The sequence below is a fragment of the Antarcticimicrobium sp. genome, assembly GCF_029212575.1.
Classification (GTDB): domain Bacteria; phylum Pseudomonadota; class Alphaproteobacteria; order Rhodobacterales; family Rhodobacteraceae; genus Antarcticimicrobium.
Map to the genome: position 1 here is coordinate 1 of NZ_JARGPK010000020.1, position 46,073 is coordinate 46,073.

The following is a 46,073-nucleotide window of genomic DNA, read 5'->3' on the forward strand; positions in this document are numbered from 1 at the left end:
CGGAAAGCGGACGTACATCATCACCGCCAGGCGGATGATCTCGGGGCTCGTTTTGAAATAGCGAAAGGGCGATCGTCTGGTCATCAATGAAAGCTACGAGACCACCCTCCCGGCCTCAAGCCCGGTTTGTCTGACAGTGCCAGGCCAAACGTTCGGCCTGGGTCGGCAGTTGGATGGTCTGTAGGGCGAGGCTACTTCGCATCAGGCTTCCACGCTGAATACCGATGTCACCAAGTTGCGTTTGAACATCGTCGACCACGCGATTGTTGGCTGTGGCGGTAGTACCTAGGATCGGAACGTTGGCAGGCATGCGCTGCAGGATGTTGACGAGACGTCGATAGTCCGGGCGAAAATCATGGCCCCAGTCAGAGATGCAATGCGCCTCATCGACCACAAGCAAACCAATTTGATCTGCAATCGGCAGCAGGACGTTCGAAACGAACTCCTCGTTTGCAAGTCTTTCAGGTGAAACAAGGAGCGCATCCGCCTCGCCATTCCGAACGGCACGCTGAATTTCAGGCCAGGCTTCTCGATTGGTCGAGTTGATCGTGAGCGCGCGAACTCCGAGGCGTTCTGCCGCTTCAATCTGGTTCCGCATCAAGGCCAGGAGTGGAGATACGATAAGCGTCGGACCACGCCCACGGACGCGAATGATGCGCGTCGCAATGAAGTATACCGAGCTCTTTCCCCACCCAGTACGCTGAACGACGAGCAGTCGTTCTCGCCTGTTGACTAGGGCATCAATGGCTTCCCATTGCCCATCGCGAAACTGCGCGGTGGCATCGCCGAGGGCCTGCCTGAGAAGTCCGAGCGCATCGGCGTGATCAGTCACTCATCAATCCTGTCTTGGTCACGAACGGCCACTCTCCAATGGGCGAGCCGCCTTCTTCGCTGTTGATCCTTTTGAAAATAATGCGTAACAGTTCGCACATCCGCTAACAAGCGGATTGACAGGGAGAATAAGCGATGGACCGGTCATGTCTGCCAGCGGTGTGACATTTGGGGAGGCGATCTCGCAGGCCCGCAAGGTACTCGGTCTAAACCAGAAAAAGCTCGCAGAGCGAGTGATGAAAGAAGAGGCTGGTGGCTCGATATCACCTCAGTACCTAAACGATATCGAGCACGATCGACGAAGCCCAACCTCTGATCATCTCATCCGTGAGTTTGCCACCGTGCTCAATGTGGATGAGGGGTACCTATTCGTCCTTGCTGGCAAAATTCCAGATGATTTACGCAAGTCGACAAATGATGCGGAAAGGATAGTAGCGGCGTTCAAGAAGTTCCGTGAGACTCTGACTGAGTGAGTGCGGTTGGGGGCCATCTCTCAAATGGTTACGTAATCGCGCCTTACCCTGTTAAATAGCAAAGCCACCGACAACTCAGACTTTCGCACTACCCCGCACAACCACGCCGCCTTCGAGTGTCTCTAGTTCGCATTGATAGCGGTCGCACCTGCCTCAACTGCGGCGCAATCCATTTTCGGCAAGCATCTGAAAAGAAGGACATTTATGAATGCGTCTCGATTTGGGTGAAGGGCGGGTGAAAAGAGACGCGGGACGTTCGGAGACCGATTTCGGGCCAACGGCCAGTCTCCGAAAGTCGGATGGCCTCGTTAAACCCCTTTGAACCAAAAAGAAAAAAGGCCCACACTGGGACCTCGTCTCGGGTTCGCGAATGGTTTGTGGCGGAGCGGATGGGCCTGAAAGACAACCTTCTCTGCCATCTAACACGTTGTTATATATATTAAACTGTATTCGTAGCCGCAGAATTTCCAGCTTCAGACGGGCGCCCAGGCAAGAAGAGGAAATCGTGCCGAGCCTCCCGAGCAAATAGTCGAACCTCATCGGGCGGAAATCTGTTACTGTCCAGCCAGGGTCCGAGGAAACAAGATGTCGATCACAACCGGATGCGCCGAAGAAGGGCTGGAACTGTTAAGTGTCGGCGTCGGTATTTTTGATCCAGATATGCGGCTTTCCTTCTGCAACTCCGCCTTTCGTTCGTTGCGACAATACCCGGAATCGCTTTGCGTCGCGCAGGTAAGCCTGCAGACCCTGCTGCGGTTCAACGCAGAGCGGGGCGATTTCGGCCCCGGATCAGCCGACGCCCAGGTGGCCGAGCGCATGGCCGAGATCTCTGCCGCCGGCGACCGCCAACTGGAACGCGAAATGGCCAGCGGTCAGATCCTGCAAATCCGCTATCGCCGGACTGCAGCCGGCGGGCTGGTCATCACCTACCAGGACTGCACCGCCGAGAGAGGCGCTGATCGAGCGTTGCGGGCCAGCGAGCAACGCTATGCGCTGGTCTCGGAGGCTGCTGAGGAGGCGATCTACGACTGGCACATCGACGCGAACCGGTTTTTTGCATCGGAACGGCTGCAAGACTTGCTGGGACGGGATTTCCGGACGGACGGAACGCGCAACTGGTCCTGGGAAGACATCATTCATCCGGACGACTTGCAGCGATACAAGGCGGCGCTGGCGCGGCACATTGCGGGCGAGCAACCCCGTTGGCGCTGCGAGTACCGGCTGCGGGATGCCTCCGGTGGTTGGCGCTGGGTGTCCGATCACGGCACCTCTATCCGCGATGACGCGGGGCGGGTCACGAGACTGGTCGCGGCTGTGCGCGACGTTACAGAGCGCGTCGAAAAGGATGCGGCCCTGGCCGCCAGCGAGGAACGCTATGGTCTGGTGACGCAGGCCACCAGTGACGGCATCTATGACTGGAATGTCGACGTCGATGAGGTTTTTCTCTCTGCCAACCTGACCCGGCTGTTCGACTTCGAGGTCAACAGAGGCCCGTCGAGGATGTGGGCCGACCGGCTGCACCCGGACGACCTGCCCGACTACGTCGCCGCGATCAGGGCACATTTCAAGCAGCAGTCCGATGCGGTCGAGATGGACTATCGGGTCCGCGCCAAGGGGGGTGGGCACAGATGGGTGCGCGATCGCGGCGTCGGGGTGCGCGACGATCAGGGTCGCGTGGTGCGTCTGGTCGGTGCGGTGCGCGACATCACCGACATTCGCGATGCCCAGGTCGAACTGGAGCGGACCCGATCGCGGCTGATGGCGTCGCTGGCAACGATTTCGGACGGTATCCTGCTGAGCGACGCCGACGACCGGGTTGAAATGTTCAACGACCGCTATGTCGAGATTTTCCGCGATGCGGCGAGCGGCGCCGACATGTCGGATGTGATCGTCGCCGGACGCTCGTTCTTCGACATGATCCGCGACGGCTATGATCTGGGCATGTTCAAGCCGCATCCAGACGGTGTCGATGCCTGGATCAAGGCGCGCACCGAGGCCTGGGCCAAGCCGGTCGCACGATGGGAACTGGAACTGGCGAACGGAAAATGGATCCTGCTGAACGAACGCCAGATGCCGGACGGCGGCCGGGTGTCGGTCTATACCGACATCACCGAGTTCAAGCGCCGCGAAGACGAGGCCCAGGCCGCCCGGCAGCGGTTCGAAGAAGCCATCGAGGCGATTTCATCCGGGTTCGCCCTGTGGGATGCTGACGACCGGCTGGTCATCGGCAACTCCAGGTATCGCGAGTATTTTGCCGCGCTCGGCGACGCGGTCATGCCCGGTGCCAAATTCACCGACATCATCGCGGCCGGACTGGAGCGCGGGCTGTTCCCCAAGTCGGACGGCGACGTTGCGGGTTACCTTGCGGCAATCGCCGAAAAACGGCTGAAGGCCTGCGGTGAAAGCCGCGAGCAGTTCATCGAAGGCACCTGGCTTCAGATCACCGACCACCGCACCCGCGACGGCGGCATCGTGTCGATTTATACCGACGTGACCGAGTTGAAGACCAAGCAGCTTGAGATCGAGAAACAGTCGACGATCCTGAAATCGACGCTGGAAAACATGGGCCAGGGCATCACCATGGTCGATCGCGACCTGAACACGATGACCTTGAACCAGAAGTTCCTGGAACTGATGGAGTTTCCGGCCGAGAAGTTTCAGCAGGGGTTCACCATGGAACAGGCGTTCCGCTTCAATGCCGAGCGCGGCGAATACGGCCCCGGAGACGTCGAACAACAGGTGCGCAACCGGCTCGAGTTGAGCCGGCAGTTCAAACCGCATCGGTTCGAACGCACCCGCCCCGATGGCAGGATCATCGAAATCGTCGGCAACCCGATCGAAGGCGGTGGGATGGTCGCCACCTACACGGATATCACCGAACGCCAACAGGCCGAGGACTCGCTCAACGCGGCACTGGCCGAATTCAACGCCGTGCTGGACAATATCGACTATGGCGTGCTGTTCATGAGCGCCAGCCCCGAACTGCGCGCGCGCATCGCCAACCGGGCGTTTCGACGGATCTGGGGCTTTCCGCAAAACTTCATCGACCGGAACCCGACGATGCAGGAACTGCTCGAATTCAACAAGGACAACGGCATCTATGCGGTGGCGCCCGAGGATTGGGACGAATGGCTGCAAGGCCGTATCGCCAGCATCCGGGCCGGCGATATCGCCCCGCAGGTGGTGGAGCGGGCCGACGGCATGGTGCTGAGCTATCAGTGCGTCGCGCTGGCCGACGGCGGCCGCATGCTGACCTATTTCGACATCACCGACCTGAAGAACCGCGAGGCGGAGATTTCCCTGGCCAGGGAAGCCGCCGAACAGGCGCTGGACGATCTGAAGACCGCGCAGGCGTCGCTGGTTCATGCGGAAAAGATGGCCAGCCTCGGGCAACTGACCGCCGGCATCGCCCACGAGATCAAGAACCCGCTGAACTTCGTGAACAATTTCGCCAAGCTGTCGGCCGAGATGATGGACGAACTGGCCGAAGTACTGGAAGCGCCGATTGCTAGGCTGGGCGATGATGATCGCGAAGAAGCCGAGGACCTGATCGCCACCGTCAAAGAGAACCTGCTGAAGATCGACCAGCACGGGCGCCGGGCCGACAGCATCGTCAAGAACATGCTGCTGCATTCGCGCGAAGGATCCACCGAGAAGCAGTCGGTGGACCTGAATGCCTTGACCCAGGAGGCGATGAACCTTGCCTATCACGGCGCCCGCGCCGCCGACAAAAGCTTCAACATCGACCTGCAGCTTGATCTGTCGGACGCGGTGGGGCGGGTCGAATGCCTGCCGCAGGATCTGCAAAGGGTGATCCTGAACCTCTGTTCGAACGGCATGTACGAGGCGGTCAAACGCGAGAGATCCGGCGGCGATCCGGCCCGGCTGACTGTCGCGACGGCCCGGCAGGACGGTCGCTATCTGGTCAAGGTGTCCGACAATGGCGGCGGCATTCCGGCCAAGGTGCAGGACAAGGTGTTCAACCCGTTTTTCACGACCAAACCGACCGGCGAAGGCACCGGTCTGGGCCTGTCGATGAGTTTCGATATCATAAAACAGCATGGCGGCGACCTGAGCTTTGATACGGTTCCGGGCGAAGGCACGACTTTCTGCATATCGGTTCCGTTTCAAACCGCAGCCGCTGATCGCTAGGGGGAAGCGATGTTCAAGGTTCTGATGGTCGATGACGAACCGGACGCGGAACATCTGTTCCGACAGAATTTCCGCCGCGAGATTCGCAGGAAGGATTATGAGTTCCTGTTCGCACAAAGCGCCGACCAAGCGTTGCAACTCTTGCAGGACGAAACCTCGCCCGAGGTGATGGCAGTTCTGTCCGATATCAACATGCCCGGTATGACCGGCCTGGACCTGCTGGACGTGGTAAAACGAAGAACGCCGGATCTTACCGTGATCATGATCACCGCCTATGGCGATGCCGGCACCGAAACCGAGGCGCGACGGCGCGGCGCGGCGCGGCTGGTGTCCAAGCCGGTCGATTTCGCCGATCTGAAATCGGAACTGGCCGGCCTGGCCGACCGGACCGCACCATGACCGCGCCGGTCCGCATTCTGGTGGTCGACGACGAACCCGATGTCGAGGCATTGGTGACCCAGAAGTTTCGCCGCGAAATCCGCAAAAAGGAGATGGAGTTCGTGTTTGCGCACGACGGGCAAGAAGCGCTTGACCTGCTGGAAACCGACCGCGACGTGCTGATGGTGCTGTCCGACATCAACATGCCCAGAATGGACGGCCTGACCCTGTTGACCCATCTCGACGAATTGCACCGCGAGCTCAAGACGGTGGTCGTTTCCGCCTATGGCGACATGGACAACATCCGCACCGCGATGAACCGCGGCGCCTTTGACTTCGTGACCAAGCCGATCGAATTCGATGACCTCGAAGCGACCATTCGCAAGACCCTTCTGCATCTCGACGAATTTCGCACCCTGCAGCGAGAAAAAGCCGAAGCCGAACTGGCACGGGCCACGCTGTCGCGGTATTTCTCGCCCAGCGTCGTCAATTCTCTGGCACAGGATGCCAATCTTATGAAACCCGGCGGTGACAGGCGTGAGGCGACGTTTCTGTTCACCGACCTGACCGGGTTCACCAAGCTGGTCGAATCGACCGACCCCGATATCATCGTCGAATTGCTGAACCGCTATATCGACGGAGTCGCCAGGATCGTTTTCGCCAATGACGGCACTGTAATGAAAATCATCGGCGATGCGGTTCAAGCGACCTTCGGGGCGCCGGTGGCACAATCAGACCACGCCGCGCGCGCGGTCAAGAGCGCGCTGGAAATCGATGCCTTCGCGGAAGAATTCCGATCCGACTGGAACGCGCGCGGTATCGCGCTGGGAACCACCCGGATCGGAGTCAATTCGGGCGAAGCGATCATCGGCAATTTCGGCGGCGAGTCGTTTTTTGACTACACCGCGTATGGAGACGCGGTGAACACTGCGGCCCGGCTGGAAAGCGCCAACAAGGTCCTGGGTACCCGGATATGCGTCGGCGTCAGCGTCGCAGGTAATATAGCCGAATTCTCCGGCCGCCCGGCGGGCTTTTTGCTGTTGCCCGGCAAGTTGCAAAGCCTGGAGTCTTTCGAACCCCTGCCGCCAGAGATCGGGGCTTCAGGCCAGATGGAAGCTTACCGGAAAGCCTATGCGCAACTTGCCTCAGGCGATCCTGCGGCAAAACAATCCTTGGCCGCGCTGATGGCGGAACTCCCCGACGACCCGCTGACATTGTTTCATTTGCAGCGCGCTCTTGGCGGGGCGACGGACACGATCGTCGAGATCTCTGGCAAGTAGACCCCCAGACCGCCTGCGCAAAGCTCTGCCAAGCTTCGCGATGAGACCGGAGATCGCCTCACCCCCACCCACACCGTGAAGAACGGCCGGCGCCACCGCTACTATGTCTCCAACCGCCTGATATCGGGCGGGCCCGACCCCTCCGGCTGGCGCTTGCCCGCCGCGAGTTTTGAGCGGGTCGTCGCCGACAGCCTGGCAGACCATTTGAAGGCGCTGGTCAAATCGCATCGCCTGCTTGAAACCCCGGACGCAGTGGCAGCCCTCAGCCTCGAAGCACGCGTCGACACCTTGACCGACACCCTGCGCAGGATACCGGCGACGGCCGCGCCATTGATTGCCGAGGTCCGCGTGACCCGCACCAGCCTGCACGTCACCTGCGACGAGGGCGCCCTGACCGACGGTCTCGGCCTTGCCGCCGGTACCCTCTCTGCCGGCGCCGTCGCATTCGCGTCCCCCTTGACGCTGCGCCGTCGCGGTGTCGAGACACGCATCGTCAGTGGCACGCTCGCCCCGGCCCCGGACCCGGTGCTGCTGCGTACCCTGGCCGCCGCCCATTCCTGGACCCGCGACCTTCATGCCGGGACCCCCATATCCGGGATCACCCGCAAGAGCGGACACTCCGAATCCTTCATCCGCACCCGGGCGCAGCTCGCCTTCCTCTCCCCAAGACTGCAGGCCGCCATCCTCGCCGGCACCCTGCCGCCGGACGTCACCCTCAAGCGCATCCTCGCCAAACCCATCCCCCTCGACTGGGTCGAACAGGACCACCTCTTCGGTCTTCCCGCCGCCTGATCAGTCGTCGAAATCCCTCCGCGCCGCGCACCGTTCTCTTTCCCGAGGGTCGCCCGCGGCGCGAGTCTGTTCACTCAGCGGCCGAAACGCAACCGCGCGCAGGATGCGGTTTCCCTGTAAATTCCCTGTTAATCACCGGCCCGGGGCCGAAAACCGAACCCCCGAACCTGCCTCGCAGAGACTGCGCCCGCAAACTGCCTGTTTCGCGCTGCTCCGAGGCGTCTCTCCAAAAGAGGTCAACCCGCAACCGCCCGAAAACCCGGGCAAAAATCGCGGGAGCGTCGTGATCAGGGGAATACCGGAAGGTGGGTGGCGGGGAGACAGGGATTCGAACCCTGGGAACGCTCTCACGCTCAACGGTTTTCAAGACCGCCGCATTCGACCACTCTGCCACCTCCCCGGCATTGCGGGGTGTAAGCCGCGCGGCAGGCTCAGGCAAGGCCCAAGGGGGAATTCTTGCCGAGCTCGCAGCGCCGTACTTTTCATACCGCCGCCGCCGCGTTATGATCCGCGCAACGGCCGCGGCCCGCCGGCGGGTGGGGCGGCTGCACGACCGGGACAACCGGCACGGGACGACGCGCGCACGCTTGGGGGCGTCGGCCCGCCGACAGGCAAGGAACATGACGATGGATCGAGTATTTCGTGCGATCGGGCACCGGTTTTGTACAACTGGCCGTGGCCTGCGCCTCGCGCTGTTGCTGGGGGCCGCCGGGGCGCTGGCCGGCTGCGAGGAGGGCGCGCAGGTGCCGGGCTTCCTGCAATCCAAGGACGCAGCGGAAGAGAGTGCGCCGGCGCCCGACACCCGCACCAAGCTGGTCGAGCGCGACGTAGAGGCCCCCGAGGTGTTCCAGGTGACCGAGGCCGGGCTCTGGGACGGGCGGCCATCGCTCGGCGGGGTCTGGGTCGCGCACCCGGACGTCAAGGATCCCGAGCGCGTGATCATCCGCAATTCCGCCAACGGCAAATTCGTGATCGGCGCGCTGTTCCGCCGGGAACGCGCGATTCCGGGCCCCCGTATCCAGGCCTCCTCCGATGCCGCCGCGGCGTTGGGCATGCTGGCCGGCGCGCCGGTCAAGCTGAACGTGACGGCGCTGCGCCGCGAAACCGTGGAACCGGAGCCCGACCCCGAGGACAAGGCGCAAGACGCCCCCGCGGCCCCCGCCGATGTCGAGCAGAGCACGCTGGACCCGGTCGCCGGTGCGGCCGCCGCGATCGAAGCCGCCGAACCGAAAACAAAGCCGAAGGCCAAGCAAACGCCCGAACCCGCGAAACCGGCCGCGGCCCCGCCCGCCAAGCAGAAGCCATCCGCGCTGGACAAACCCTTTATCCAGATCGGCATCTTCAGCGTGAAGGCCAACGCCGAGCGGACCGCCGACCAGATGCGCGGTTCCGGCATGGTGCCCACCGTCCGCGAACAGCAGCTGAACGGAAAGCAGTTCTGGCGCGTCGTCGTCGGCCCGGCGCGGAACAAGTCGGAACGCACCGCCCTGTTGAAGAAAGTGAAGGAAACCGGATTCTCGGATGCTTATGCCGTCACCAACTGACCCCCGCCTGTCCCGGGTCGCCGGGGCGCTGCGCCTGACCCTTGTCGCGCTGGCCGCCACGCTGTTCGCCCTGCCCGCGCTGGCCTTCGAGACGCGCGGCAGCGCGGCCTATGTTCTCGATGTCGGCACCGGCACGGTGCTGCTGTCGAAGGATGCGGATCAGCCGCGGCCGCCGGCCTCGATGTCCAAGCTGATGACGCTCTACGTCGCCTTCGAGGCGCTGCGCGACGGGCGGCTGACGCTGGACGAACGGCTGCCGGTCAGCCAGCACGCGATGAGTTACAGGGGCTCGACCATGTTCCTCGACACCACCGACCGGGTCCGGGTCGAGGATCTGCTGCGCGGCATCATCGTGCTCAGCGGAAACGATGCCTGCGCGGTAATCGCCGAGGCGCTGAGCCCCGATGGCACCGAGGCCGGCTTTGCCCGCTACATGACCGAGCGGGCACACCAGATCGGCATGGCGAATTCGACCTTCGCCAATTCCAACGGCTGGCCCGCCGCCGGGCACCTGATGTCGGTCAAAGATCTGGCGGTTCTGGCCAACCGCATCATCACCGATTTCCCCGAATACTACCCGCTGTTCTCGGAAACCGAGTTTGCCTTCGACGGCCGCGCCCCCTCGAACACGCATAACCGCAACCCTCTGCTGGGGCTGGGGATCGGCGCCGACGGGCTCAAGACCGGCCACACCCAGGAGGCCGGTTTCGGCTTGGTCGGATCCGCCAGGCAAGGCGACCGCCGGGTGATTTTCGTGATCTCCGGCCTCGCCAGCAAGGAGGCGCGCGCCGACGAGGCCGAGGCCGTGGTTAACTGGTCGTTTCGCCAATTTGCCGAAAAGACCGTCCTCGCCGCCGAAACACCGGTCGCTCGGGCCCCGGTCTTCATGGGACGCGAGCCAGAGGTAGATCTGGTGGCAACCGAGGACGTGAAGACCATTCTGCCCGCGCTCGCCGGGTCCGAGATCGCCGCCGAGGTGATCTATGGCGGCCCGATCCACGCGCCGGTCGCCAGGGGACAGCAACTGGCCGAACTGGTGTTCGCCCCCGGCGGGCTGGCCGAGGTGCGCCATCCGCTGGTGGCCGCGCGCGACGTTCCGGTCGGCGGCTTCCTGGTGCGGGTGCAGACCGCGGCCAAGGCGCTGATCGCCCGGTTCCTCAGCGGCCCCGCGGAGGCGATGTGAGCGCGCCGGGGCGTTTCATCACCTTCGAGGGGATCGACGGCTCCGGCAAATCCACCCAGGCCCGCCGCCTGGCCGAGGCGCTGCGCGCCGAGGGGCGCCAGGTCGTGCTGACCCGCGAACCCGGCGGCTCGCTCGGCGCCGAGGAGATCCGGCGCCTGGTGCTGGAGGGCGATCCGGACCGCTGGTCGGCGGAAACCGAGATCCTGCTGTTCACCGCCGCCCGCCGCGACCACCTGGAACGCACCATCACCCCGGCGTTGGCCGCCGGAAAAATCGTGATCTGCGACCGGTTCGCCGACAGCACAAGGATGTACCAGGGCCTCTCGCGCGGCGATCTGCGCGCGCTGGTTGACCAGTTGCACGCGCTGATGATCGGGCGCGAGCCGGACCTGACCCTGCTGATCGACCTCGACCCCGACACCGGGCTGGCCCGCGCCAAGGGCCGCCAGGGCCACGAGGAACGGTTCGAGGATTTCGGCCCCGAGTTGCAGCGACGCATGCGCGCCGGTTTCCTTGCCCTGGCCGAGGAGTTCGCCCCCCGGTTCCGCGTCATCGACGGCGCCCGCGACGAGGCAGAGGTGGCGCGCGACGTGCTGGCCCGCGTGCGCGAGGCACTGGCATGACCGATACACTCCCGCCCCCCGACCAGATCGAAGGCGCGCCGCATCCGCGCGAGACCGCGCGGCTGTTCGGACAGGACGCCGCCGAGGCCGCCTTCCTGTCGGCCTTCAACGCCGGGCGGCTGCATCACGGCTGGCTGCTGACCGGCCCGCGCGGCGTCGGCAAGGCGACGCTGGCCTGGCGCATCGCGCGCTTTCTGCTGGCCACGCCCGACGCCGAAGATGACGGGCTGTTCGGCGCCCCGCCCCCGCCCGAAACGCTGGACGTGGACCCCGAGCATCCGGTCGCGCACCGGCTGCTGGCCGGCTCCGATCCCGGGCTGGCCAGCATCACCCGCAGCGTCAACGAGAAAACCGGGCGGATGCGCGACGAGATCGTGGTGGACGACATCCGCGCGCTCAACCGCTTCTTCGGGCTCTCGGCGGCCGATGGCGGGCGCCGCGTGGTGATCGTGGATTGCGCCGACGAGATGAACGTGAGCGCGGCCAACGCCCTGTTGAAAATGCTGGAGGAGCCGCCCGCGCGCACCACGCTGCTGCTGATCTCGCACCGGCCCTCGGGGCTCCTGCCGACAATCCGCTCGCGTTGCCGCACCCTGCGCCTGTCTCCGCTCGGGCCCGAGGACATGCGTGCCGCGCTGGAACAGGCCGGGGCCGAACCGCCCGAGCAGGCCGAGCATCTCGCGGCGCTGGCCGCCGGCTCGGTCGGCGCGGCGCTGCGGCTCACTGCCCTGGGCGGGCTGCGGATCTATGCCGAACTTATGGCGGTGCTGAACAGCCTGCCCCGGCTCGACCGCCAACGCGCGCTGGCGCTGGCCGAGGCCGCCGCCCAGCGCGGCGCGGCCGACCGCTTCGACCTGCTGCTGGACCTGATCGACACCGCGCTGGTGCGGCTGGCCCGCACCGGGGCGACCGGCCAGCCCCCGGTGCCGGAGGCGGCCAGCGGTGAGGCCGAGATCCTCGCCCGGCTCTCGCCCGGCCCGGACCGCGCCCGCGCCTGGGCCGATGCGGCGGCCGAGATCACCGCCCGCAGCCGCCACGGACGGGCGGTCAACCTTGACCCTGCCGCCCTTGTCCTAGATACGGTTTTCAAGATGCAGAAGACCGCCGCGGGCTGAGCCCGGCCCAGGGAGGCAGCGGCGCGCAGGAACCGAGCAGAAGCCGATGACCGAGACCACTCAGATCCAGCCGCAGATCACCGACAGCCATTGCCACCTCGACTTTCCCGATTTCGAGGGGCAGATCGGCACCATCATCGCCCGCGCCCGCACCGCTGGCGTCACCCGCATGGTGACGATCTGCACCCGGCTGCGCAACGAGCCCGCCGTGCGCGCCATCGCCGAGGCGCATGACCCGGTGTTCTACGCCGCCGGCACCCATCCGATGAGCGCGGCCGAAGAGCCGATGGCCACGGTCGAGGACCTCGTCGCGCTGGCCAATCACCCCAAATTCGTCGGCATCGGCGAAACCGGGCTGGATTACCACTACACCGCCGAAAGCGCCGAGGTGCAGCAGCAAAGCCTGCGCCTGCACATCGAGGCGTGCCGCCAGACCGGGCTGCCGTTGATCATCCACGCCCGCGCCGCCGATGACGACATGGCCCGCATCCTCGCCGAGGAACACCGCAACGGCGCCTATTCCTGCGTCATGCACTGCTTTTCCTCGTCTGCCGCGCTGGCAACGGCGGCGCTCGACCTGGGGTTCTACCTCTCGATGTCGGGCATCGCCACCTTCCCCAGATCGACAGAGCTGCGCGGGATCTTCGCCGCCGCCCCGCTCGACCGCATCCTGGTGGAAACCGACGCCCCCTACCTTGCCCCGCCGCCACATCGCGGCAAGCGCAACGAACCCGCCTTTGCCGCCCATACCGCCCGCGTCGGCGCCGAGGTGTTCGGCCTCGGTTACGCAGAGTTCGCGGCGCAGACCCAGCGCAACTTCGACCGCCTCTTTACCAAGGCCGCCGCCAACCGGGCGGTCGCGTGATGGGAGAGCTGCGCTACACCATCCTCGGCTGCGGCTCCTCGGGGGGGGTGCCACGGCTGGGTGGGCACTGGGGCGATTGCGACCCTGAGAACCCGCGCAACCGCCGCCGCCGCTGCTCGCTTCTGGTCGAGCGCGACGGGCCGGAGGGCACCACCAGCGTGCTGATCGACACCAGCCCCGACATGCGCGACCAACTGCTTGACACCCGCACCGGGCGGCTTGACGGGGTGGTCTACACCCATTCCCACGCCGACCACATGCACGGCATCGACGACCTGCGCATGATCGTGTTCAACATGCGTGCCCGGGTGCCGGTCTGGGCCGACGGCGACACGCAAGAGGCGCTGCTGGGCCGGTTCGGCTATGCCTTCGTCCAGCCCGAGGGCTCGCCCTATCCGCCGATCCTCGATCTGCGCACCATCAAGGGCGCGTTCGAGATCGACGGCCCCGGTGGCCCGATCCCGTTCCTGCCGTTCCGCGTCGGCCACGGCTCGATCGACGCGCTGGGGTTCCGCATCGGCGGGCTGGCCTATCTGCCCGACGTGGCCGAGATCTATGACAAGGCATGGGAGGCACTGCAGGGGCTCGATGTCTGGGTGCTCGACACCCTGCGCCGCAGCCCGCACCCGACCCATTCGCATTTCACCCAATCGCTGGAGTGGATCGCGCGGGCCGGGCCGAAACGCGCCGTGCTCACCAACATGCATATCGACCTGGATTACGACACGGTCGCGGCCGAAACCCCGGATCACATCACCCCGGCCCATGACGGCATGGTGATCCGCCTGCCCGCCCCCGCGCCGTGACCCGAGGCACCCCCCAGCCCCGCCCGCAGGCGCCCGCCCGATGCTCCAGACCCTGATTGACGTCATCCTGCCGGTCTTCCTGGTGATCGGCGCGGGCTATGCCGCCACCCGGGCGGGGTATCTGGCCAGCGGCCATATCGACGGGCTGATGCGCTTTGCCCAGAGCTTCGCGGTGCCCTGCCTGCTGTTCGCGGCGATCTCGCATATCGACCTGAGGGCCGGGTTCGACCCACGCCTGCTGATCAGCTTCTACACCGGGGCGCTCACCTGTTTCGGCCTGGGCATCCTTGGCGCGCGCGTGTTCTTTCAACGCGAGTGGGAGGATTGCATCGCCATCGGCTTTGCCTGCCTGTTCTCCAACTCGGTGCTGATGGGCCTGCCGATCACCGAGCGCGCCTACGGGCCCGACAACCTTGTCGGCAACTATGCCATCATCGCCTTTCACTCGCCGTTCTGCTATGGCGTCGGCATCACCGCGATGGAGATCGTGCGCAATCGCGGCAACGGCGGCGGCCGCATGGCGCGCGCGGTGCTGACGGCCATGTTCCGCAACACGCTGATCCTCGCGATCCTGCTGGGCTTCGTCGTCAACCTCACCGGCCTGCCCCTGCCCGGCACCGTCGAGGATGCGCTGGCGCTGATCATCCGGGCCGCACTTCCCACCGCGCTCTTCGCGCTGGGCGGCGTGCTGGTGCAGTACCGGCCGGAGGGCGACCTGCGCGCCATCCTCATGGTCTGCGTGCTGGCGCTGCTGGTGCACCCGGCGATCACCTGGACCCTGGGCCGCAGCCTGTCGGTGCCGCCGGACCTGTTCCGCTCGGGCGTGCTGACCTCGGCGATGGCGCCGGGGGTCAACGCCTATATCTTCGCCAACATCTATGGCCGGGCCAAGCGCGTCGCCGCCTCCTCGGTGCTGATCGCCACCGGCGCCTCGCTGTTTACCGTCTGGCTCTGGCTTTACGTGCTGGGATAAGGGCGCCGGGCCAAACTGCGTCAAGCTGCCTCGCCCGTCTGCCGCTTGACTTGCCCCCGGCTGCCTGCCAAATGAGCGTCACACCATAACCCGCAACCGGGCGTTCCGTGGGCGCCAAACCGACGAGGAGTGCCAGACATGGCCCAGATCTCACTCACCTTTCCCGATGGCAATGCGCGCAAGGTCGACGCCGGCATCACGCCCGCGCAGGTCGCTGCCGACATCTCGACCTCGCTGGCCAAGAAGGCGATCAGCGCCACGGTCAACGGCCGGCACTGGGATCTGCAATGGCCCATCGAGGCCGACGCCGAGATCGCCATCCACACCATGAAGGACGAGCCGCAGGCGCTGGAACTGATCCGCCACGACCTGGCCCATATCATGGCCCGCGCCGTGCAGGAAATCTGGCCGGCCACCAAGGTCACCATCGGCCCGGTGATCGAGAACGGCTGGTACTATGATTTCGACCGGGAAGAGCCCTTTACGCCCGAGGATCTGGGCGCAATCGAAAAGAAGATGAAGGAAATCATCAACCGCCGCGACCCGGTCACCACCGAGATCTGGGAACGCGCCCGCGCCATCGAGTATTACAACGCCAACAACGAGCCCTATAAGGTCGAGCTGGTCGAGGCGATCCCCGGCAACGAGCCGCTGCGCATGTACTGGCACGGCCACTGGCAGGATCTCTGCCGCGGCCCGCACCTGCAGAACACCGGCCAGGTGCCCGGCGACGCCTTCAAGCTGATGAGCATCGCCGGCGCCTACTGGCGCGGCGACAGCAACCGCGCGATGCTGCAACGGATCTACGGCGTGGCCTTCCAGAACAAGGAAAAGCTCAAGGCGCACCTGCACATGCTGGAGGAGGCCGCCAAGCGCGACCACCGCAAGCTGGGCCGCGAAATGGACCTCTTTCACATGCAGGAAGAGGCCCCCGGCCAGGTGTTCTGGCACCCCAACGGCTGGACCGTCTACACCACCCTGCAGGATTACATGCGCCGCCAGCAGAAACGCGGCGGCTATGTCGAGGTGAACACCCCGCAGGTGGTCGACCGCAAGCTGTGGGAAGCCTCGGGCCACTGGGAGAAGTACCAGGAGCACATGTTCATCGTCGAGGTCGACGAGGAACACGCGCGCGAGAAATCGGTCAATGCGCTGAAACCGATGAACTGCCCCTGCCACGTGGAGATCTTCAAGCGGGGGCTGAAATCCTACCGCGACCTGCCCCTGCGCATGGCCGAATTCGGGTCGTGCAACCGCTATGAACCTTCGGGTGCGCTGCACGGGATCATGCGCGTGCGCGGCTTTACCCAGGACGATGCGCATATCTTCTGCGAAGAGGATCAGATCGCCTCGGAAACCGAGAAGTTCATCAATTTCCTCAGCGGCATCTACAGCGATCTCGGCTTTCCCAGCTACAAGATCAAGTTCTCTGACCGCCCCGACATGCGGGCGGGTTCGGACGAGGTCTGGGACCGCGCCGAGGAGGCTCTGCTCTCGGCCACCCGCAAGATCACCAATGACATCGAGCTGAACCCGGGCGAAGGCGCCTTTTACGGGCCCAAGCTGGAGTTCGTGCTGACCGATGCCATCGGGCGCGACTGGCAATGCGGCACGCTGCAGGTGGATTTCGTCCTGCCCGAACGGCTGGACGCCACCTATATCGGCGCCGACGGGGCCAAGCACCGCCCGGTCATGCTGCACCGCGCCACACTGGGCAGTTTCGAACGCTTCATCGGCATCCTGATCGAGGAACACGCCGGCAAGCTGCCTTTCTGGCTGGCGCCACGTCAGGTCGTGGTCGCCTCGATCACCTCGGAGGCGGACGATTACGTGCGCGAGGTGGTGGCGCAACTGCAGGCCGCCGGTGTCCGCGCCGAGGCCGACATCCGCAACGAGAAGATCAACTACAAGGTCCGCGAGCATTCCGTGGGCAAGGTGCCGGTGATCCTCGCCATCGGTCACCGCGAGGTCGAGGAGCGCACGGTTTCGCTCCGTCGCCTGGGCGAGAAGCAGACCAGAGTTCAATCGCTCGAAGATGTTACAAAGGCCCTCGGGCGCGAGGCGACCCCGCCCGATCTTCTGTAACATTTCCCGCCTCGATCCCGCGCCCCGGCCCAAGAAAATGGGTCGGGGCGCAGTATTTTCGGGGATTTCCACGGTTTCCAGCGCCTGAAAAGTCCGTTTCGGTCACATGCTCTGACGCGGGCGTGACCCACGCCGACGTGAATTCACCGCAGCGCCATCCGCGCGCTACAGTCTTCCCACGACTTGGACCCCACTTGCGTGAAACAGAGGAGACTCGCAATGAACACCACCATCAAAACCCTTGCCGTTGCCGGCGCCGTCGCCGCGGCCATGACTGCGGCCACCAGCCCCAGCGCCTCAGCCCAGGCCAAGGAAAAATGCTATGGCGTGTCGATGGCCGGTCAGAACGACTGCGCCGCCGGACCCGGCACCACCTGCGCCGGCACCTCCAAGGTCGATTACCAGGGCAACTCCTGGAAACTGGTCGACGAGGGCACCTGTACCGCGATGGAACTGCCCGCGATGGCCGACGGCTCCGCGCGCATGGGCTCGCTGGAACCGCTGGAGCGCGACATACCGGCCTCCTGAGCTCTATTCCGGGCGGTGCGCGCCGTCGCGCCGCCCGGTTTCCTTTCCCGCAGGAGACTCCCCATGCTGGACCAGACCGCCCGCCCCTCGCGCCTGCCCCATGCCGCCGGCGTGGGCTACAAGCCGCAGCATTTCGCGGCCTTGGCCGCCGACCCCGGTGCGGTGGGCTGGCTGGAGATCCACGCCGAGAACTACATGGGCGATGGCGGCCGACCGATGGCGCAACTGCGCCACCTGGCCGAGCGCTTCGCGATTTCCGTACATGGCGTCGGCCTGTCGATCGGCGGCGAGGGGGCGCTCGATCCCGATCACCTGGCGCGACTTAAGCACCTGTGTGACTGGCTGAACCCGGCCAGCTTTTCCGAACACCTGGCCTGGTCCACCCACGACAGCGCCTTTCTGAACGACCTGCTTCCCCTGCCCTATACCGACACCACGCTGGCGCGTGTCGTCGAGCACATCGACCAGGTCCAAACCGCACTGGGCCGCCGCATGCTGCTGGAAAACCCCTCCAGCTACCTCGCCTTCGCCGAAAGCACCTGGGCCGAGCCCGATTTCCTGGCCGAAATCGCCCGCCGCACCGGCTGCGGGCTGCTGCTGGACGTCAACAACGTTTTTGTCTCGGCCACCAACCTGGGGTTCTCGCCGCAGGGCTATATCGACGCCTTTCCGCTCGCTGCGGTGGGCGAGATTCACCTCGGCGGGCACGACGAACAATCCGACGACCACGGCGCGCCGCTCCTGATCGACAGTCACGGGCGCGCGGTCGCCGACCCGGTCTGGGCGCTGCTCGATTACACCCTGGCCCGTTCCGGCCCGCGCCCGGTGCTGATCGAATGGGACACCGACGTGCCCGACTGGCCGGTGCTGGAGGGTGAGGCCGCCCGCGCCCACGCCGCGCTGCAACAGGTGCCCGCATGAGGGTCACCCAGTCCGAGTTCCGCGCCGCACTGATCGACGCGCGCCTGCCGGCCCCCGAAGGGTTGCACGATGGTGCGGCACGCCCCGCCGGCCGCCGCTTCGACGTCTATCGCAACAACGTCGCCGTCTCGCTGACCGAGGCGCTGCACGAGGGGTTCCCGGTGATCGCCCGCCTGCTGGGCAAGACCAACATGGACGGGCTTGCCGGGATGTTCCTGCGCGCGCACCCGCCGCAATCGCCCCTGATGATGCACTATGGCGACGGCTTCCCGGAGTTCCTCGCCGGGCTCGAACAGCTGTCTCACCTGGGCTACCTGCCCGATGTCGCCCGGCTCGAACTGGCGCTGCGGCGCGCCTACCACGCCGCCGATGCCGCCCCCCTCGACCCGGTTCGCCTGGCGCAGGTTGCGCCCGAGGATCTGCTCGGCGCGCGCCTCGGCTTCGCCCCCGCCGCCACCCTGTTGCGCTCGCCCTGGCCAATCTACGACATCTGGCGTTTCAACACCGAGCCCGACGCGCCGAAACCGCGTGCGGTGGCGCAGGACGTGCTGATCACCCGCCCGGACTTCGATCCCGCACCGCACCCCCTGCCCCCCGGCGCGGCGGCCTGGATCGCAGCCCTTATGGCCGGCGAAACCTGGTCGGCGGCCGACGACGACGCCCGCGCCGATGAGCCCGACTTCGATCCCGCCGCCCCGCTGACCCTGCTGATCCAGGGCGGCGCGATCACCCAACTGACGCTGAAAGGATAACCCGATGCAGGCGCTGCTCCGGCTCCACAACATGGTTTTCGACGCGCTCGACCGCTCCGCCGGCACATGGCTGTTGCCGCTGCTGGCGCGCCTCACCTTCGCCGCCACGCTGCTTGTCTATTACTGGAACTCGGCGTCGACCAAGCTGGGCGATGGCGTGCTCGGCCTGTTCCGCCCCTCGGTCGGGGCCTATGCGCAGATCTTTCCGCAGCAGTTGGAGGCGGCGGGCTATGACGCCGGCCAGCTCTCGATCCTGCACTGGCTGATGGTGGTCGCCGGCACCTGGGCCGAATTCCTGCTGCCGGCGCTGATCGTGCTGGGGCTGGCCACTAGGCTCGCCGCGCTGGGCATGATCGGTTTCGTCACGCTGCAATCGCTGACCGACATCTACGGCCACGGGCAAAGCGACGCCGCCACCATCGGCGCCTGGTTCGACCGGTTTCCGGACGGCGTGATCCTCGACCAGCGGCTGTTCTGGGGCTTCACCCTGGCCTACCTGGTGGTCCGGGGCGCCGGCGCCGTCTCGCTCGACGCGCTGCTGCGGCAGCGCGCTGTTCCGGCCATGGCCTGACCGCCCCTTTCCGGCGCGCCCTAGAAATGCGCCTTGGGCTCGTCGGGTTTGCCGGCGGCCAGCGCCAGCACCCCGCCCAGACCGACGAAGGCAATCGGGAACATGGTGAAGACGTTGAAGCCAAAGGCGTAATACATCCCCGCCGTCGACAGCAGCATCAACACCCCGCCCCAGAGCGCCCGGGCCCGCGCCATCGCGCCCCCGGCGATCGCCAGCAGCGGCGACAACAGCGAGGCGGTGCGGATCACCTCGACGCGGGCGACCTGTTCGGCCAGCCCCTCGATCTCACCGAAATGCTCCACCGCCTGGGTGTAGCCATAGCTGAAAAAGCCCACGATCATGCCGACGATCCCGCCGATCAGACCCAGGACAAGGGCCGCGTTGCGCATCTGGTCTCTCCTGTCGTTTGCCCCGACATAAGCGCAAGCTCAGTCAACGCCAAGCCCCGCGCGCACCTCCGGCCCCCAGCCGAGGCTGAGCGTGCCGCCCGCGTCGATCAGCGGCCGCTTCATCAAGGCCGGGTGCGCGGTGAGCAACTCCAGCGGGTCGCCGGCGCGCTCCGACTCGCTCAGACCCCGCCAGGTGGTCGAGCGGGTGTTGAGCAGCTTTGCCCCGAACTGCGCGTAGGCCGCGCGAAGCACCGCCTCCGGCACCGCCTCGGCACGGAGATCGACGAACGCCGCATCCGGAAGGGATTTCAACGCCTTACGGCAGGTATCGCAGGTTTTCAGCCCGTAAAGGATCATCTCTCGCCCCCTTGCCCGCCTGCCGAAATATCCGGCGCGCGGCGGAAAATCACCCCCTTTTTCTTGATTTTTACATTGGCCGTGCAATCCTGAGGCCGCGCCGCCGCCGATCGGACACCCGCCTATGACACCATATGCCGGTACTGCGTTGAGACCGGCCGCGCCCCCGCGCAGATGCGGCGCGCGGGGACAAGTGCAAGTCAGAAGGAGACACGGGACATGCCGAGTGGCACCGTGAAATGGTTCAATACCACCAAGGGTTATGGCTTCATCGCGCCGGACGATGGCGGCAAGGATGTGTTCGTGCACATCTCGGCCGTCGAGCGATCCGGGCTGACCGGGCTGGCCGACAATCAGAAAGTGGCCTACGAATTGCAGGATGGACGGGACGGCCGACAGATGGCCGCGGATCTGAAACCCCTCTAAATTCAGACACGCATTCCGCCCCTCCCGGCCCCGCGCCGGGGCGGGCCCTGGGCCGCGCGCAGCAGCTCCTGCGTCCGCGCACAGCGCCGCCCGCCGTGAAAGGTCTCGAGCAGGGCGGCAAATTCCGGCCCGCCGTCGGCGGCCTCAAAGAGGGTGGCCGAGGAGCGCAGCTTCATCGCATCCACCGGCCCGAGGATCGCCTCGGGCGCGGTGCCCGCATGGCCCAGCAGGGCGCGGGCGCAGGCGGTCAGCCGCGGGCCGAGCACCGGATCGGCAAGAAAGGCACGCGCCTCGGCCAGATCCGCCAGCCCGTAATACTGCGCCGTGGCCGACCGCCCCAGCCCGCGCAACTGGGGAAAGACGAACCACATCCAGTGGGCGGCCTTTGCCCCGGCGGCAAGCTCCGCCAGCGCGGTGTCATAGGTGGTGGACTGGGCCTGATGGAAGCGGGAGAGATCGGGCATGAGGGGAGTGTAGCGCAAAGCCCGCCACGTCAAAAGCAGCTCCTCGGACCGAAGCCCGAGCGCGGAATCAAGGCCGCAGGCCGCCGCGCCAGCGCCGGACCGGTCCCGCGGTCTGGCGCTCTGCCAATCTCAGCGCTCCGATAAGAGGGAGTCCGAACCCGGCCGGGATAAAGCGCGCCGATCAGAGGGGGCAGCGCCAGCCCCCGGTCCGGCGCTGGCTGGGGTTGGGGTGTGGGGGTTCGGGAGGCACAACATATGCGTCAGGCATGTGTTATTTTTTCGGATGAAACCTCATAAAACGACAAGAACAGTTCTTACTGTCCCGTCGAGATCGGTAAAGTGCTTCGTGGTAGCATTTCCACGATGTTGTTAGTAGAAGCTCCGGAGTTGTCGCCCGCCTTGACATATCCAGTATCATGCAACTGGAAAATGGCAGCCGCAGCGTGAGACAAAACAGTATCGCGCGCTTCAGGTGTTCCACTGGCCTCCACCAACGCTCGATATGTCATCAACGCATTCTGTCTATGTCGATTTACTATCGCATTATGCCTATTAGACAGAAAGTTCTTTGAGCATAAGAAGAGAAGAAAAGTCAGAACAAAGAAAACCAGCAATTTCGCCGTTATTACCTGAAATGTTTCGAAGCTGGATTTAGGGGCCAGCCAACTCCATTTATGAATAAACAGCGTCAATGCTCCGTACACACCAACGCCTGCAGCCGTCCACAAGGTCCACTTTCGCCAAAATTCAGCCAGAGCTTCATGCGTATCAGCTTCTTCTTTAAAATACTTGGCCTGCTGGACAACCCCTTGCTCAGCGGCAGCCTTTTGAGCTGCATCAAGAGCCAGTTCAGCTTGCTGCTTATTCTCTTCAAGTTCCGCCAAAATGCGATCAGTTTGATCTCTAATCGCTTGGATGGTGCCACGCGCTTGTCGTTCTAAATTGGCGAAATCTACCGTTTTTGCCATTGCGAAAGATACCAGCGAGTGTAGTTTGGTGAATGCTGGCTGTATCTGAGAACGCACTTTGTCTATTAATGCTTTTCTTCGGTTTTCTACATCTCCCTCGGAAAGGCTGAATGACAAAATTTCAGAAAATAGGTTATACGCGGCATCCGAGATGCTCTTTATTTGGTTCAGCTCATTGTCTGGAAAAAGCTCCAGGGTACTCGAAGGTATTTGTTGGAAGATCCCCAAAAGTGCGCGAGCAGGCTCGAGAACTTCTTCGAAACTATTTTCAGAACCTAACCGCGTTTTCTGCTCTAGACTCTCTACATTAAACTCTTGAACCCTTGACAAAGACTCAATCGCCTCTTGAAGAACATCTTCGTTCTGCAGCTCGCCACTAGCCATCCAAAACCTCCATAAACTCCCGCCATTCCCGCTTGGACAGGCCGGAGCTTTCCTGGCTCACCTCCTCACCCTTCACCATCCGGCGAATGCAATCAAGGGCGGTGGCCGACAGCGTGGCACCCCCCAGGCGGTAATCCTCGAAGGCGCGATAGGCCGCCGGCACCCAGTCCGCCACGATCTTGCAGATCTCGTCGGCATAGACGCGGATCTCGTATTGCGCGTGGGCATCGGCGCGCAGCCGCAGGAAGTGGAACAGGTTGTGCAGGTCCACCTTCCAGTACCACTGGGTATAGATGTTGGCGGGCAGGTTCATCCGCGCCAGTTCGCGCGCCAGCCCCTGCTGGCCGTCGTCGGAGATCATCGCCTGGTAATTGTCATAGGCCCGGGCGCTGTCGGCCTTGAGGATCTCCAGCACCCGCGCGGCCTCCTCCCCCTCCAGCGTCTCGCCCCGGCCCTGGTTGTTGACGGTGGACTGCGCCGCCACATGCTCCGGCGCCGGGATGTAGAACTCCCGGTCGAGGATCGAGTAGCGCGCCGAATATTCGTTGACGTTGGCGGTGCGGTGACGGATCCACTGGCGGGCGACGAAGACCGGCAGTTTCACATGCAGCTTGATCTCGCACATCTCGAAGGGGGTCGAATGCCAGTGCCGCATCAGATAGCGGATCAACCCCTCGTCATTGCTGACCGATTTGGTGCCCTTGCCGTAGGACACCCTTGCGGCCTGGCAGATCGCCGCGTCGTCGCCCATGTAGTCGATGACGCGCACAAACCCGTGGTCAAGAACGGGATAGGCGGTATAAAGATGATCCTCCATCCCCGGCGCCACCGCGCGCAGGGTGGGCTGCGGGGCGGCGCGCAGCTCGGCGATCTCGGCCTCTTGCTCGGGCGACAGCGGCATGGCGGGTTCCTTTCACTACATGAGTCGCGGACCCCCACATATTGCAGAATAACCCGCATCCACCGCAACATCCGGTATTGCATTTGCGCCATTTTTACCCGGCACGGCCGCGTCCGGGTGTATTGATCATTGACTTTTCGCCCTGTTTCCAGAACCTTGTGAAAAAAAGCTGATCCAAAAACGATCTGAGGCAGGCAGTCATGAGCAGATTTTTCATCGCGGCAGCGACCGCGTTGGCGTTGTCGGCGTGCAGCGGCGGGTCCAACCCCTTCGCCGAAGGCGGCTCCGGCACGGATACCGACACGGGCACAGATACCGGCACCGGGATCGACAGTGACCGTACGCTGCCGCCCGGCACCCCCTCGCCCGGCGCCGACAGCGCAATCTACCGCAGCGAGCCGACCTCGGAGGAGGATGCCTATGCCGGAAACGGCTATGCCAGCGACATCAGCTACGACTCGGCCAAGGACACCTTCACGGTGAACAACCTCGCCTTCGACGGCGACAACGAATATGCCCGCGGCACCAAGGTGAGCAGCCTGGCCAGCAAATACGCCGTCTACGAGGCCGACGACCTGGCCACCGATCCCGACAGCAGCAAGCCGATTTCCCAGTTTCGCCACCGGGCGATCTATGGCGTCAGCCGCAACGGCAGGGACAAGTTCGCCATCGTGCGCACCGGCGCCTATGTCGATTACGGCTTCGGCGGCTTCATCTACCAGCGCGACGGCGACGTCACCCTGCCCTCGACCGGGCAGGCGATCTACAACGGCGTGATGGCCGGCCTGCGCGACTTCAACGGCGCCGGCGGGCTGGAATACAGCACCGCCGATATCGAGATCGCCATCGACTTCGACGATTTCGACGAAACCACAGGCTCGCGCGGGGATGCGGTTTCGGGCGTCATCACCAACCGCCGCATCTTCGACATCGACGGCGCCGACATCACCTCCAACGTGCTGACGCGGATCGAGACCAGCGAGGGTATCACCCTGCGCAGCTATCCCACCGCGACCTTCAAGGTCGGGCCCGGCGTGATGGACGACAACGGCGAGATCCTGGGCGAGGTCAGCAGCTATTACACCGACAGCACCGGCGCGATCCAGGAATTCGAGACCGGCAACTACTATGCCATCGTCTCGGGCAACAACGCCAAGCGGATCGTCGGCGTCGTGGTGCTGGAAAACAGCGTCGATCCGATCGCCGACACGGTGCGCGATACCAGCGGCTTCATCGTCTACCGCTGAGGCGGCGGCGATGCCCACACTCCGCACCGGTGCGATCCGCGCATTGGCCTGCCTGTCGATGCTGGCGGCGCTGGCCCTGCCGCTGCGCGCGGCACCGGTGGAGCTTGCCCCCGACCAGCTGCGCCTGGCCGCGCTGATGGCACTGCGCACCGGTGACGCGCCGCGCGCGCTGCGGTTCTCCGAGGCGCTGCTGGGGCGCAATCCCGCCGACCGCACGGCGCTGATGCTGCGCTCCCGCGCCGCCCGCGACCTCGGCCAGTTCGCGCTGGCCAAGACCTCGGCCCGCGCGGCTTGGCGGCTGTCTGCGGACGATGCGCAGAAATATGCCTCCTCGCTGCTGATGGCCCAGGCGCTCAGCTCCGACGGCCATCGCACCCGCGCGCAATGGTGGCTGCGCCGCGCTGTCCAGCACGCCCCGACCGAGGCCGCCGAGCGCAAGGCGATCGGCGATTTCCGCTACGTGCGTGCACGCAACCCCTGGTCGACGCAGCTCTCCTTCTCGGTCACGCCGGAATCGAACATCAACAACGGCTCTTCCGCACGCTCCTCCATTCTCAACTACAAGCTGTCGGAACTGCTATTCGGCCAGCCGGTGGAATACGCATTGGGCGGCACCGCCCGCGCGCTCTCGGGGGTGGAATACGCGCTCGGGGTCACCACCCGCTACCGCTTCGCCGAGACCGAAGCGCGCGCGCATGACCTGATCCTCACCGCCGATCTGCGCAGCTACACGCTGTCGGGCGAGGCCAAGTCCATCGCCCCCACCGCCAAAGGCAGCGATTTCGCCTTTGCCACCTATACGCTGGGCTACGGTCACCGCGGGCTCAATCTCAAAGGCCGCGGCGAATACCGCGTCGTCCTCGACGGTGGCCAGAGCTGGTATGGCGGCGCCGAATACGCCCGCTTCGCAAGGGTCTCCGCCGGGCAATCCTACCGCCTGGCCTCGGGCGACCGGATCAACCTGCGGCTGGCCGGCGAACGCCAGTTCGGCATCGCCACCAGCGACAGCGACACGCTGCGCGCCGATCTGTCCTACACCACCCGCATCCGGAACGGCGCCACGCTCTGGACCGGCGCGACGCTGGCCGCCTCCCAGTCGCCCACCGCCGCCGACGAATACCGCGAGATCGCGCTGCGGACGCAACTGACGCTGGCCAAACCCGTGGTCGGCGCCACCCTCCAGATGGGCCTCTGGGCCCGCAACCGCAGCTATGATGTCTCGCCGCACAGCCCGGACGGCCGGCAGGAGGATCGCGTGCAGGCCGACCTGACCCTGATCTTCGACAAGATCGATTACTACGGCTTCAACCCCACGATGCAGCTCTCCGCCTCGCGCACCGACAGCAACATCGCGCTCTACGATGCCAACCGCATGGGCGTCAATTTCGGCATCCAGTCGGCATTCTGATCCCCTGCCTGCTCGACAAGCCGCCGCCCCGCATTAGACTGAACGCGTAAATGACACACGGGGGGAGCCGCTCAAATGGCGCTGACATACCTGCACACCATGGTCCGGGTGAAGGATCTGGAGAAATCCATGGCCTTCTATCACCTGCTGGGCCTGAAAGAGACCCGGCGCTTTGACAGCGACGCGGGCCGGTTCTCGCTGATCTTCATGGCGCCGCCGGAGCAGCCCGACTGCCCGATCGAGCTGACCTACAACTGGGATGGCGACGACGGGCTGCCAAGCGACAGCCGCCATTTCGGCCATCTCGCCTATGGCGTCGATAACATCTACGCGACCTGCCAGCACCTGATGGACAACGGCGTCACCATCAACCGCCCGCCGCGCGACGGCCGCATGGCCTTTGTCCGCTCGCCCGACAACATCTCGGTCGAGCTGCTGCAGAACGGCGAGGCCCTGGCCCCTGCCGAACCCTGGGCCAGCATGGAGAGCGCCGGCCATTGGTAAGGGCGGCGGCCCTCGCGCTGGCGCTGGCGGCGGGGCTCGCCGCGCCGCTGGCGGCGGCCGAATGCCGCCTGGCGCTGGTGCTGGCGCTGGATGTCTCCAGCTCGGTTGATGCGCAAGAGGACGCGTTGCAGCGCGGCGGGCTGGCCGCCGCGCTGATCTCTGCCCCGGTCGAGCGCGCGGTCTTCGCCAGCCCCCTGCCCGTCGCCCTCGCCGCCTATGAGTGGAGCGGGCGTTACAATCAGCACCTGCTCGCCGACTGGCGGTTGATCCACACCCGCCGCGACCTGCTGGAGCTGGCCGAGACGCTGGGCCGCTCCCGCCGCAGCCATAATGAATTTCCAACTGCCATGGGCTATGCGCTGGGCCATGGCGCGGGGCTGCTGACGCGCGGGCCCGATTGCCTGTTTCGCACCCTCGACATGGCCGGCGACGGCGAGAACAACGAAGGATTCCCGCCCGCCGCCGCCTATGCCGAGTTTCCCTTTGCCGGGGTCACCGTCAACGGGCTGGTGGTCAGCGCCCCCGACGACGGCGCCGAGATCGACCTGGTCGCCTGGTACCGCGATCACGTGCTGCACGGCCCCGGCGCCTTCCTTGAGGTGGCGCAGGGGTTCGAGGATTACGAACGCGCCATGCGCCGCAAGCTGCTGCGCGAGTTGCGCCCGCGCGCGGTCGGCGCCCTGCCCCGCCCCGCGTCGGGCCGGCCGGGATGATGCGGCGCCTACGCCTTGCCGCGTGCCTGGCCGGGATGCTCGCCCTGGCCCAGCCCGCCGTGGCGCAATGCCGGCAGGCGCTGGCGCTGGGGCTCGATGTCTCCGGCTCGGTCGATACGCGCGAATACCGGCTCCAGCTTGACGGGCTCGCCGCCGCGCTGATCGATCCGCGGGTGTCCCGCGCCCTGCTGTCGATGCCCGCCGCCCCGGTGCGGCTGGCGGTCTATGAGTGGAGCGGTCCGGGCTATCAGCGCCTGCTGCTGGACTGGACCGAGATCGCCGACCGCGCCACGCTCACCCGCATCGCCGCCGGTCTCGCCGCAACCGCCCGCCGGCCCGCGCCCCCCGGCACCGGGCTTGGCGCCGCGATGCGCCATGGCGCCCGCCTGCTGGCGGATCAGCCGGACTGCTGGCGGCGGACTCTGGATATCTCCGGCGACGGACGGCACAATCAGGGACCGCACCCGCGCGCGGTCAAGGCCGAGCTGCTGCCACAGGGCATCACGCTGAACGCGCTGGTCATCGGCGCCGACGCCCCGCGCGGCGACGACCGGCGTCAGGCCGATATCGGCGCGCTGTCGTCCTATTTCCGGGCCTGGGTCATCCTGGGGCAAGGGGCCTTCGTGGAAACCGCCCTGGGGTTCGAGGGCTACGGCGAGGCGATGGCCCGCAAGCTCCTGCGCGAGTTGGAGCTGCCCGTGCTCTCCGCCCTCGCCGCTCAGTAGATATAGCGGATCTGGTCGGTCCAATAGCGCTCGACCCGTTTCAGCGCGCCGGTGATATCCTCCACCCCCGCCGCCGTCATCACGCCCTTCTGCTCCAGCCCCTCGGCATGGCGCAGGAACAGCGCCTCGACCACGTCGCGGATCTCACGCCCGCTGCGTGTCAGCCGCACCCGCACCGCGCGGCGGTCAATCTCGCAGCGCTGGTGGTGCATGTATCCCATGTCCACCAGCTTTTTCAGGTTATAGCTGACGTTGCTGCCCTGGTAATAACCGCGGCTCTTCAATTCGCCCGCCGTCACCTCATGATCGCCGATGTTGAACAGGAGCAACCCCTGCACCGCGTTTATCTCCAGGATGCCGACCCGCTCGAACTCGTCCTTGATCACGTCCAGCAACAACCGGTGCAACCGTTCGACCAGCGCCAGCGCCTCCAGGTAGCTGTTCATGAACCCCTGCCGCGAGGCCAGGCTCATCTGCATTTCCATACTCATACATCCCTCCGACACAAGCTGCTCTGGTCGGAGGGTGACGGCAAATCGCCAAAAATCGGTTAAATCTCGATGGATCTTTTGCGGGGCGGATCTACCTCTGGAAGGTTCCCGCGATCTCCTGCACCAGCGGGCCATAGGGCGCCGGCGTCTCGATCTGGCCGGTCACCCACTTGTAGAGATCCTGGTCATTCTCCTCCAGCAGCGCCTCGTAAAGGTCCAGCGTCTCCGGCGCCATGCCCGCGAGCTCGCGCTCGGCATAGGCCTGCAGGATCAGGTCCATCTCCTTGATCCCGCGCCGCATGGACCGCATCTTCAGCCGCTTGATACGGATGTCGCGCATCTCGCTCATGCCTCGGCCCGCTCTGCCTGTTCCACGATCAGCCGCAACCGTTTTTCCAACCGCGCCGCGCGCTCGGAATTGGCCCGCATTTCCGAGCGGATCGCGCGCAGCTCGGCCAGGATCGCCGACAGGTCCTGCGCCTCGGTGGTCTCGTCGGCCGGGCTGGCCGTGCCCTCGCCCTCGCCGGTCAGCAGCCACATGATCGACACGTTGAGAAGCCCGGCCATCATCGACAGCTTGTTGGCGCGCGGCTCCGACAGATCCTCTTCCCAGCTGCGCACGGTGGTCTTCTTGACCCCCAGCCGCCGGGCCAGCTGTGCCTGGGTCATATCGGCCGCATCACGGGCGCCGGCAACCCGGTCCCCGAAGGTGGCCGCCTCCGGTCCATACCAATCGGTTTCAGTGTCGTTCATGCTTCTCTCTCCGGTGATCCGGCGCGGGTTGATCGCCAATCGGCCGCACCCTATGACAGTCAGGTACAACATACAAACCGAGGCCCGCCATGAGTTTCCTGTCCACGACCCTCTCTCGCGTCAAACCGTCGCCGACGGTCGCGGTCAGCACCCTTGCGCAGGAACTCAAGGCCGCCGGGCAGGACGTGATCGGCCTCGGCGCGGGTGAGCCGGATTTCGACACGCCGCAGACCATCAAGGACGCCGCCGTCGCGGCCATCGCCGCCGGCAAGACCAAGTACACCGCCCCCGACGGCATGCCCGAGCTGAAACAGGCGGTCTGCGACAAGTTCGCGCGCGAGAACGGCCTCAGCTACACGACCAAACAGATCAGCGTCGGCACCGGCGGCAAGCAGATCCTTTACAACGCGCTGATGGCCACGCTGAACCCGGGCGACGAGGTGGTGATCCCCGCCCCCTACTGGGTCAGCTACCCCGACATGGTGCTGCTGGCCGGGGGCACCCCGGTGCCGGTGGAAACCACGCTGGAAAACCGCTTCAAGCTGACCCCGGAACAGCTTGAGGCCGCGATCACCCCCAGGACAAAGTGGTTCATCTTCAACTCGCCCTCGAACCCCACCGGCGCCGGTTATACCCGCGAAGAGCTCAAGGCGCTGACTGACGTTCTCATGCGTCACCCGCATGTCTGGGTGATGACCGACGACATGTACGAACATCTCACCTATGACGGTTTCGAATTCTGCACCCCCGCGCAGGTGGAACCGGCACTTTACGAGCGCACGCTGACCTGCAACGGGGTCTCCAAGGCCTATGCCATGACCGGCTGGCGCATCGGCTATGCCGGCGGCCCGGAGCATCTGATCGCCGCGATGCGCAAGATCCAGTCGCAATCCACCTCCAACCCCTGCACCATCAGCCAATGGGCGGCGCTGGAGGCGCTGAACGGGCCGCAGGATTTCCTTGCGCCAAACAACGCCATCTTCAAACACCGCCGCGACCTTGTCCTCGCCGCGCTGAACGCGATCGACGGCATCACCTGCCCGACGCCCGAGGGGGCGTTCTATGTCTACCCCTCCATCGCCGGGCTGATCGGCAAGACCACGCCCAGCGGCACCCTGATCGACAACGACGAGAGTTTCGCCAAGGCGCTGCTGGAGGACAAGGGCGTCGCCGTGGTGTTCGGCGCGGCCTTTGGCCTGTCGCCCAACTTCCGGATCAGCTACGCCACCTCGGACGAAAACCTGAAGGAGGCCTGCGCCCGCATCGCCGCCTTCTGCGCGGATCTGGGCTGAGGAGGTCGGAAATGGAGCTGCCGAAATACTACTTCCGGGTGCGCGACAACGGCGCCTTTGTCTTTCGCGTCGATACCGAGAACCGCGACCGCCGCGTCGAAATGGACCAGATCGCCGCGATCAACATCCGCAACGGCGAGATCAAGCCGCACGGCGACCGCAGCCTGAGCGAGGAAGACCTGGAGCATATCAAGGGCTGGATGGCCGAACGGTCCGAAGTGCTGGCCCGGCGCGACATCGACGACATCCTGCGCACGGTCGATCACCTCAACCTCACCGCGCACTGGGCCCAGACCCGGGCCAGCGCGGCCCAGCTCGAGGCGGTCACGGACGCGCTTCTGCTGGCCATGCACGACCTGCGCACGGTGCTGGTGCGCAAGAAGGCCGACCGCCTGACCAAGAGCGACAAGGACTGACCCGGCGCAGCGCCGTCAGGATCAGAACGCGTTGAAGGTCATCGTGGTCAGCGACCGTTCGATCCCGTCGATATCCAGCAGGTGATCGTTGATGTACTTGCCCACATCCGCGTCGGCCGGGATGTAGAGCTTCATCATCAGGTCGTATTCGCCGCTGGTGGAATAAAGCTCGGAGTGGATCTCGCGCAGCGCGATCTTCTCGGCCACGCGGTAAGTGGTGCCGGGCTTGCAACGGATCTGGATGAAAACGCAGGTCGACATGGGGGGAAACCTTCGGGGGATGTTTGGCCGTCAAACTGGCATGGCGGCGGGTCGGGCGCAATCCCCGCCCGGCCCTTGCCCCGCGCCTATCCTGCCGCCCGGTCGCGTATCCACCCGTTCAGCCGCCACGCCCCATAGGCCAGCGCGATGGCGATCAGTCCGGCCACGACAACCGTCCCCGCCGCGGCCTCCAGCCGTTCGAAATACTGGGTGTAAAGGTGGATTGCGCCAAAGGTGACGGCGGTGTTGAACACCGCGCGGCGTGTCGCCATCGCCGCCCACAGCCCGACGCCAAGGATCACCACGGCCCAGACCAGCGCATAGGCATCGCTTGAGATCACGGTGGCATCGGCCTGAAACGCCGCCCGCGCCGCCTCATAGGCTGCCACAGCGCTGTCATCTGCGCGCCAGCCGGGATCGGCGCTGAAATCCGACCAGCGCGGCCCCCAAAGGTGATATCCGACCCGATCCCCCCAGAGCGACCCGATCCAGAACGCCATGTTCATCCAGATAAAGGCCAACCGCCCCAGAATCACCGCATGCCGCCCGATCCGGTCCGGCTGGCTGCGGATCAGCCACAGGCAGAGCCCGGCCAGCAGCGCCATCTGCAGCACCGTCAGCGTCGATTCATAGATTGCCAGGCCGTACGTGCCGGTCTGGTAGAAACTGCGCGACGACAGCGCGACCGCCAACATCGGGATCGACAGCGCCGAGACCAGCCGGATATCCAGCGCCACGCCGCACAGGATCAGCACCGCGGCGGCATAGTGATACAGGATCCACGGCGGCACCCCCGCCAGAAATGCACCCAACGGCTCGCTCAGCATCCCGGTCAGATGCGCCGCCACGCCCAGACAGGTCAGCCATCCGGCCAGAAACCGCAACCGCCCCGGCCCCCGACGCCAGACCGCATAGGCCCCCAGCCCGATCGGCAGACCCAGCACCGCGGCGATACCGGCGCTGCCACTCGCCTGCACGCCCCAGCCCACCGCGCCGCCGACCAAAAGCACCGCCCCGATCACCGCCGTCGCGTTCGACAGCAGCCGATAGGTCTCCGGCGCCCGCAGCAACGCCACCGCCCCGGCCAGCATGACCACCGCGCCCAGCGCCGTGATCTGCGCCATATCCTCCAGAAAGGCCGCCAGGCCGCCGATCACCGCGAGGATGCCGGCGAACAGCACGATATTGACGGCAAATGCCATCATGTCCTCGCGCGCGCGGCGGGCAATCTCATCGGCCTGCGCGGGGCTCAGCACCCCCTCACGGACCAGCACATCGGTATCGGCAAGGTATCTCATGCGCCATCATGACCGGGATCGCGGCAGAAATGGAAGCGGTTTTGCCGCCTTGCATACTCTTGGCCTTGGCCGACCGCGCGCCTATAAGGGGCGCGCATCACAGGAGCGCCCCCATGCGACAGGCCCGCATCTCCCGCAAGACGGCGGAAACCGATATCACGGTTGAACTGACCCTCGACGGCACCGGCCGGTATGACAACGAAACCGGTGTCGGATTCTTCGACCACATGCTCGACCAACTGGCGCGCCATTCACTCATCGACATGACTGTGCGCGCCAAGGGCGATTATCACATCGACGATCACCACACGGTCGAGGATGTGGGCATCGCGCTGGGACAGGCGCTGGCGCAGGCGCTGGGCGACAAGAAAGGCATCCGGCGCTATGGCGAATGCCACCTGCCGATGGACGACGCGCAGGTGCGCTGCGCGCTCGATCTCTCCGGTCGGCCTTTCCTGGTGTGGAACCTGGATCTGCCGACGCCCAAGATCGGCAGTTTCGACACCGAGCTTGTACGCGAGTTCTTCCAGGCGCTCAGCACCCACGGCGGCATCACCCTGCACGTCGACCAGTTGCACGGGTTCAACAGCCACCACATCGCCGAGGCCGCGTTCAAAGCGGTGGCCCGCGCCCTGCGCGTGGCGGTCGAGACCGACCCGCGCAAATCCGACGCGATCCCCTCGACCAAGGGCGCGCTCTGAGCGCACCCGGCGCCCCCCATCTGCGAGGAAGGCAAACCATGCTGACCGCCATCATCGACTATGAAAGCGGCAATCTGCACTCTGCCGAAAAGGCCTTTCAGCGCATGGCGCGCGAGGTCGGCGGCGGCACCGTGGTGGTGACCGCCGACGCCGACGTGGTGGCCCGCGCCGACCGCGTGGTGCTGCCCGGCGACGGTGCCTTTCCCGCCTGCGCGCAGGCGCTGCGCGGCCAGTCCGGCCTGTTCGAGGCGCTGGTCGAGGCGGTCGAGACCCGCGGCCGCCCGTTCCTCGGCATCTGCGTCGGCATGCAGCTCATGGCGACCTGGGGCCGCGAATACGAGGATACCCGGGGGCTTGACTGGATCGGCGGCGAAGTGGTCAGGATCACCCCCTCTGATCCCACGCTCAAGGTGCCGCACATGGGCTGGAACGATCTGGTGATCGACCATCCCCACCCGGTGCTCGACGGGATCGAAACCGGCGATCACGCCTATTTCGTGCACTCCTACCACTTCCGCGTCTTTGCGGCGCAAGAGCGGCTCGCGCATGTGGACTACGGCGGCGACGTCACCGCCATCATCGGAAAGGGCACCATGCTGGGCACCCAGTTCCACCCGGAGAAAAGCCAGCAGACCGGGCTGCGGCTGATCGGCAACTTCCTGCGCTGGCGGCCCTGACCGGTCCGCCCCGCGACGGGGTCAGTTCACCCGCGCCCAGACCTGCGATTGGCACACCGGACCCAGACAGCCCTTGACCGTCATCCGGTCGCCGCGCACCTGCATGGTGCCCTTGTAGGTGCGGTTGTGGGCGGGCACGAAGGCATGCCCCTTCCACACCCCGGTGCCCGCCGGGGTCATGTCCCAGAACACCCGCACCCCGAGGTTCGGTGTCTCCACCCGGCGCCCCTGGCCGTCAAAGGTCCGCGCAATCACCCCGCAGGCCGCAGCACCGCAGGGCCGCGCCTCGATATGGGCGACAATACCTTTCGCGTCCGGCGGCGTCAGCCAGGTGCCCAGCGGCGTGTCGGCCCCGGCCAGGGCCGGCATCACCGCCACGCAGGCGCCGGTCAGGTATATTTTCAGATTTTCGATCATTCGCACCAACATCACTCCCTTCAGCGACACTGGCCCGATCTGCCGTCTGTCCCGGCCCGGCAGAACAAAGCCGAACGCACATTACACGCGTCCGGCCCCCTCCGGCAAAATATTTTCATCGCCCCCGCGCCCCTCGGCGCAAAGGCGCCGACGCCCTATTTCACACGTTTCCAGGTCTGCTTCGAACAGATCAGCCCGCCCGCGACGCAGCCGCGCAGCGCCAGGCTGTTGCCCTTGAGGTCCATCTTGCCGATGTAGATCTTGTCGTTCGAGGGGCGCCAGACCTTGCCCGCGTAATGCCCGTCGCCCTGCGGCACCATGCCGATCACCAGCGTCTTGCCCTGGTTCTCGGACACATAGGGCCCCGAATCGTTGAAGCTCTGCGCGATCACCCCGCAAAAGGCATCGCCGCAGGGCGAGATGTCGATATGCGCGTATGAGCCGTCATCCACTTCGGTCTTCCAGGTGCCCTCCAGCGGATCGGCGGCCAGCGCCGCCCCGGCCAGCCCCAGGGCCGCAATGGCCCCCAAAATGATTGGTTTGATAATCTGTTGCATCGAAAATCCTCCTGTTCGCCTTACACTGACCCGCTGCCCCGAGTCGGGCAAGGCTGACCCGGGGCCGCGTTGCAATTTCCCGCGCACAAATGCATGAGGGCGCGGGAAACCGCCATTCCCCGCAGCCGAACACCGCAAAAGGCCCGCCGATGATCCTCTACCCCGCCATCGACCACGCGATACACCCGGCCGACCCCATTTTGCAAAAGGCGTTCAATCGCTCGCGCGCTTTTCGGCATAAAGGCGCCCGAGGCTCAGTTTAACCGTTCAAAGGTCCGTTTCGAACAAAATAACCCACCCGCAACGCAGCCACGGACAAGAACGCTGTTGCCCGATAGCACCATCTCGGCGTCAAAGGTTTTGTCGTTGGAGGGCCGCCAGACCTTGCCCGTGTAGCGCCCTTCGCCCTGCGGCACCATGTCAATGATTAGCGCCTTACCCTTGTTTTTCGACTGAAACTCCCCCCATTTGCCGAAGGTCCGCGTAATCACACCACAAAGTGCAGCGCCGCAAGGTGATATGTCGATATACGCGTAGGCTCCTCTGTCTTTGCCGGTCTTCCATTTGCCCTCCAACGGGTCTGCAGCCAGCGCCGCACCGGCGAGCCCGAACGCCCGAGTCTGGCAAGGCTGACCCGGGGCCGCGTTGCAATTTCCCGCGCGTCGGTGCATGAGGGCGCGAAAATCGCCATCCCCCACAGCCGAACACCGCGAAAGGCCCGCCGATGATCCTCTACCCCGCCATCGACCTCAAGGACGGACAGGCCGTGCGCCTCCTGCGCGGCGACATGGACAAGGCGACCGTCTTCAACGACGACCCCGCCGCCCAGGCCCGCGCCTTTGTCGCGGCCGGCTGCGACTGGCTGCATCTGGTCGATCTCAATGGCGCCTTTGCCGGCGCGCCGGTCAACGCCGCCGCGGTCGAGGCGATCCTCGCGGCCTGCGACGTGCCCGCCCAGCTCGGCGGCGGCATCCGCGACATGGCCACCATCGAGGCCTGGCTTTCCAAGGGGCTGGCCCGCGTCATCCTCGGCACCGTGGCGGTCGAAAACCCCGACCTCGTGCGCGAGGCCGCCCGCGCCTTTCCCGGTCAGGTCGCCGTTGGCATCGACGCGCGAAACGGCATGGTGGCGACCAAGGGCTGGGCCGAGGAAACCGACGTCAACGCCACCGATCTGGCCCGCTCCTTCGAGGATGCCGGCGTCGCCGCCATCATCTACACCGACATCCAGCGCGACGGCGCCATGCAGGGCCCGAATGTCGAGGCGACCGCAGCACTCGCCCGCGCCGTCTCGATCCCGGTGATCGCGAGTGGAGGAGTCAGTTCCATCGCCGACCTCGTCGCCCTGCGCGACTGCGGCGCGGCGCTGAACGGCGCGATCTCGGGCCGGGCCCTCTATGACAGGGCGATCGACTTGAAAGAGGCGCTGACGGTGCTGCGCGGCTAGGGCGGCGCCTCCGCCGACAATCCGTGCTAGCCTGCCCGCATGGCCCGCCTGATCCACCTTGTCTTCGCGCTGCTGGTGATCGGCCCGATCCTGATCTGGCTCTGGGCGGCCGCCGGCGTGCTGACGCTGGCCAATGGCTTCGGCTGCACCATCCACGAAGGCTTTGCCACCCCCTGCCTGATCGCCGGGACCGACTGGGGCGAGGCCGCCTATACCCTTGGCCTCCTGGCCGCCTGGGGGCCGCTGATCTTCGCCCCGGTGGTGATCGGTTCGGCTGCGCTCTGGGGGCTCTTCGCGCTGGTTCGGGCCTTCCTGCGCCGCCGGGCCCACCGCGCCTGCCCCCAACCTGACCCCGCGATACCGCGGGGCCAGGATGCGCCCGGTCCGCCGCGTCAGGCGCGGGCAGACCGGGACGGGACCGGCGCGTAATCCATGTCGCCGGTCACCTGCGGATCAATTCTCGGGCAGCAGGCCCGCGGATTGCGCGGTCTCCACCTCCGTCATGTCCACCTCGCCGTCGCCGTTCTCGTCGATCTCGGCAAAGGTGTCTTCGGTCATGTCCGAAACAGCTGCCTGCAGCTCTTCCAGCGAATAGCTGCCATTGCCGTCAACGTCCTGCTCGGCTGTCAGCGCCTGTACCGCCAGCGGGCTGGCGATCAGCGCGGCAAGGGCAACCGATTTCAGGGCAAACGTCTTCATGACAACACTCCTTTTATAGTCAGTTTGTCCGCGACTCCCGGACCATCCGGTGAGTCGTGAGCGGACGCTACGCCGGCTTTTCGTTCTCCGCGAGAGGGAAAACGAGGGCCGCCCAAAACACCGGCAAAACATTGCCATAAAACCAAAAATTCCGGGCGGTCCGCCGCCCGGCGGATGCCGTGATCGGATCTTTGCCGACCCGCATACCCGCTGCGCGCGACTTCCGGCGCATCGCCCGCTCTGCCCGCGGCGCCCCATTGACCCGCCGCCCGAAACCGGCCGCCGCCGCTGGGCAGGAAACCCCCCGCCTGAGGCGATCCACCCACTGGCCCGGCGCTGCGGATCGTGCTCCCCTGTCGCCCGCAAGCACCCCCGTGAGGCCCCCGATGACCGCAGTCCCCCTGCCCCGCCACGCCCGTATCTGGGGCCGCGTGCAACCGGGCGATTTCCTCGACAATTACACCGTGAGCACCCCGCTCACCCCGCGCGCGGCGCTCGACTTCGCCCTGCGCTCGCCCGCCTGGGTCCGCACGCTCCTGCGCCTGCGCGACGCGGTGGTGGGCCCCTTCGGCCTCAAGACCGCCGCGGACGACGCCCGAACCGGATTCCCGGTGGAATATGAATGCGACGAGGAACTCATCGTCGGCATGGACGACCGCCACCTGGATTTCCGCATCACCGTGCTGAAATCCGAAGGCACGGTCCATATCGCCACCTGGGTGCACCGCAACAACGCGCTTGGCCGGGCCTATCTCGCGCTGATCACCCCGTTCCACCGGCTGATCCTGCGCAGCGCCATCCGCCGCATCGCCGCCGCCCGATAGGTAGGGCTGGCTGCCCCCTTTCCCCCCTGCCCCCCCGGCGCTATGAAGGCGGCAAAGGAGCGGCCCCATGTTGAAAACCCGCATCATCCCCTGCCTCGACGTGGCCGACGGCCGTGTGGTCAAGGGCGTCAACTTCGTCGATCTGGTCGATGCCGGCGACCCGGTCGAGGCCGCCCGCGCCTATGACGCCGCCGGCGCCGACGAGCTGTGCTTTCTCGACATCCACGCCACCCATGAAAACCGCGGCACCATGTACGATCTGGTCCAGCGCACCGCCGAGAAATGCTATATCCCGCTGACCGTGGGCGGCGGCGTGCGCACCCGAGAAGACGTGCGCGCCCTGCTTCTGGCCGGCGCCGACAAGGTCAGCTTCAACTCCGCCGCCGTGGCCGATCCCGATGTCATCGCCGAGGCCGCCGAACAGTTCGGCAGCCAGTGCATCGTCTGCGCCATCGACGCCAAGACCATCGAGACCGACGACAACGGCGTCGGCACCCGCTGGGGCATCTTCACCCATGGCGGACGCAAAGCCGCGCTCGACGCCGACGGCAACCCGATCGACGCGGTGGAATTCGCGCGCACCGTGGTGGCCAAGGGCGCCGGGGAAATCCTGCTCACTTCGATGGACCGCGACGGCACCCGCGCCGGCTTCAACCTCGCCTTGACCCGCGCCATCGCCGACGCGGTCGACGTGCCGGTGATCGCCTCCGGCGGCGTCGGCACGCTCCAGCACCTCGTCGATGGCGTCACCGAGGGGCACGCCAGCGCGGTTCTGGCCGCCTCGATCTTTCACTTCGGGGATTTCACCATTCGCGAGGCCAAGGACTACATGGCCGCCGCCGGAATCCCGATGCGGATGGAGTTCGCCTGATGCATATCCTCGATCAGCTCGCCGCCACCATCGCCGAACGCGCCGAGGCCGACCCCGACAGCAGCTGGACCGCCAAACTGCTCGCCAAGGGCCCCGAGAAATGTGCCGAGAAATTCGGCGAGGAGGCCGTCGAGGCCATCATCGAGGCGGTCAAGGGCGACCGCACCCGCCTCACCTCCGAGGCCGCCGACGTGCTCTATCACCTGCTGGTGATGCTGCAATCGCGCGACGTGCCGCTCTCCGACGTGCTGGGGGAACTGGCCCGCCGCCAGGACATCAGCGGCATCGACGAGAAGGCCACGCGCAAGGGCTAACCGCTCCTCCCGCCTCAATGCTTGACCTTGCCTCCCGCCGCCGGATACCCAATCCGGGAGAGCGAGAGGGAAAGAGCAGATGAACCACCAACCCGGCGCGCGGGGCGGCCCGCGCCTGCCCGTGATCGAAACCGTCAACGCCTTTGTCGCGTTCCTCTTCGCCGCCTCCGCCCCGGTTGCCATCATCCTCGCCGCCGGTGCGCGCGGCGGGCTCAGCGACACCGATCTCGCCTCCTGGATCTTTGCCGCCTTCACCCTCAACGGCGCGCTGACCATCGGCATGTCTTACGCCTTCCGCCAGCCGCTGGCGTTTTTCTGGACCATCCCCGGCACCGTGCTGGTGGGCGCCGCGCTGCAGTCGCTGTCGCTGCAAGAGGTGATCGGCGCCTACCTTCTCACCGCGCTTCTGCTGCTGGTGCTCGGCCTCACCGGCTGGGTGCGCGCGGCGATGGCGCGGCTGCCGATGCCCATCGTCATGGGCATGGTCGCCGGGGTCTTCGTCGAGTTCGGGCTCGACTGGGTCCGCGCCTTTGAAACCGACTTCGCTCTCGTCGCCGCCATGAGCACGGCCTTCTTCGCCCTCACCGCCCTGCCGAGGCTGCAAAAGTTCCTGCCGCCGATGATCGTGGTGCTGGTGGTGGGCCTCACGGTGCTGGCGCTGCAGGGCGGCGGCGCGGCCCTGCCCGAGGCCACCGGCCCGGTGCTGGCCCGCCCCACGCTCTACACGCCCGTCTTCTCGCTTGCGGCGGCGCTGGAACTGGTGGTGCCACTCGCCATCACCGTGATCGCGGCGCAGAACGCGCAGGGCATCGTCATCCTGCGCCAGTCCGGGCACGAACCGCCGGTCAGCGCGATCACCACCGCCTGCGGCGCCGCCTCGGCGGTCACTGCCCTCTTCGGCTGCGTCTCCACCTGCCTCACCGGCCCGTCCAACGCCATCCTGGTTTCCGGCGGCGCGCGCGAGCGCCACTGGATCGCCGCCGTGCTGCTGGGCCTCTTCGCCATCCTCTTCGGCCTGTTCGCGCCGCTGGTCACCACGCTGCTGCTGGCCACCCCCGCCGCCTTCCTCGCCACCCTGGCCGGGCTGGCGCTGCTGCGCACGCTGCAGGCGGCGTTCCAGACCTCCTTTGCCGGCACCTTCTCGCTGGGCGCGCTGGTCGCCTTCCTCGTCACCATGGCCGGGCTGCCGGTCTTCAACATCGGCGCGCCGTTCTGGGGCCTCGTCTTCGGCGTGCTGACCAGCCTGCTGTTGGAGCGCGAGGCCTTTGCCAAACACTGAAAGGGGCGCAGCCATGCCGGACTTCGACATCGCCGTGATCGGCGCCGGGATCGTCGGAACCTCCACCGCGCTCTGGGCAAGGATGCGCGGCCACCGGGTGCTGCTGGCCGACCCCAATCCGCCCGGCTCGGGCACCAGCTCCGGCAACGCCAGCACGCTGGCCACCTATGCCTGCCTGCCGGTCAACGACCCCTCGGTGCTGACCGGCCTGCCGAAACTGATGGTCAGCCGCGACAGCCCGCTGGCGGTCTCCTACGTCCACGCCCTGCGCAACCCGCGCTGGATGCTGTCGTTCCTGGCCAATTGCCGCGCCGCCCGCTCCCGCGCCATCGCCGGGCATCTGGCCGATCTGCTGAGCCACGCCGACGCCGGGCTGAACCCGCTGATCGCCGAGGCCGGGGCCGAGGATCTCGTCGTCGCGCGCGGCCAACTCTCGATCTGGTCCACCGACGCGGGCGCCGAGGGGGCCGAAGCCGGCCTTGCCCTGCGCCAACAGCTCGGCATCCCCTTTACCGAACTCTCCCCGGAGCAGGCCCGCGAAATGGAGCCCGGTCTGCGCCTGCCCATCGAACGCGCGGTGCATTTCCCCGCCGCCCGCCATATCCGCGACCCCGAGGAGCTGGTGCGCCGGATGCACGCCCGGTTCCTCCAGCTTGGCGGCACATGGCGGCAATCCACCGTCACCAGAACCCGCGCCCAGGACAGCGGGGTCGAGATCACCCTCGACGACAGCACCTTTACCGCCGGGCACGCGGTGCTGGCCGCCGGCGCCTTCTCCAGACGCATCAAGGGCGCCGGCGCCGAACGCCTGCCGCTGGGCACCGAGCGCGGCTATCACCTGCTCTACGCCGGCGAGGCCGCCCGCGTCACCCGCCCGGTCGGCTGGGGCGAGGGCGGCTTTTACGCGGTGCCGATGGCGCGCGGGCTGCGGCTGGCCGGCACGGTCGAGATCGCCGCGCTGGACGCGCCCGAGAACGCCGGGCGGCTGGGCTACATCGCTCGCAAGGGGGCCGAGATGCTGGGCCCCCTGCCCGCGCCCGACAGCCATTGGCTGGGCTTTCGCCCGACCATGCCCGACGCGCTGCCCGTGATCGGCCCCAGCCCGGCCTCGGAACGGATCATCCACGCCTTCGGGCACCAGCACCTCGGCCTCACGCTCGGCGGGATCTCGGGGCGTATCGTCACCGACCTGGCCGAGGGGCGCCAACCCAACCTCGACATCACCCCGTTCCGCCCGGACCGCAGCTTCGCGCCGCTGTAAGCGCACACACCGCCGCCCGGCACGGAACCCTGGGTCGCAGGCCCGCTTCGCCCGGACGCAGGCCGGGCCGCGCCCGCCTCTCGGCGATTGCGAGCAATCGCCTGTCGGCAGGGCATTGCAACGCAATGCCCGAGAGACCCTCCCTCCCCGGGAGGGCGCCCCGTCGCCGTTGCGCGCCAAAGCAGCGATTGGCAGCGCGGCGCCGCGTGGCATCGATCATAAGTGCCGGCGCCCACCCAGGGTCGGGAGCACCCCTCCTTGCGCGGCTCGTCCCCCTCACCCGAACCGCAACGTGGTCGCAACTACGCCCGCCTGCGCGTTGATGTGTATCAAACCGCCCGCCGCAGCCCAGCCGCGTCTCCCCGCTTACCGCGCCTACCGGCCCCCCTCCCACGTGACCGGCTCCAGCCGGAACAGCGCCGCCAGTTGCGCATAGATCGCCGGGTCCTCGCGTTCCAACTCCACGGGTTTCTCGAAAAACGCCTCGACCGCCACCGCAAAGAACTCCTCCGGCCCCTCCGCGCCATAGGCATCCAGAACCGTCCGGTGCCCCATCTGCACCTGCCGCACATGCGCCTCATAGGCCGGGCCAAAGGCGCGGGCCCAATCCGCGAACCTCTGCTCCGGGTCGAGGATCGGAACCCCGTCGGTATGACCGGAAAGATCGTCGATCTGGTGGGCGAATTCGTGAAACACCACGTTGTGCCCGTCCCGGTCGTCCAGCGCCCCCTGCTGGCTGTGCGCCCAGGACAGCACCACCGGCCCCCGCGACCAGCTTTCGCCGGTGCGCACGATCTCGCGCTCGGTCACCACGTAACCGTTATGCTCGGCCTGCCGCGACTTGAACGCCCCGGGATAGAGCAGGATCGTGGTCAGATGCCTGTACCAGGTGTCGCTATTGACGACGAGAAGACAGGCCTGCGCCGCGATCGACAGCCGCATTTCCTCGGTCACCTCCAACCCGTTGCAGCCGACGAAATCGACCTGGTCGAGGAACGCGTTGATCTTGCCCTCCAGCTTGCTGTGCAACTGCTGGGGCAGCTTGCGGGTCAGCGGAACCTGCTCGGCGACGATGGCGCGCTGGTCGTCGGAAAGCGGCGTCTCCAAAAGGGTCTCGCGCCCCCTGCGCCGGGACCAGGTGCGATACCCTAACACGCCAGCCGCCGCGACCAGGAGAACGAGAAAGATCAAGGGGGTCATGGGCGCCGCTCTGAAAAGGGGAACAATACATCCAAGACCTAGAGATCGGCGCGCCGAAAACAACCGCCGACTCACCCGCCCTTAACCGCCGTGACCGCCCCGTCCGTTGCGCAACGGGGCAAAATCCCCCGTTCCGTACAAAATCGTCGACGAATCCCCCGTTCCGCCACTTTGCGTATCTCGCCTGTGATTCCGAAACGTACAGAACGCCCGGCAAACTCCCCGATCCGCGCGCTCCGCCGCGACGCCCTGCGTCGGCCCGGCCACAACGCCGGGAAATCCCGCCGCGCAAACCCCCGGCGTTAACCGCCCTTGCGGCCCCGCGCGTTGCGGATGTTTCAAAGCTTGGAGGAGATTACCCCGGTGGCGAAACCGCCCATCCGCAGCTCGCCGAACAGGCGCTGATACTCGATCTTGGGGCAGCGGTTCTGAATCACCGTGACGCCGCGCGCCTCGGCCTTCGCGGCGGCCTCGGGGTTCTCCACCCCGATCTGCATCCAGATCGTCTGCAACGCGGGAAAGGCCTCCAGCGCCTCGTCAACGATGGGCGGCACCGCCTCGGAGCGGCGAAAGATGTCGACCATGTCCACATCGCCCTCGATCTCCGGCAGGCTGGCCACAACCGTCTGGCCGAACAGCGTTTTTCCCGCTTGGCCGGGGTTGACCGGCACCACCTTGTAGCCCTTGAGCGTGAGATAGCGCGCCACGTAATAGCTCGGTCGCACCGGGTTCATCGACACCCCCACCACCGCGATTCGCTTGGTGCGGGTGAGAACCTCTTTCAGCAGGGCATCGGAATACGCGGTCATGGGTCACCCTATAGCCGGGTCAGCGGCCAGAAAAAAGCGCCCAAAGCGAAATTGCTAAGGGCGCTCAGTGTGGAACGAGGGACAGTGAAATGACACGCGGCAGTTCCGGTCCGCGGTCATTGTGTGATTTAGGCACCATTCCACGAAAAAAAAGGGATGCTCGCATTTTCGTGAGAATTTCGCCCCTACCGCCCCAGCGGCCCCGGCCAATTTGCATCGCTCAACACAATATATTGTGCCGGATCTTGCAGCCAAACCTTCATGTAGGTGTGATTGTGGATCAGGTACAATTTCCCATCCACGATCTTCCACGCCTCCGGATTTGTCCCCGAGGCCTGTCCCTTCGACATCGCAAAGGCACAGTACCCGCCGTACTGCGGCGCATAAGCCCTTGGATTCGCTTCGAAAATCTCACGGTTTTTCCGGGTCGCGAACAACCAGACCGCCCCCTTCCACATCACCGCAAAATCCGGCCGCCCCTGCACCGCCCCCCCCTCCGTGAAATACGCCACCGTGTCATACCCCCCAATCGCCACCCCCTGCCTGGTATAGAATACCGGCATCTCGGCCAGCGCCATGGAAGGCAGCAGCAGGGAGGCCAGGACAGACAGGAACAAGCGGCGGTGCATGGCGTTTCGGAAACCGTTGAGGATTGCACCAAAATGCCCTCCGAAACCCGGCGTGCAAAGCCCCGCTGACGTTGTTGTGATGGATGCGGAGCGGCGCGTGCCCCGCACGCCTCAGTCGAAGATGTCCTCGACCAGGTCCCAGGCCTCGTCCAGCACGCGGGTCATGAGACCCTTTCTTCGCTCGGGTTTCTTCCGTTTCGCCGGTTTCGGCCGGCGGGACGGCGCAGAGGCCGGTCCGGTAACCTTGTCGGCGCGCAGCATCTTCAACTCGCGCAACGGCGCGCCGCAGCCCGAACAGCTCAACTCGTGCCGGTCCTTGCCGCTCAGCGCCAGCACCGCGCGGGTGCCGCAATAGCAACAGGTGGCGATCTTGGGTCCGTGTGGAATCGGGCTGGCCTCGCGTGTCCGGGTCGGTCGATCAGTGGCTCAGAGAGGCATATAGGGCGATCGCAGCGGCATTGGAGACGTTGAGAGAGCCGAATCCGCCGGCTGCGTCAATCTTGACCAAATGATCCACGGTGTCCTTGGTCTTGGGGCGCAGGCCCGGCCCTTCGGCCCCCAGCACCAGCGCCACGGGGCGGTCGCGGAGCCCGTCCAGCGCGGCCTCGATGGTCTGTTCGGCCTCGCCATCCAGCCCCAGCACCAGGAACCCCATGCCCTGCAACTCGGTGATCGCCTCGGACAGGTTGCGCAGCCGCAGATAGGGCTGGCGTTCCAGTGCACCGCTGGCGGTCTTGGCCAGCGCGCCGGTCTCGGGCGCGGAATGATGCCGCGTGCCGATCACCGCGCTGGCGCCCAGCACCTCGGCGCTGCGCAGGATGGCGCCCACGTTATGCGGGTCGGTCACCCGGTCGAGCAGGATCACCCGCGGCGGCATCCCCTCGGACGCGCGCCCGATGCAGAACTCGGCCAGGCCGCCCCAACCCAGCGGCTTGACCTCAAGCGCCGCGCCCTGATGCACTGACCCGGGGTCGATCGGCGCGGTAAAGCTGCGCGGATCGGCCATCTCCGGGGTGATCCCGGCCTCGGCAATGGCCTCGGCCAGCTTGTCCTGCGCGTTGCGGGTGACGATCAGGCGCAGCTTTTCCCGACGCGGGTTCATCAGCGCGTCACGCACCGCGTGCAGGCCGAACAGCCAGACCGTTTCAGAGCCAGCCGCCTTGCGGGCCTGCTCTTTTTCGACCACCCATTTGGGTTTCTTCATCCTCGCCCCCACATCCGAAAACCGGGGCCCGGACAGGGCCCGCGGGGCGGCGGATTTTCCTGTTGACGCCCCTTGAGCGCGCTTGTAATCACGCCTGCACATCCGGCGCAACCGCGCAGGTGGATGGGCGACAGGCCGCAAGGTGTGGCAGGGGACTGTAACTCCCTCGCGGAGACGCACGCCTGGTTCGATTCCAGGGTCGCCCACCATTCCCTCCCTCTCCGTTTTTCCGGCGAAGACTTTTTCCGGCGAAGACTTTTTCCGGCGATGACCTTTATCCGACGTTGGCCTTCCGCCGCGCAGCGGGGATTTTCC

At 65.9% G+C, this 46,073-nt stretch carries 54 protein-coding genes, 2 tRNA genes and 1 pseudogene; 35 read left to right on the forward strand and 22 right to left on the reverse strand.

Annotated features, from left to right (window positions below; genetic code table 11):
* Window positions 1-84, reverse strand: a pseudogene (locus tag P1U75_RS03625) (IS6 family transposase); the annotation flags it as partial.
* A 31-nt stretch (window positions 85-115) separates the two neighbouring features.
* Window positions 116-832, reverse strand: coding sequence for a DEAD/DEAH box helicase (locus P1U75_RS03630; protein WP_300239934.1), 717 nt, complete (start codon window positions 830-832; stop codon window positions 116-118).
* 145 nt (window positions 833-977) lie between these two features.
* On the opposite strand from P1U75_RS03630, the gene P1U75_RS03635 reads away from it, so the two are divergent.
* From P1U75_RS03635 to P1U75_RS03655, 5 genes are all read left to right on the forward strand, one after another.
* The gene (locus tag P1U75_RS03635) at window positions 978-1,304 is read left to right on the forward strand and encodes a helix-turn-helix transcriptional regulator (RefSeq protein ID WP_300239935.1); all 327 of its coding nucleotides are present in this window, start codon (window positions 978-980) and stop codon (window positions 1,302-1,304) included.
* A gap of 585 nt (window positions 1,305-1,889) precedes the next feature.
* The gene (locus tag P1U75_RS03640) at window positions 1,890-5,456 is read left to right on the forward strand and encodes a PAS-domain containing protein (protein WP_300239937.1); all 3,567 of its coding nucleotides are present in this window, start codon (window positions 1,890-1,892) and stop codon (window positions 5,454-5,456) included.
* Between the two features lie 9 nt (window positions 5,457-5,465).
* A complete protein-coding gene (locus P1U75_RS03645; protein ID WP_300239940.1) occupies window positions 5,466-5,855 on the forward strand; it encodes a response regulator in 390 nt (129 codons plus the stop codon).
* Window positions 5,852-7,114 (forward strand): adenylate/guanylate cyclase domain-containing protein, encoded by a 1,263-nt coding sequence (locus tag P1U75_RS03650; protein ID WP_300239942.1) that lies wholly within the window; start codon window positions 5,852-5,854, stop codon window positions 7,112-7,114. Before P1U75_RS03645 ends, P1U75_RS03650 begins: the two co-directional genes overlap by 4 nt.
* Before the next feature lie 75 nt (window positions 7,115-7,189).
* Window positions 7,190-7,906 carry a hypothetical protein gene (locus P1U75_RS03655; RefSeq protein ID WP_300239945.1) on the forward strand — a complete coding sequence of 239 codons (717 nt, stop codon included), beginning with the start codon at window positions 7,190-7,192 and terminating at the stop codon, window positions 7,904-7,906.
* A 310-nt stretch (window positions 7,907-8,216) separates the two neighbouring features.
* Here P1U75_RS03655 and P1U75_RS03660 read toward each other — a convergent pair.
* Window positions 8,217-8,306: transfer RNA gene (locus P1U75_RS03660), tRNA-Ser, on the reverse strand.
* A gap of 226 nt (window positions 8,307-8,532) precedes the next feature.
* Here P1U75_RS03660 and P1U75_RS03665 point away from each other — a divergent pair.
* The 12 genes from P1U75_RS03665 to P1U75_RS03720 all read left to right on the forward strand — a co-directional run bounded on the left by P1U75_RS03665 (window position 8,533) and on the right by P1U75_RS03720 (window position 19,872).
* The gene (locus tag P1U75_RS03665; protein ID WP_300239948.1) at window positions 8,533-9,450 is read left to right on the forward strand and encodes an SPOR domain-containing protein; all 918 of its coding nucleotides are present in this window, start codon (window positions 8,533-8,535) and stop codon (window positions 9,448-9,450) included.
* Window positions 9,434-10,633, forward strand: coding sequence for a D-alanyl-D-alanine carboxypeptidase family protein (locus P1U75_RS03670; protein WP_300240057.1), 1,200 nt, complete (start codon window positions 9,434-9,436; stop codon window positions 10,631-10,633). The genes P1U75_RS03665 and P1U75_RS03670 overlap by 17 nt, the downstream gene beginning before the upstream one ends.
* The gene (tmk, locus tag P1U75_RS03675) at window positions 10,630-11,256 is read left to right on the forward strand and encodes a dTMP kinase (protein ID WP_300239951.1); all 627 of its coding nucleotides are present in this window, start codon (window positions 10,630-10,632) and stop codon (window positions 11,254-11,256) included. The genes P1U75_RS03670 and tmk overlap by 4 nt, the downstream gene beginning before the upstream one ends.
* On the forward strand, window positions 11,253-12,371 hold the full coding sequence (locus tag P1U75_RS03680) for a DNA polymerase III subunit delta' (RefSeq protein WP_300239954.1): 1,119 nt from the start codon (window positions 11,253-11,255) through the stop codon (window positions 12,369-12,371). The genes tmk and P1U75_RS03680 overlap by 4 nt, the downstream gene beginning before the upstream one ends.
* A 46-nt stretch (window positions 12,372-12,417) precedes the next feature.
* Window positions 12,418-13,236, forward strand: coding sequence for a TatD family hydrolase (locus tag P1U75_RS03685; RefSeq protein ID WP_300239956.1), 819 nt, complete (start codon window positions 12,418-12,420; stop codon window positions 13,234-13,236).
* Window positions 13,236-14,042 carry an MBL fold metallo-hydrolase gene (locus P1U75_RS03690; protein WP_300239959.1) on the forward strand — a complete coding sequence of 269 codons (807 nt, stop codon included), beginning with the start codon at window positions 13,236-13,238 and terminating at the stop codon, window positions 14,040-14,042. Before P1U75_RS03685 ends, P1U75_RS03690 begins: the two co-directional genes overlap by 1 nt.
* Before the next feature lie 40 nt (window positions 14,043-14,082).
* Window positions 14,083-15,015, forward strand: a complete 933-nt coding sequence (locus tag P1U75_RS03695) for an AEC family transporter (RefSeq protein ID WP_300239961.1) — start codon at window positions 14,083-14,085, stop codon at window positions 15,013-15,015.
* Between the two features lie 138 nt (window positions 15,016-15,153).
* On the forward strand, window positions 15,154-17,100 hold the full coding sequence (thrS, locus tag P1U75_RS03700; RefSeq protein WP_300239963.1) for a threonine--tRNA ligase: 1,947 nt from the start codon (window positions 15,154-15,156) through the stop codon (window positions 17,098-17,100).
* A 219-nt stretch (window positions 17,101-17,319) separates the two neighbouring features.
* Window positions 17,320-17,628, forward strand: coding sequence for a DUF2282 domain-containing protein (locus tag P1U75_RS03705; RefSeq protein WP_300239965.1), 309 nt, complete (start codon window positions 17,320-17,322; stop codon window positions 17,626-17,628).
* Window positions 17,629-17,691: 63 nt separating this feature from the next.
* Window positions 17,692-18,549, forward strand: a complete 858-nt coding sequence (locus tag P1U75_RS03710; protein ID WP_300239967.1) for a DUF692 domain-containing protein — start codon at window positions 17,692-17,694, stop codon at window positions 18,547-18,549.
* Window positions 18,546-19,301 (forward strand): DNA-binding domain-containing protein, encoded by a 756-nt coding sequence (locus P1U75_RS03715; RefSeq protein WP_300239969.1) that lies wholly within the window; start codon window positions 18,546-18,548, stop codon window positions 19,299-19,301. Before P1U75_RS03710 ends, P1U75_RS03715 begins: the two co-directional genes overlap by 4 nt.
* A gap of 4 nt (window positions 19,302-19,305) precedes the next feature.
* Window positions 19,306-19,872 carry a DoxX family protein gene (locus P1U75_RS03720; RefSeq protein WP_300239972.1) on the forward strand — a complete coding sequence of 189 codons (567 nt, stop codon included), beginning with the start codon at window positions 19,306-19,308 and terminating at the stop codon, window positions 19,870-19,872.
* A 20-nt stretch (window positions 19,873-19,892) separates the two neighbouring features.
* On the opposite strand, the gene P1U75_RS03725 is transcribed toward P1U75_RS03720, so the two are convergent.
* Together P1U75_RS03725 and P1U75_RS03730 are read right to left on the reverse strand one after the other, a co-directional pair.
* The gene (locus P1U75_RS03725; RefSeq protein ID WP_300239975.1) at window positions 19,893-20,261 is read right to left on the reverse strand and encodes a hypothetical protein; all 369 of its coding nucleotides are present in this window, start codon (window positions 20,259-20,261) and stop codon (window positions 19,893-19,895) included.
* A 39-nt stretch (window positions 20,262-20,300) separates the two neighbouring features.
* Complete coding sequence (locus P1U75_RS03730) at window positions 20,301-20,618, reverse strand: ArsC/Spx/MgsR family protein (protein ID WP_300239978.1); 318 nt, start codon at window positions 20,616-20,618, stop codon at window positions 20,301-20,303.
* 219 nt (window positions 20,619-20,837) lie between these two features.
* Here P1U75_RS03730 and P1U75_RS03735 point away from each other — a divergent pair, with 219 nt between their 5' ends.
* Window positions 20,838-21,044: a cold-shock protein gene (locus tag P1U75_RS03735; RefSeq protein ID WP_133361575.1), complete on the forward strand. Its 207-nt coding sequence runs from the start codon at window positions 20,838-20,840 to the stop codon at window positions 21,042-21,044.
* Between the two features lie 2 nt (window positions 21,045-21,046).
* Here P1U75_RS03735 and P1U75_RS03740 read toward each other — a convergent pair whose 3' ends face one another.
* The 3 genes from P1U75_RS03740 to thyX all read right to left on the reverse strand — a co-directional run bounded on the left by P1U75_RS03740 (window position 21,047) and on the right by thyX (window position 23,761).
* Window positions 21,047-21,508, reverse strand: a complete 462-nt coding sequence (locus P1U75_RS03740) for a DUF1810 family protein (protein ID WP_300239984.1) — start codon at window positions 21,506-21,508, stop codon at window positions 21,047-21,049.
* Window positions 21,509-21,822: 314 nt separating this feature from the next.
* Window positions 21,823-22,860 (reverse strand): hypothetical protein, encoded by a 1,038-nt coding sequence (locus tag P1U75_RS03745; RefSeq protein WP_300239987.1) that lies wholly within the window; start codon window positions 22,858-22,860, stop codon window positions 21,823-21,825.
* Window positions 22,853-23,761 (reverse strand): FAD-dependent thymidylate synthase, encoded by a 909-nt coding sequence (gene thyX, locus P1U75_RS03750; RefSeq protein WP_300239989.1) that lies wholly within the window; start codon window positions 23,759-23,761, stop codon window positions 22,853-22,855. The genes P1U75_RS03745 and thyX overlap by 8 nt, the downstream gene beginning before the upstream one ends.
* A 200-nt stretch (window positions 23,762-23,961) precedes the next feature.
* Between thyX and P1U75_RS03755 the strand changes: the two genes are divergently transcribed.
* The 5 genes from P1U75_RS03755 (at window position 23,962) to P1U75_RS03775 (ending at window position 28,358) form a co-directional block, all read left to right on the forward strand.
* The gene (locus P1U75_RS03755; protein ID WP_300239992.1) at window positions 23,962-25,008 is read left to right on the forward strand and encodes a hypothetical protein; all 1,047 of its coding nucleotides are present in this window, start codon (window positions 23,962-23,964) and stop codon (window positions 25,006-25,008) included.
* 10 nt (window positions 25,009-25,018) lie between these two features.
* Window positions 25,019-26,416: a surface lipoprotein assembly modifier gene (locus tag P1U75_RS03760; protein WP_300239994.1), complete on the forward strand. Its 1,398-nt coding sequence runs from the start codon at window positions 25,019-25,021 to the stop codon at window positions 26,414-26,416.
* 75 nt (window positions 26,417-26,491) lie between these two features.
* Complete coding sequence (locus P1U75_RS03765) at window positions 26,492-26,920, forward strand: VOC family protein (RefSeq protein ID WP_300239997.1); 429 nt, start codon at window positions 26,492-26,494, stop codon at window positions 26,918-26,920.
* Window positions 26,914-27,633: a DUF1194 domain-containing protein gene (locus P1U75_RS03770; RefSeq protein ID WP_300239999.1), complete on the forward strand. Its 720-nt coding sequence runs from the start codon at window positions 26,914-26,916 to the stop codon at window positions 27,631-27,633. Before P1U75_RS03765 ends, P1U75_RS03770 begins: the two co-directional genes overlap by 7 nt.
* Window positions 27,630-28,358 carry a DUF1194 domain-containing protein gene (locus tag P1U75_RS03775; protein WP_300240001.1) on the forward strand — a complete coding sequence of 243 codons (729 nt, stop codon included), beginning with the start codon at window positions 27,630-27,632 and terminating at the stop codon, window positions 28,356-28,358. Before P1U75_RS03770 ends, P1U75_RS03775 begins: the two co-directional genes overlap by 4 nt.
* Here the strand turns inward: P1U75_RS03775 and P1U75_RS03780 are convergent.
* The 3 genes from P1U75_RS03780 to P1U75_RS03790 all read right to left on the reverse strand — a co-directional run bounded on the left by P1U75_RS03780 (window position 28,352) and on the right by P1U75_RS03790 (window position 29,602).
* Window positions 28,352-28,849 carry a winged helix DNA-binding protein gene (locus P1U75_RS03780; protein WP_300240004.1) on the reverse strand — a complete coding sequence of 166 codons (498 nt, stop codon included), beginning with the start codon at window positions 28,847-28,849 and terminating at the stop codon, window positions 28,352-28,354. The two genes, P1U75_RS03775 and P1U75_RS03780, sit on opposite strands and share 7 nt — an antisense overlap.
* Before the next feature lie 91 nt (window positions 28,850-28,940).
* Window positions 28,941-29,198, reverse strand: a complete 258-nt coding sequence (locus P1U75_RS03785) for a succinate dehydrogenase assembly factor 2 (RefSeq protein ID WP_300240006.1) — start codon at window positions 29,196-29,198, stop codon at window positions 28,941-28,943.
* Window positions 29,195-29,602, reverse strand: coding sequence for a helix-turn-helix domain-containing protein (locus tag P1U75_RS03790; RefSeq protein WP_300240008.1), 408 nt, complete (start codon window positions 29,600-29,602; stop codon window positions 29,195-29,197). The genes P1U75_RS03785 and P1U75_RS03790 overlap by 4 nt, the downstream gene beginning before the upstream one ends.
* 89 nt (window positions 29,603-29,691) lie before the next feature.
* Here P1U75_RS03790 and P1U75_RS03795 point away from each other — a divergent pair, with 89 nt between their 5' ends.
* Entirely contained in the window at window positions 29,692-30,894 is a 1,203-nt protein-coding gene (locus P1U75_RS03795; protein ID WP_300240010.1) for a pyridoxal phosphate-dependent aminotransferase, read from the forward strand.
* A gap of 11 nt (window positions 30,895-30,905) precedes the next feature.
* Window positions 30,906-31,310, forward strand: a complete 405-nt coding sequence (locus P1U75_RS03800; RefSeq protein ID WP_300240012.1) for a hypothetical protein — start codon at window positions 30,906-30,908, stop codon at window positions 31,308-31,310.
* 21 nt (window positions 31,311-31,331) lie between these two features.
* Here the strand turns inward: P1U75_RS03800 and P1U75_RS03805 are convergent, their stop codons facing one another.
* On the reverse strand, window positions 31,332-31,571 hold the full coding sequence (locus P1U75_RS03805; RefSeq protein ID WP_300240015.1) for an Lrp/AsnC ligand binding domain-containing protein: 240 nt from the start codon (window positions 31,569-31,571) through the stop codon (window positions 31,332-31,334).
* 86 nt (window positions 31,572-31,657) lie between these two features.
* Window positions 31,658-32,869 (reverse strand): hypothetical protein, encoded by a 1,212-nt coding sequence (locus P1U75_RS03810; RefSeq protein WP_300240017.1) that lies wholly within the window; start codon window positions 32,867-32,869, stop codon window positions 31,658-31,660.
* Window positions 32,870-32,982: 113 nt separating this feature from the next.
* Between P1U75_RS03810 and hisB the strand changes: the two genes are divergently transcribed.
* A complete protein-coding gene (hisB, locus tag P1U75_RS03815) occupies window positions 32,983-33,570 on the forward strand; it encodes an imidazoleglycerol-phosphate dehydratase HisB (RefSeq protein ID WP_300240019.1) in 588 nt (195 codons plus the stop codon).
* A gap of 38 nt (window positions 33,571-33,608) precedes the next feature.
* A complete protein-coding gene (hisH, locus tag P1U75_RS03820) occupies window positions 33,609-34,247 on the forward strand; it encodes an imidazole glycerol phosphate synthase subunit HisH (protein WP_300240021.1) in 639 nt (212 codons plus the stop codon).
* Window positions 34,248-34,268: 21 nt separating this feature from the next.
* Here hisH and P1U75_RS03825 read toward each other — a convergent pair whose 3' ends face one another.
* The 3 genes from P1U75_RS03825 to P1U75_RS03835 all read right to left on the reverse strand — a co-directional run bounded on the left by P1U75_RS03825 (window position 34,269) and on the right by P1U75_RS03835 (window position 35,919).
* Window positions 34,269-34,664 (reverse strand): DUF2147 domain-containing protein, encoded by a 396-nt coding sequence (locus tag P1U75_RS03825; RefSeq protein WP_300240060.1) that lies wholly within the window; start codon window positions 34,662-34,664, stop codon window positions 34,269-34,271.
* A gap of 155 nt (window positions 34,665-34,819) precedes the next feature.
* The gene (locus P1U75_RS03830; protein WP_300240023.1) at window positions 34,820-35,221 is read right to left on the reverse strand and encodes a DUF2147 domain-containing protein; all 402 of its coding nucleotides are present in this window, start codon (window positions 35,219-35,221) and stop codon (window positions 34,820-34,822) included.
* Between the two features lie 254 nt (window positions 35,222-35,475).
* Complete coding sequence (locus tag P1U75_RS03835; protein WP_300240025.1) at window positions 35,476-35,919, reverse strand: DUF2147 domain-containing protein; 444 nt, start codon at window positions 35,917-35,919, stop codon at window positions 35,476-35,478.
* A 26-nt stretch (window positions 35,920-35,945) separates the two neighbouring features.
* Between P1U75_RS03835 and hisA the strand changes: the two genes are divergently transcribed.
* Both hisA and P1U75_RS03845 read left to right on the forward strand, forming a co-directional pair.
* Window positions 35,946-36,668 carry a 1-(5-phosphoribosyl)-5-[(5-phosphoribosylamino)methylideneamino]imidazole-4-carboxamide isomerase gene (hisA, locus tag P1U75_RS03840; RefSeq protein ID WP_300240028.1) on the forward strand — a complete coding sequence of 241 codons (723 nt, stop codon included), beginning with the start codon at window positions 35,946-35,948 and terminating at the stop codon, window positions 36,666-36,668.
* Window positions 36,669-36,707: 39 nt separating this feature from the next.
* Complete coding sequence (locus P1U75_RS03845; protein WP_300240030.1) at window positions 36,708-37,097, forward strand: hypothetical protein; 390 nt, start codon at window positions 36,708-36,710, stop codon at window positions 37,095-37,097.
* 24 nt (window positions 37,098-37,121) lie between these two features.
* Here the strand turns inward: P1U75_RS03845 and P1U75_RS03850 are convergent, their stop codons facing one another.
* Window positions 37,122-37,367, reverse strand: coding sequence for an EF-hand domain-containing protein (locus P1U75_RS03850; protein WP_300240033.1), 246 nt, complete (start codon window positions 37,365-37,367; stop codon window positions 37,122-37,124).
* Between the two features lie 386 nt (window positions 37,368-37,753).
* Here P1U75_RS03850 and P1U75_RS03855 point away from each other — a divergent pair, with 386 nt between their 5' ends.
* From P1U75_RS03855 to P1U75_RS03875, 5 genes are all read left to right on the forward strand, one after another.
* Complete coding sequence (locus P1U75_RS03855; RefSeq protein WP_300240034.1) at window positions 37,754-38,191, forward strand: DUF2867 domain-containing protein; 438 nt, start codon at window positions 37,754-37,756, stop codon at window positions 38,189-38,191.
* A 67-nt stretch (window positions 38,192-38,258) separates the two neighbouring features.
* On the forward strand, window positions 38,259-39,062 hold the full coding sequence (gene hisF / locus P1U75_RS03860; RefSeq protein ID WP_300240036.1) for an imidazole glycerol phosphate synthase subunit HisF: 804 nt from the start codon (window positions 38,259-38,261) through the stop codon (window positions 39,060-39,062).
* Window positions 39,062-39,376 (forward strand): phosphoribosyl-ATP diphosphatase, encoded by a 315-nt coding sequence (locus P1U75_RS03865; RefSeq protein ID WP_300240038.1) that lies wholly within the window; start codon window positions 39,062-39,064, stop codon window positions 39,374-39,376. Before hisF ends, P1U75_RS03865 begins: the two co-directional genes overlap by 1 nt.
* A gap of 79 nt (window positions 39,377-39,455) precedes the next feature.
* Window positions 39,456-40,655, forward strand: a complete 1,200-nt coding sequence (locus P1U75_RS03870) for a benzoate/H(+) symporter BenE family transporter (RefSeq protein ID WP_300240041.1) — start codon at window positions 39,456-39,458, stop codon at window positions 40,653-40,655.
* A gap of 13 nt (window positions 40,656-40,668) precedes the next feature.
* Window positions 40,669-41,916, forward strand: a complete 1,248-nt coding sequence (locus P1U75_RS03875; protein WP_300240043.1) for an FAD-dependent oxidoreductase — start codon at window positions 40,669-40,671, stop codon at window positions 41,914-41,916.
* Window positions 41,917-42,291: 375 nt separating this feature from the next.
* Here P1U75_RS03875 and P1U75_RS03880 read toward each other — a convergent pair whose 3' ends face one another.
* The 5 genes from P1U75_RS03880 to rlmB form a co-directional block, all read right to left on the reverse strand.
* Window positions 42,292-43,116, reverse strand: a complete 825-nt coding sequence (locus P1U75_RS03880; RefSeq protein WP_300240046.1) for a M90 family metallopeptidase — start codon at window positions 43,114-43,116, stop codon at window positions 42,292-42,294.
* 338 nt (window positions 43,117-43,454) lie between these two features.
* Window positions 43,455-43,925, reverse strand: a complete 471-nt coding sequence (locus P1U75_RS03885) for a CoA-binding protein (protein ID WP_300240049.1) — start codon at window positions 43,923-43,925, stop codon at window positions 43,455-43,457.
* Window positions 43,926-44,110: 185 nt separating this feature from the next.
* Window positions 44,111-44,542 carry a YHS domain-containing (seleno)protein gene (locus tag P1U75_RS03890; RefSeq protein WP_300240052.1) on the reverse strand — a complete coding sequence of 144 codons (432 nt, stop codon included), beginning with the start codon at window positions 44,540-44,542 and terminating at the stop codon, window positions 44,111-44,113.
* A gap of 123 nt (window positions 44,543-44,665) precedes the next feature.
* Window positions 44,666-44,890, reverse strand: a complete 225-nt coding sequence (locus tag P1U75_RS03895; RefSeq protein WP_366914952.1) for a hypothetical protein — start codon at window positions 44,888-44,890, stop codon at window positions 44,666-44,668.
* An 82-nt stretch (window positions 44,891-44,972) separates the two neighbouring features.
* Window positions 44,973-45,758 (reverse strand): 23S rRNA (guanosine(2251)-2'-O)-methyltransferase RlmB, encoded by a 786-nt coding sequence (gene rlmB / locus P1U75_RS03900; RefSeq protein ID WP_300240055.1) that lies wholly within the window; start codon window positions 45,756-45,758, stop codon window positions 44,973-44,975.
* A 125-nt stretch (window positions 45,759-45,883) separates the two neighbouring features.
* Between rlmB and P1U75_RS03905 the strand changes: the two genes are divergently transcribed.
* Window positions 45,884-45,967: transfer RNA gene (locus P1U75_RS03905), tRNA-Tyr, on the forward strand.
* Window positions 45,968-46,073 lie beyond the last annotated feature (106 nt).

What these genes read in the sequence shown, in the direction of transcription:
- P1U75_RS03635 (WP_300239935.1), top strand. Translation starts at nt 978, where the DNA reads ATGTCTGCCAGCGGTGTGACATTTGGGGAGGCGATCTCGCAGGCCCGC.
- P1U75_RS03640 (WP_300239937.1), top strand. Translation starts at nt 1,890, where the DNA reads ATGTCGATCACAACCGGATGCGCCGAAGAAGGGCTGGAACTGTTAAGT.
- P1U75_RS03645 (WP_300239940.1), top strand. Translation starts at nt 5,466, where the DNA reads ATGTTCAAGGTTCTGATGGTCGATGACGAACCGGACGCGGAACATCTG.
- P1U75_RS03650 (WP_300239942.1), top strand. Translation starts at nt 5,852, where the DNA reads ATGACCGCGCCGGTCCGCATTCTGGTGGTCGACGACGAACCCGATGTC.
- P1U75_RS03665 (WP_300239948.1), top strand. Translation starts at nt 8,533, where the DNA reads ATGGATCGAGTATTTCGTGCGATCGGGCACCGGTTTTGTACAACTGGC.
- P1U75_RS03670 (WP_300240057.1), top strand. Translation starts at nt 9,434, where the DNA reads ATGCCGTCACCAACTGACCCCCGCCTGTCCCGGGTCGCCGGGGCGCTG.
- P1U75_RS03680 (WP_300239954.1), top strand. Translation starts at nt 11,253, where the DNA reads ATGACCGATACACTCCCGCCCCCCGACCAGATCGAAGGCGCGCCGCAT.
- P1U75_RS03685 (WP_300239956.1), top strand. Translation starts at nt 12,418, where the DNA reads ATGACCGAGACCACTCAGATCCAGCCGCAGATCACCGACAGCCATTGC.
- P1U75_RS03690 (WP_300239959.1), top strand. Translation starts at nt 13,236, where the DNA reads ATGGGAGAGCTGCGCTACACCATCCTCGGCTGCGGCTCCTCGGGGGGG.
- P1U75_RS03695 (WP_300239961.1), top strand. Translation starts at nt 14,083, where the DNA reads ATGCTCCAGACCCTGATTGACGTCATCCTGCCGGTCTTCCTGGTGATC.
- thrS (WP_300239963.1), top strand. Translation starts at nt 15,154, where the DNA reads ATGGCCCAGATCTCACTCACCTTTCCCGATGGCAATGCGCGCAAGGTC.
- P1U75_RS03705 (WP_300239965.1), top strand. Translation starts at nt 17,320, where the DNA reads ATGAACACCACCATCAAAACCCTTGCCGTTGCCGGCGCCGTCGCCGCG.
- P1U75_RS03710 (WP_300239967.1), top strand. Translation starts at nt 17,692, where the DNA reads ATGCTGGACCAGACCGCCCGCCCCTCGCGCCTGCCCCATGCCGCCGGC.
- P1U75_RS03715 (WP_300239969.1), top strand. Translation starts at nt 18,546, where the DNA reads ATGAGGGTCACCCAGTCCGAGTTCCGCGCCGCACTGATCGACGCGCGC.
- P1U75_RS03720 (WP_300239972.1), top strand. Translation starts at nt 19,306, where the DNA reads ATGCAGGCGCTGCTCCGGCTCCACAACATGGTTTTCGACGCGCTCGAC.
- P1U75_RS03725 (WP_300239975.1), bottom strand. Translation starts at nt 20,261, where the DNA reads ATGCGCAACGCGGCCCTTGTCCTGGGTCTGATCGGCGGGATCGTCGGC.
- P1U75_RS03730 (WP_300239978.1), bottom strand. Translation starts at nt 20,618, where the DNA reads ATGATCCTTTACGGGCTGAAAACCTGCGATACCTGCCGTAAGGCGTTG.
- P1U75_RS03735 (WP_133361575.1), top strand. Translation starts at nt 20,838, where the DNA reads ATGCCGAGTGGCACCGTGAAATGGTTCAATACCACCAAGGGTTATGGC.
- P1U75_RS03740 (WP_300239984.1), bottom strand. Translation starts at nt 21,508, where the DNA reads ATGCCCGATCTCTCCCGCTTCCATCAGGCCCAGTCCACCACCTATGAC.
- P1U75_RS03745 (WP_300239987.1), bottom strand. Translation starts at nt 22,860, where the DNA reads ATGGCTAGTGGCGAGCTGCAGAACGAAGATGTTCTTCAAGAGGCGATT.
- thyX (WP_300239989.1), bottom strand. Translation starts at nt 23,761, where the DNA reads ATGCCGCTGTCGCCCGAGCAAGAGGCCGAGATCGCCGAGCTGCGCGCC.
- P1U75_RS03755 (WP_300239992.1), top strand. Translation starts at nt 23,962, where the DNA reads ATGAGCAGATTTTTCATCGCGGCAGCGACCGCGTTGGCGTTGTCGGCG.
- P1U75_RS03760 (WP_300239994.1), top strand. Translation starts at nt 25,019, where the DNA reads ATGCCCACACTCCGCACCGGTGCGATCCGCGCATTGGCCTGCCTGTCG.
- P1U75_RS03765 (WP_300239997.1), top strand. Translation starts at nt 26,492, where the DNA reads ATGGCGCTGACATACCTGCACACCATGGTCCGGGTGAAGGATCTGGAG.
- P1U75_RS03775 (WP_300240001.1), top strand. Translation starts at nt 27,630, where the DNA reads ATGATGCGGCGCCTACGCCTTGCCGCGTGCCTGGCCGGGATGCTCGCC.
- P1U75_RS03780 (WP_300240004.1), bottom strand. Translation starts at nt 28,849, where the DNA reads ATGAGTATGGAAATGCAGATGAGCCTGGCCTCGCGGCAGGGGTTCATG.
- P1U75_RS03785 (WP_300240006.1), bottom strand. Translation starts at nt 29,198, where the DNA reads ATGAGCGAGATGCGCGACATCCGTATCAAGCGGCTGAAGATGCGGTCC.
- P1U75_RS03790 (WP_300240008.1), bottom strand. Translation starts at nt 29,602, where the DNA reads ATGAACGACACTGAAACCGATTGGTATGGACCGGAGGCGGCCACCTTC.
- P1U75_RS03795 (WP_300240010.1), top strand. Translation starts at nt 29,692, where the DNA reads ATGAGTTTCCTGTCCACGACCCTCTCTCGCGTCAAACCGTCGCCGACG.
- P1U75_RS03800 (WP_300240012.1), top strand. Translation starts at nt 30,906, where the DNA reads ATGGAGCTGCCGAAATACTACTTCCGGGTGCGCGACAACGGCGCCTTT.
- P1U75_RS03805 (WP_300240015.1), bottom strand. Translation starts at nt 31,571, where the DNA reads ATGTCGACCTGCGTTTTCATCCAGATCCGTTGCAAGCCCGGCACCACT.
- P1U75_RS03810 (WP_300240017.1), bottom strand. Translation starts at nt 32,869, where the DNA reads ATGAGATACCTTGCCGATACCGATGTGCTGGTCCGTGAGGGGGTGCTG.
- hisB (WP_300240019.1), top strand. Translation starts at nt 32,983, where the DNA reads ATGCGACAGGCCCGCATCTCCCGCAAGACGGCGGAAACCGATATCACG.
- hisH (WP_300240021.1), top strand. Translation starts at nt 33,609, where the DNA reads ATGCTGACCGCCATCATCGACTATGAAAGCGGCAATCTGCACTCTGCC.
- P1U75_RS03825 (WP_300240060.1), bottom strand. Translation starts at nt 34,664, where the DNA reads ATGATCGAAAATCTGAAAATATACCTGACCGGCGCCTGCGTGGCGGTG.
- P1U75_RS03830 (WP_300240023.1), bottom strand. Translation starts at nt 35,221, where the DNA reads ATGCAACAGATTATCAAACCAATCATTTTGGGGGCCATTGCGGCCCTG.
- hisA (WP_300240028.1), top strand. Translation starts at nt 35,946, where the DNA reads ATGATCCTCTACCCCGCCATCGACCTCAAGGACGGACAGGCCGTGCGC.
- P1U75_RS03845 (WP_300240030.1), top strand. Translation starts at nt 36,708, where the DNA reads ATGGCCCGCCTGATCCACCTTGTCTTCGCGCTGCTGGTGATCGGCCCG.
- P1U75_RS03850 (WP_300240033.1), bottom strand. Translation starts at nt 37,367, where the DNA reads ATGAAGACGTTTGCCCTGAAATCGGTTGCCCTTGCCGCGCTGATCGCC.
- P1U75_RS03855 (WP_300240034.1), top strand. Translation starts at nt 37,754, where the DNA reads ATGACCGCAGTCCCCCTGCCCCGCCACGCCCGTATCTGGGGCCGCGTG.
- hisF (WP_300240036.1), top strand. Translation starts at nt 38,259, where the DNA reads ATGTTGAAAACCCGCATCATCCCCTGCCTCGACGTGGCCGACGGCCGT.
- P1U75_RS03865 (WP_300240038.1), top strand. Translation starts at nt 39,062, where the DNA reads ATGCATATCCTCGATCAGCTCGCCGCCACCATCGCCGAACGCGCCGAG.
- P1U75_RS03870 (WP_300240041.1), top strand. Translation starts at nt 39,456, where the DNA reads ATGAACCACCAACCCGGCGCGCGGGGCGGCCCGCGCCTGCCCGTGATC.
- P1U75_RS03875 (WP_300240043.1), top strand. Translation starts at nt 40,669, where the DNA reads ATGCCGGACTTCGACATCGCCGTGATCGGCGCCGGGATCGTCGGAACC.
- P1U75_RS03880 (WP_300240046.1), bottom strand. Translation starts at nt 43,116, where the DNA reads ATGACCCCCTTGATCTTTCTCGTTCTCCTGGTCGCGGCGGCTGGCGTG.
- P1U75_RS03885 (WP_300240049.1), bottom strand. Translation starts at nt 43,925, where the DNA reads ATGACCGCGTATTCCGATGCCCTGCTGAAAGAGGTTCTCACCCGCACC.
- rlmB (WP_300240055.1), bottom strand. Translation starts at nt 45,758, where the DNA reads ATGAAGAAACCCAAATGGGTGGTCGAAAAAGAGCAGGCCCGCAAGGCG.